This is a genomic window from Pseudomonas sp. PSPC2-3 (assembly GCF_049898265.1).
Taxonomy (GTDB): domain Bacteria; phylum Pseudomonadota; class Gammaproteobacteria; order Pseudomonadales; family Pseudomonadaceae; genus Aquipseudomonas; species Aquipseudomonas veronii.
Window position 1 is genome coordinate 456,865 of record NZ_JAFCXJ010000002.1, and the last position, 56,582, is coordinate 513,446.

Sequence of the window (56,582 nt, forward strand, 5' to 3'; positions counted from 1 at the left end):
ACGCCATGCAGCCACACCCACAATGCTTGCTGCGTGGAGGGGTTGTGCGCGCCCGGCGCGCTGACAGCTGGGAATGCGCGCAGCCCTTCGATCTGCGCGCCCAGTGCGTTGACCAGCGGCTCACCCAGACCGACCACTGCGGCCGAATCCGCCCACTGCACCAATGCGTTCAACGCAGCAGGTACAGCGGCCAGGGAGTCCACGGCAAAAAACAGATGGCGTGCCTGTAAAGGCACCGGTGCGGCAAGAATGCCCGGCTGGTACTGACTCATGTGAACTCCTTCAAGAAAGCCTCGCAGTTTACCCGCCATGTGCAGCCGTGCGTACAAGAAAGCGCGCAAGCCTTGCCACAGAACCCGTTGTTGGGTGACTCTCTAGTCATGTTTTGCAACTATTTCAGGGGTAGCGACATGACCACCGATAACCTGCTCGCCCAGCTGTTTCCTTCCTGCGCCGCCGATATTCCCGAGCAATTCCGCCTGGGAGCGCCCATCGAACAGCGCGATTACCTGGTCGACGGCCAGTTGCGGGTGTGGAACGGCCCCTTGGCCCAAGTCCTCAGCCCGGTGCAACTGGGCGACGAACGCGTACAAATCGGCAGCACGCCGCTGCTGGATGCCGACACCGCCCTCAGCGCCCTCGACGCCGCCGTGCGCGCCTATGACCGCGGCCAGGGGGAATGGCCGACGATGCGCGTGGTCGACCGCATCCGCCACGTCGAAGCGTTCTTGCGGCGCATGCGCGAACAGCGTGATGCGGTGGTCAAGCTGCTGATGTGGGAAATCGGCAAGAACCTCAAGGACTCGCAGAAAGAGTTCGACCGCACTTGCGACTACATCACCGACACCATCAATGCCCTCAAGGAACTCGACCGCCGCAGCAGCCGCTTCGAGCTGGAACAGGACACCCTCGGCCAGATCCGCCGCGTACCGATGGGCGTGGCGCTGTGCATGGGGCCGTACAACTACCCGCTGAACGAGACGTTTACCACGCTGATCCCGGCGCTGATCATGGGCAATACCGTGGTGTTCAAGCCGGCCAAGCTCGGCGTGCTGTTGATCCGCCCGCTGCTGGAGGCATTCCGCGACAGCTTCCCGGCCGGGGTGATCAACGTGATCTATGGCAGCGGCCGCGAAACCGTCAGCGCGCTGATGGCCAGCGGCAAGATCGATATTTTCGCGTTCATCGGCACCAACAAGGCCGCCAGCGACCTGAAAAAACTGCACCCGCGCCCGCACCGCCTGCGCGCAGCCCTGGGCCTGGACGCGAAAAACCCTGGCATCGTGCTGCCCCAGGTCGACCTGGACAACGCCGTCAGCGAAGCGGTCACCGGCTCGCTGTCGTTCAACGGCCAGCGCTGCACCGCGTTGAAAATCCTGTTTGTGCATGAAGACGTGGTCGACAGTTTCATCCAGAAATTCAACGCCAAGTTGGCGACCTTGAAGCCCGGCATGCCGTGGGACGACGGCGTGGCGCTGACGCCGCTGCCGGAAGTGGGCAAGGTCGATTACCTCAAGGCACTGGTGGCCGATGCAGCCCAACACGGCGCCCGCGTGATGAATGCCCATGGCGGCGTCAGTCGCGGTTCGTTCTTCTACCCGGCGGTGCTGTACCCGGTCAACCCGCAGATGCGCGTGTACCACGAGGAACAGTTCGGCCCGGTGGTGCCGATCGTGCCCTACCGTGACCTGGAGACAGTGATCGATTACGTACTGGAATCGGATTTCGGCCAGCAACTGAGCCTGTTCGGCACCGACCCGGCCGAAATCGGACGGCTGGTGGACACCTTCGCCAATCAGGTCGGCCGCATCAATATCAACGCCCAGTGCCAGCGCGGCCCGGACACCTTCCCCTTCAACGGCCGCAAGAACTCGGCCGAAGGCACACTGTCGGTACATGACGCCTTGCGTGTGTTCTCGATCCGCACCCTGGTGGCGACCAAGTTCCAGGACAGCAACAAGGCACTGCTCAGCGAGATCCTGCACAACCGCAACTCGAGCTTCTTGACCACTGACTACATTTTCTAGAGGACGCCTCGCCGTTGATTAACCTGCACTTGCCTGTATTTGCCCGGCGCCTGCTGCGCCCGCTGCTCGACCCTTACCGCCGCTATCGCCATGCCAAGCTGATCCACGCCGTGCGCGTGTCCATCGGCTTGCTGGCGACGATCCTGCTGACCACCGGCATCAACCTGCCCCACGGCGAGTGGGCGTCGGTGACCATGCTGGTGGTGATCGGCGGCCTGCAGCACCACGGCAATATCGGCAAGAAAGCCATGGAACGCGCCTACGGCACACTGATCGGCGCCAGCGTCGGCTTGCTGCTGGTGGTGCAGGAGACGTATGTGGGGCAGCCGCTGCTGACCTACTTGTTGATGTCGGTGGTGTGCGGGTTCTTCTCCTATCACGCCATCGGCAAGGGCGGATACACCGCCTTGTTGTCGGCGATCACCGTGTTTATCGTCGCCGGGCATGGCGACAATCCGCTATCGGACGGGTTGTGGCGCACGGTCGATATCCTGATCGGTATTGCGTTGGCCCTGGCGTTTTCCTTCGCCTTGCCGCTGTATGCCGTGTACTCCTGGCGCTACAACCTGGCCAGTGCCTTGCGCGACTGTGCCGCGATCTATAACCGCATCATCAGCGGTCAATCGGTCACTGATGACGAACACCTCAAACTGCTCAGCCGCGTGAATACAGCGATGCTGCAACTGCGTTCGTTGATGCCTTCGGTGTCCAAGGAGGTACGGATCTCCATGACCCAGCTGGACACGATCCAGCGGCATTTGCGCATGTGCATCAGCACCCTGGAGATTCTGGGCAACACCCGGCCAGACCCTCGCGACGAACAGGCAATGGCGCGGATGCAGGTAATGTTGAAGGGCGAGCATCGGCAGATTCGCGTGCAATTGGTGGGCATGGCGCGCGCGCTGAGGTCGGGCGTGACACCACGGTTGGAGCGGCCGAGCCAGGCCACGGCTACCGAGCCGACATTGGATGCGCCGGTCTACAGTGCGTTGGATGGGTATCGGTTGCTGACCGTGCAATTGGCGGCAAATGTGGATGAGATGCGCCAGCAGTTGGCCAAAAGTGCTGGCCGCTGGAAGATCTGAACCTGAGGGCATTTAGCGCGTTTACCTGCGCCAACACATTCACACTTCTTCTTACATATTTTTCACGACTTATTCACATCGCGGGACGTAGGGTGAAGCCTCATCCGTTACAAACGTTGCACATCAAGCCCGCCGCCCCAGCGGGCTTTTTTTTGTCCCGGATTCGAGCTAGCGCGCCACCTTGCCGGCGGGCGCGGACGCTTGCTCGCGAATGGCGCGCTGGGTATCGAGCACCTTGGCCAACGCCACTTGCGCCTCGGGGCTTTGCTGCGGCACGCGAATCGCCGCCGAGACCAGCGTGATCAACTTGGCCATTACTTCGGCATCCGTGGCCGGGCGGCCCAGGCTCATGGAGTTCATCAGCAGGCGCAGTTCGGTGCCGGCCATCACACCGGAAATCGCCTTGAGGGCAAATTGCAGGCGTACCCCCAGTTCGTTGCGCGGCAAGTCCGGCAAGGCCAGGGCGAAGGCTTCGAAGAAGCGCTGGAACACCGGCTGGTAATGGACCTTGAGGTATTCCTGGATAAACGGCGAGGTGTCGCTGTAGACCCGCCCCAGGAAACGAATGAACGAACGCCCTTCCCCACTCGCCGGGTCGCTGCGCTCCAGGCCCATGGCCGGGGCGAACAGCACGCCGAGCAGCGTGTCGCAATCGAGGGGGCCGTCGGATTCGGCTTCGCAGCGTGCCAGCAGTTCCAGGCGCTGCTCGTTGAGCGGCTCCAGGCGCTGCATCAGCAGGGTTTTCATCAGGGCGTCCTTGTCCCCGAAGTGATAGTTCACCGCAGCCAGGTTCACCTGGGCACGCTCGGTAATCTGCCGCAACAAAACAGCGTCATACCCGTATTTGATGAAGAGAGCCTCTGTCGCATCCAGCAATCGAGTCTTGGTAACGTTTGGAGAACTGACTTTCTTCACGACCATAAAAGTTCCACGCGGGAAATATTGTTTTAAAAATAAATTTGATTTTTTATACCGGGGCCACCGCTCGAAAGCAAGTAGTGACACTGCGCCATATCAGCGCAAGCCTTGGCAGACGGGCCCGTCGAGGCTGACCAAAGGATTTTTGCGCGGTGGGTTTTGCCCCCGGTGCATTTATTTCAAAGGGTAAAAACCCTCTACAACGATGGCTGGCGGAGCCGGTTGAACGCGGTTAGTATTCAAAGAATATTTTAAAAACAAGAAATCAAACCAGTCCGTGACGTGTCCCAGGCAGCTCCCGAACTTGTTACAAATTTTTACCGGGGCAGCACGGCAGCGTCGAGACTGCAGGCGTAGTCATGATGACAGATACCCCCGCGCACCCAGGCTTGATCTCCCTGCAAGGCATCGGCAAACGCTATCAGCTCGCCGGACAGCACCTGTCCATCCTCAATGATGTGTGCCTGTCCATCGCCCGCGGTGACAGCTGCGGCATCCTCGGCGCCTCCGGCTCCGGCAAAAGTACCCTGCTCAACATCCTCGGCCTGCTGGACCTGCCCAACTGCGGCCAGTACCGCTTTGCCGGCCACGACATTTTCAGCGCCAGCCCGGATGAACTGGCGGCGATCCGCAACCAGCAGATCGGCTTCGTGTTCCAGAGTTTCAACCTGCTGCCGCGCCTCAGCGCATTGGACAATGTCGCCCTGCCCCTGAGTTATCGCGGCGTGTCACGCCACGAGTCGGTGGAGCAGGCCCTGCGCATGCTCGAACAAGTCGGCCTGGCCGAGCGCGCGCACCATCGCCCCGCCGACCTCTCCGGCGGCCAGCGCCAACGTGTGGCGATTGCGCGGGCGCTGGTGGGCAAGCCCTCGGTCATCCTGGCCGACGAACCCACCGGCAACCTCGACAGCAGCACCGCCCAGGACATCATGGACCTGCTCCTGGCGCTGAACCGCGAGCAGCAGGTCACGCTGATCATCGTCACCCACGACGCACACATCGCCGAACGCCTGGAGCGCAAGATCCTGGTGCGCAACGGCGTGGTGCATGAGGCCGGGCGCCCATGAGCCTGCGGGTCGAGCAGAGCCTGAGCCAATTGCTGCATGAAGCGTTCGTCAGCCTGCGCACCCTGGGCAAGCGCTCGATCCTCGCGCTGCTGGGCATCGTGATCGGCAGTTCGTCGGTGGTGGCGCTGATCAATATCGGGCATAACGCGGCGGTGGATGCCGCGCTGATTTTCAAGGACATGGGCACCGACACCCTGGTCGCGCAGTTTCCTCCCAAAGCCGACAGCAGCGCACCGATGCGTGCCCGCCTCGACCTCGACGCCGTGCGCCAGGCCGTGCCCGGGATCGCGCACATCGGCGCGCTGAGCCTGTTCAGCGGCCCCATCGTGTTCCAGGGCCGCAGCGTCAACGCCAACTTCGTCGGCAGCACAGCGGATATCCCCGCGGCTCTGCGCCTGGCGCTGCGCGAGGGGCGCTTCCTGTCGGCGTTCGATGCCAACGAAACCTACGGCGTGATCGGCGACCAGATCGCCCAGGCCCTTGGCGCCCCCGGCGCGCCGTTAAAGCTGGGCGACCGCGTGCGTATCAACGACTACCTGTTCCAGGTGGTCGGCATCCTGCACCACCAGCCCCGGGCGATGCTGATGCCGGTGCAGGCCAACGAATCGCTGTTCATTCCCGCCGACGGCATGCGCCGCATCTACGCCAGCCCGCAAATCGGCAACGTGATCATCCGCGCCGCGCCGGGCCAGGACATGGAACGCATCGCCCGGGACGCCGCCGCCGCGCTGCAACGCCAATTGACCGAGCACAGCGTCGACATCACGGTGCCCCAGCAAATGATCGACGGCATGACCCGGCAGAGCCGCACCTTCGCCTACCTGCTGCTGGCCCTGGGCGCGATCTCGCTGGTGGGCGGCGGTGTCGGGGTGATGAACGTGATGCTGATGAACGTCTCCGAACGCCGCCGCGAGATCGGCATTCGCATGGCGCTCGGCGCACGCCAGCGGGATATCCGCAACCTGTTCCTGCTCGAAGCCATCACCCTCACCGCCGTCGGCGCGCTGTGCGGCGCGGTGCTCGGCATGACCGCCGCGTGGCTCTACGCCTGGCTGTCGGGCTGGGCCTTCGCCCTGGCGGTCGCCGCCCTGCCCCTGGGGGTGGGCAGCACCTTGCTGGTGGGGTTGTTCTTCGGCATTTACCCGGCGGTCTCGGCCTCACGGTTGCAGCCGGTGGAGGCGTTGCGCGATGAATAAACGCCTGCTGCTGCTCCTGGCGCTGATCAGCCTGCCGAGTGTCGCCGCCGATATGCTGATCCGGCCCACGGCGCCCAGCACCACGCGCAGCGGCTATGATCGCGGCGTCTCGCTGAATGCCCAGCTCACCGCCATCACCCTGGGCGACGCGGTGTACCTGGGCCTGCGCAACAATCCGGCGATTCGCAGCGCCTACCTGCAGCGGGTCGCGCAGAAATTCGACCTGCGCGTGGCCGAAGACGTGTTCAACCCCAAGCTCACCCTCAACAGCTATTACCGCAGCTCCCGCGGTTCCGCCGACAATGCACGCAATACCAACGTGGCCCCTGCCACCAGCCTGCTGGGCGAGTACGGCACGCGCCTGAGCATGGCCTGGACCCAGCAACTGAATAACGCCAACCGGGCCGGTCGCTACCGCAGCGACGGCCTCGACCTGGCGCTCATCCAACCGCTGATGCGCGGCGCCGGCTGGGACGCGACCACCGCGCCGTTGCGCCTGTCGCGCCTGTCGGAACAGGCCAACCGCCTGAACCTCAAGGCCACCGTGGCACAAACCATCAGCCAGATCATCGCCACCTACCGCGAGTTGCTGCGCGCCCAGGAGCAACTGAGCATCGTCCAGGACGCGCTGAAACGCGCCAACACCTTGCTGGAAGTCAACAAGGCGCTGATCAGCGCCGGGCGCATGGCCGAGTTCGAGATCGTGCAGACCGAAGCCGATATCGCCACCCAGCAACTGGGCGTGGAAGAAGCGCAGAACCAACTCGACACCAGCCGCCTGACCTTGCTGCGCCTGCTGGCCCTCGACCTGTCGACGCCGATCCGCGCCACCGAAGCCCTGGAGGCCAAGCCCATGCAGATCGACAAACGCGAGGCCTTCAACCTGGCGCAGAACCAGCAACCGGAATACCTCGCCACCCTGCTCGGCAGCCAGCAGGCCGACCTCAACCTGGTGATCGCCAAAGACTCCGGGCGCTGGCAAGTGGACCTGGTGGCCGGGGCGAACCAGATACGCAACAACTACGACAACGACACCGGCAGCGGCAACAACCGCAGTTGGGACAGCTACGCCGGGGTGCAGGTGCAAATCCCCATCGGCGACATCAGCACGCGCCAGGCCGAAGTGCGCGCGCGGGTGAATGTGGAGGATCAGGCCATCCGCATCACCGACGCCCGCCAGGAGCTGGAACGCAGCGTGAACAACGTGGTGCGCGACCTCGGCACGCGCTGGCGCCAGTACGAAATCTCCCAGCGCGCCGTGGAATTGTCGCGGCGCAAGATCGAGATCGAACGCGAAAAACTCAGCGCCGGGCGCTCCACCAACTTCCAGGTGCTGAGTTTCGAGACCGACCTGCGCAACGCCGAAAACACGCAGCTCAATGCGCTGATCGCTTACTTGAACGCCCAGACCCAGCTCGATCTGACCCTGGGCATGACGCTGGAAAGCTGGGAAATCGCCCTCAATGACTACTAACCAAAAACGCCTGCTGGCGGCTGGATTGATCGTGCTGCTGGCGGCCGCCGGCGTTGCGGTGCAAAGCCATCGCAGCGCCGCCGACCCGATCCTCCCGACCGAACAGTGGCTGGCGGTGACGCCTGGCGCGCTGGTGCATCAGATCGGCCTGGTGGGCAAGATCGAGCCCGACACCACCCTCACCCTCACCGCGCCGTTCGACGGCAATGTGCAGGCCAACCTGGTGGAACAAGGCCAACGCGTCGACGCCGGGCAAGTGTTGCTGCGCATGGACCCGGCCCTGCTCGAAGTGCAACTGCGCGATGCACTCTCCGCGCAACTCAAGGCCCGGCGCACCGTGCAGGAAATGCAAGACTGGGACAGCAGCCCCACCGTCAGCCGTGCACGCCGCAGCCTGCGCACCGCGCAAATGAGCGCCGACAACACCCAGCGCAAACTCACCGAAAGTGAAAACCTGTTTCAGCGTGGCATCATCCCGCGCAACGAACTGGACGACCTCAAGCAACAGACCCAGCAGCAACAACTGGACCTGATCGCCGCACGCGATGAACTGCAACAGGCACTGGAGCAAGGCAAGGGCGAATACCGACAGATCGCCGAGATGGAGCTGACCAATGCCACGGTGAAGTACGACGCGCTCTACCGACAGCTCGAAGACAAGGAGGTCAAGGCGCCCTTCTCCGGCATCGTGGTGCCCGCCCCCGGAAGCAGCAACGCGGCAGCAGGCGCGGGCAACACCAACGCCCCGGTGCAGGCCGGCAGCAAGGTCAGCCAGGGCCAGGTGCTGTTCGGCCTGGCCAATATCGAACGGCTGAAAATCGTCGCCAGGGTCTCCGAGCTGGACATCAACCAACTGCACCAGGGCCAGGCGGTGGAAGTGATGGGCGATGGCTTCGACGGCGAACGGTTGAGCGGCTCGGTGAGTGTGGTCAGCGGTTTGGCGATTGCCGGCGAGACCCAGGGCAGCGCGCAGTTCCCGGTAACCCTGTCGATCCCCAGGCTGACCCCGCAGCAATTGCAGCGGGTACGACTGGGGATGAGTGCGCGACTGACCATCGTCACTTACAACAACGCGCAGGCGATCGTGATTCCGAGCCAGGCGATCCAGCCGGACATGACCGTCGAATATCGGCCGACGATGGACCAGCCGGTGGAACGCGTGACCGTGACCACCGGGCAATCGACGCCGCAGGGTGTCGAGGTATTTGGCCTAAAACCCGGTTTTGTGAAAACCCCTAGGTAGAGGAAGTTGCCCCCTCCCACCTTTAGATCGTTGTCAGCTTCAACGCCAGCGCCTTGGCCTGAAGCGCCACATCGGTCACTGCCGTGCTCTCCCACCACATCCCGCGCAGCGGCGGGCCCATGGCGAACAAGCGCCGGCTGGCCTGGCCCTGGGCATCCAGCACCGCCCCCGAGGCATCCGCTGCGATCCCCAACGCCAGCGGCCCGGGCTGGATCAACCCGCGCTTGAGCAACTGCTGGGGCAACGGCCGGGCTACCCGGCGCCAGTCGTATTCGATGCCACTGGAATTGATCAGTGCCGCGCCCGCAACCTGGGTGATCGCTTGCTCGCCACGGTAACGCAAGCGGATGCTCACGCCGTTGACCGCAGGCACCAAGCCCTTGAACGACGCCGCGCGAATGCGCAGGCGCCCTTCCTCATGCAGGCGCGCCACCAACTGCGCACTCAGCGGCGGCGAACGGTGGTGATGACTTTCCCACCACGGCCGCACATGCCGCACGAACTGGCGCTTCTCGCGCTCGCTGGCCTGGCTCCACAAACGGCCGATATGCGCGCGCACGGTGTCCAGCGGCGCCTGCCAATCGATGCCCTGCGCCGTCGCGATGCGACACTGCCGACGCACCTCGCGCAGCAACTGCCGAGGGCTGCGCAGGCGGTGGTCGGCGGCGAGAAAATCGTCCCAGCCCGGTGGCTGTCGACGCACATGGGGCAGCAGACCGTGGCGCGAGAACACCTCGATCGGGCCCCGGTGCCCAGCCTGTTCCAGGGACACCACGGCGTCGACCATGGTCAGCCCGGAACCGATAATCAGCACCGTCGCACGCGGGTCGAGTTGGCTCATGGCCTGCACGTCCCACGGGTCGACTGCGGCGGCGTTCAAACCGCTGGATTCGGTCTGCGGCGTGCGCGCCGCCGGGAACATGCCGGTCGCCAACACCGCCTGGGCACCGCGCAATTGCTGGCCGTTATCCAGGGTCAGCAGCGTCGAGGCGGAGTCCACTTGCAAGTCGACCACTTCGGCGCGGACATGCTCGACGGTAGACGTCGACAGCGCCTTGGCCTCGGCCAAGCGTTGCTGCGCGTACAACCCGAACATCCCGCGCGGCGGGAACAGCTCGCTGATCGGCACATGCTGCTGGTCCGACTCCGGCCAGCCGCCGGCGCCGATGTAGTCGGTGAGCCATTGGGTCAGGTCGTCGGCGTTGTCCGGGTCGACACTCATGCGCGCCGCATTGCCGTTCAAGGTATGGCCCAGCTCGACCGCACTGTAGGCCTCGCCGCGGCCAAGTTCGGCGCGCGGTTCGATCACCAGGATCTGCCGCGAGCCGGGCAGGCGCAGCAGTTGCACGGCCAGCATCGTACCGCTCAGGCCGCCACCGATGATCAGGACATCGGCGTTGCGGATGGATTCAGTCATGCCTGTTCGCCTTTACTGTTTACCCAGATAGATGTCATGCAAATCGCCCCGCGCCAACAGTTCAGCGGCGCTGCCGCTCAAGACCACGCGGCCAGTATCCAGCACGTAGCCCTGGGACGCATAGTTGAGCGCGACGTTGATGTTCTGCTCGGCGATCAGGAAGCTCACCTGCTGCTCGCGGTTGAGCTGCGCGACGATCTCGAATATCTCCTGCACGATCATAGGCGCCAAACCCATGGACGGCTCGTCGAGCAGTACCAAAGTAGGACGGGTCATCAACGCCCGGCCGATGGCGACCATCTGCTGCTCGCCGCCGGAGGTGAGGCCGGCGCGGGTGTGACGCTTGGTCTTGAGCCTGGGGAACCAGGCGTAGATGCGTTCCAGATCGGCCTCCATGGCCCGGCGGCTCAGGCGACGCACGAAGCCGCCGCTGCGCAGGTTGTCTTCCACCGTGAGCTGGCCGAACACATGGCGACCTTCGAGTACATGCACCATGCCCTGGCGCACCCGTTGGCTGGGGTCGACGCCGGCCAGGTCATGGCCGGCGTATTCGATCACGCCACGGCTGACTTCGGCACGCTCGGCGCGCACCAGCCCGGAGATCGCCTTGAGCGTGGTGCTCTTGCCGGCGCCATTGGCGCCGAGCAAGGCGACGATCGCGCCCTTGGGCACGCTCAGCGACACCCCGGCCACGGCGAGGATCGCGCCGTCGTAGATCACTTCGATGTCGTTGACCGTCAGCAGCGCGGCGTGTGCGGATTCACTGGCAGGTAGGCTCATGGTTTATTCATCTCCGGTGCAGGTGCGTGGCGTCAGGCCTTTTTCCTTGGCGAACGCGGCGGACTTTTCGTCGATCAGCGGGCGCAACAGCGCGCGGTCGGCGGCGATCCAGTCGCTGACCAGCGTCCAGTTGGCGCCGTCCCACTGCTGCACCCGCGCCGAGCCGCCACCTTCGTGGTCACGGCACGACAACTTGAGGTTCTGCATCAGGCCCAGGTATCCCATGGCCTTGAGGCGCGCGTCGTCGATATTCAGGTGCTCCAGGCCCCAGCGGCCTTCTTCGCCATTGAGCGGGCGCTGGCCGAATTTGGCCTGGGCGGTGCGGATCGCTTCCACCGCCACGGCGGCGTTCACCAGGCCTGAGTTGTAGTAGACGCTGCCGAAGTTTTTCAGGTCCTTGAGGTCGCTGTGGCCCTTGTCGAGGACGTATTGCTTGAGGCGCTTGTGGATCTCGAAATCGGCGCCGGCCGGGTATGGGGTGAGCGCCAGGTAGCCTTTGGCAGCAGTGCCGGCAGGCAATACGTCTTCGCTGGAACTGGCCCAGATATCGCCGATGATATGGTCGACCGGGAAGCCAAAGCGTGCCGCGGTTTTCACCGCGACCGGCGTGGACACGCCCCACGTGCGCAGGAACACCCAGTCCGGGTTGGCCTGGCGCACCTGGCGCCATTGCGCGGACTGTTCGTTGCCCGGGTCGGCCACCGGAATCTGGATATTCTCGAAGCCGTACTGCTCGGCGAGCAGCTTCAGCGGGCCAAGGGTTTCGCGACCGTAGGCCGAGTCGTGGTAGACCGTGGCGATCTTTTTGCCTTTGAGTTTGTCGAAACCGCCTTCGCGCTGGGCGATGTAGTTCACCAGGCTCGACGCCTCGCTGTAGAAGGTCAGCATCACCGGGAAGTTGTAAGGGAACACGGTGCCGTCGGTGGCTTCGGTGCGGCCGTAACCGAGGGTGATCAACGGGATCTTGTCCACCTCGGCGCGCTCGCTCAGGGCGTAGGCCGCCGGTGCGCCATTAGGCTGGTAGACCGCGACCGGCGCGCCATCCAGGCCGTTCTTGAAGCGCTCGTAGCACTCGATGCCCTTCTCTGCCGTCCATTCGGTCTCGCATTCCTGCCACACCAGTTTTACGCCATTGATGCCGCCTTCGACCTCGTTGATATAACGCAGGTAGTCGATCATCCCGGCCCACACCTGCACGCCGCTGGAGGCATAGGCGCCGACGCGGTAGGTGGCCAACGGAAAGAACTGCTGGTCGGCCGAAGCCACGGCCTGGGGCACTGCAGCGGCCAGGGTGGCCAGCGCGAAGGCGGCGCCGGCCAGGGAACGTTTCAAGGATGCACGCATGGGAGTTCTCATAGAGGTCAAAACCGTAGGGGCCACTGACGCAGCCGATCGCGAAAGTTGTGCAACAGGCGAATCAAGCCCTCGGGTTCCTTGATCAGGAACACGATGATCAGCACGCCAAAGATGATTTTCTGCAGGTTCTGCAATTGCCCCGCATCCACCGAACCGCCGAACAGCGCCTGCCCGGCATGGCTGAGGAAGATCGGCAGCAAGCTGATAAACGCCGCGCCGACGAAGTTGCCGGCGATGCTGCCCATGCCACCGATAATGATGATGAACAGAATCTGGAACGAGCGATTGATATCGAAGCTGCTCGCGCTGGCCGTGCCCAGGTAGGCAAAGGCCCACAGCGCGCCGGCGATGCCCAGGTAGAACGAGCTGACCGCAAACGCCAGGCGCTTGTAGCGCACCACCGGGATGCCGACCACGGCGGCGGCGGTGTCCATGTCGCGGATCGCCATCCAGTTGCGCCCCACCTGGCTGCGCACCAGGTTGACGGCGGTCCAGGTCAACAGCAGCACGGTCAGCAACGTCAGCCAGTAACGGCCCAGCGGCGTGTTGAGGTCATAACCGAGCAACGCCAGCTTCGGCGCGGAGATGGTGCCGGACGAGCCGTAGTTGTAGAACCAGGGGAATTTGACGAACAGCCACTCGAGGAAAAACTGCGCGGCCAGGGTGGTGACCATCAGGTAGAAGCCCTTGATCCGCGAGCTGGGCAGGCCGAACAGCAAACCGACCAGCGCGCTGATAATGCCGCCGCCGAGCAACGCCACCGGCAAGCCCAGCTCCGGCAGGCGCAGCAGAAAGCCGTAGGTGGCAAACGCACCGACCGCCATGAAGCCGGCCGCGCCCACCGAGGTCTGCCCGGTGTAGCCGGTCAACAGGTTCAGGCCCAGCCCGGCCAGGGACAGCACCAGGAACGGGATCAGGATCGCATTGAGCCAATAATCATTGCCCCACAGCGGCACTACGACAAACGCCAGCGCCAACAGGCCGAGCAGGCCCCAGGGCACACGCCGCTGAATCAGCCGCAATGGCGCGGTTTCTTGCACAACAGGGATCGACATGGTTTCAGACTCGCTCGATGGCACGCTCGCCGAACAGGCCGGCGGGGCGGATATACAGGAAGGCCAGGGCCAGGGCGTAGGCGAACCACGGCGTGATGCCGCCGCCGAGCAGTGGGCCGATATACACCTCGGCAAGGTTCTCCGCCGCGCCGACAATCAGCCCGCCGACAATCGCCCCGCCAATCGAGGTAAAGCCGCCGATGATCAACACCGGCAAGGCCTTGAGCACCACCAGCGACAATGAAAACTGCACGCCCTGACGCGCGCCCCACAGCAGCCCGGCCACCAGCCCGACGGTCCCGGCCACCGCCCAGACGATCTGCCAGATACGGTTGAGGTTGATGCCGATGGACAGCGCCGCCGTGGTGTCATCCGCCACGGCGCGCAACGACACGCCGATGCGGGTCTTGTTGAACAGCAGCGCCAGCACCGTCACCAGCACCACCGCGGCTGCGGCGGCGATCAGGTCGAACTGGCTGAGCATCAGCGGCCCGACGAACAGCGGCACGTCGTCGATGCCCAAGTCCAGCGCACGCACCTGCGAGCCCATCAAGCCCTGGGCCAGGCCCTCGACAATGAACGACAAGCCCAGGGTGGCCATGAACAGGGTGATCTGCGAACGGTTCACCAGCGGGCGCAGAACCAGGCGTTCGATGAGCAAGGCGCCGACGATCATCACCACCACCGTCAGCAACAGCGCCAGGGCAAACGGCACGCCCTGCTCGTGCAGGCTGACGAAGGTCAGGGCGGCAAACAGCAGCATCGAGCCCTGGGCGAAATTGAACACGCCGCTGGCCTTGTAGATCAGCACGAAGCCGATGGCGACCAGCGAGTACAGGGTTCCGGCGAGCAGGCCGCCGAGCAGGGTTTCGAAAAAGAACGTCATCAGTGGACCACTCCCAGGTACGCCGCGATCACGTCGGGGTTGGCCTGCACTTGCGCGGGTGTGCCGTCGCCGACCTTGCGCCCGTAGTCGAGCACCACCACATGGTCGGACAGGCCCATGACCACGCCCATGTCGTGTTCGATCAACACCACGGTGGTGCCGAGGTCGCGGTTCACATCGGCGACAAAGCGCGCCATTTCCTGTTTCTCCTCGGCGTTCATCCCAGCCATGGGCTCATCCAGCAGGAGCAGGCTGGGCCCGGCGATCAGCGCCCGGCCCAGTTCCACGCGTTTCTGCAGGCCGTAGGACAAGTTGCCGACCGCCACATCACGGTGGGCCTGCAACTCAAGAAACTCGAGAATGCCCTGGGCACGCCGGCGGAACGCCTCGGCCTCGCGCCGTGCGCGGGGCAAGCCGAGGGCCTGTTCGATAAAGCGGGTGCTCATATGCCGCGACAGGCCGGTGAGGATGTTGTCGAGCACGCTCATCTTTTTGAACAGCGCGTTGTTCTGGAAGGTCCGCCCAATGCCGCGACGCGCGGCGCCCAAGGGGTCGATACGGTGGAAGTGCTGCTGCTCGAACACGATCTCGCCGGCATCGAAGCGATACACGCCGTTGAGCACATTGAGCAGCGAACTCTTGCCGGCGCCGTTGGGGCCGATCAGCGCGCAGATTTCGCCGCGCTGGACATCGAAGGACAGCGCGTTGATCGCCTTGACCCCGTTGAACGACAGCGAGATATCCCGCACCTGGAGAATGGCTTGACTCATGCGATGTCCCGTTTGAATTCAGCCAGCCACACCGGCTCGACAACGGACTTGCCCGTGCTGGGTGGCTGCCAGATAGAGGCCAGGCGTTGAAAGCCCAGCAGTTTACGCACGCGGTTTTTCAGCAGACGGCGCAGGCCGCTGTGCGGCTGGGCGATGGCCCACTCACACAGGCGTCGGCGCCAGGTGCCGTGGGGCGCCAGGCGGCTTTCGATGTCGTCGGCCAAGTGCTGCAGGCGCGCAGGTGACAACAGCAAGCCGGTGGGCGCGGCTTCGCCGCGATCACGCCGGGCCGATGCCAGGCTTTCCGGGAAGGCCAGGCCGTGACCGCTGTTCAGCCATTGCGCCAGCAGTACCGCCAGGCCGCCTTGCCAGTGAGTGCCCTCCTCGCTCCACAGCACGCTCTCGCCGGCCGGCTGCCACCAGCGGCTGAGGTGCCGGGCCGGGTCGGTCGCACCAAGCACTTGGGCGAAATCCACCAGGTTGGCCGACTGCCAGTGCCGCTGCTGCTGACGCCCCTGCACGTAGGAATGGCTCGGGCGAATGCGCCAGAGTTGTTGGCGCAGCGCCTCGGGCTCCAAGTCATCGGCCAGGGTCAGTACCTGGCCGCCGACCGATTGGGCGGCCAGCGCCAGCAATAACAGGTTGGGCTCGAAAGCCCCGCTGAGCGCCAGTTGCGATTGTTCACTGAACCCGTGCTGGCGCAGGCCATCGGCCAGGCGCTCGACATCGCGCAACACATCGATCCAGCGCCAGGCGTACCACTGGCCCTGGCGCTTGTGGCGCAGGGCGGTGTGCAGCGGCGTGATCTGTGCCCAATGGCGCAGTTGTTCCAGGGCCGTGGGCAACTGACCGAGCAACTCGGCCGGCCATTCCAGAGCCGGCGGAGGTTTGAGTACATGCACGCTCATAGGGGTGATGCTCCTATTGGGTGGGTAAGCGTGCGGTGGTCCGCTGGCTGAATGAGGATTGAACGGAAAGTCGATAGCGTTGATATAAAGACTAAGCAGGAACCATGCCGATATAAAACGCCGTATAACCCAGGCGTTCATCAACAGTTATGAAGCTGACACAGCACAAAGTGCTTCTTCGCTGTTGCTGTAGCAACAGCGAACACCCTGCCGAGCGGGGTCGGAATTGATAAGTCACCGGCATTCAAACATGTGTTCCGAATAACCACTTTCGCTATTAGAAACGATCACGTTATACCTGTCATTTTTGACAGTAGATATTGTGTTGCCCGCTTAATAGACTCAAGCCGAACCCACGTCACAACAAAGGAGAGCCGCTTATGAGCAGCTCGAATAAAACCAAGCCAAAAGCCACTTCAGGCACAGCCAGTGCAATAGTGAATGACGACGAGGACTTTAACAGTTTCGAGGGCACACGCTTCTATTTCTATCTGGATGAACAAACAAACAGATGGTATATCTCAGGCGCAAGCGATGAAGACCATCTTGGTCAATATCAATATATTTCGCTGTGGTTGCCTAACGAGGGTGACGTTGTAAAAAAAACCTACGCAATCGTTGACGACCATGGTGCGCAGGGGAAAGCCAATGCGTCATGGACAAAAGCAACTTCCTCGTCATTTCGCCCTTACACCGCCATCAGCGGAAGTGTGACGGTCACGCTGAACAGCACCCTGCAGACAGTGGAGTCAACCTTCGAATTTGCAGCACAAAGCGGTTCAAAAACAGTCTCTCTTACCCAGGGCGAGATGAAACTCCAGGGATTTACCGAGGACGAAAAAGCCAGAGCCAGCGGTTCAATAGTGTGCGACTTCAGCGAGTTAATTACTGAGCGCTATGAATCTACTGAGACAGCGTTCAGCCTAGGAGACGATTCAGGTAGTTTCCCGGCTTATCTACAGGCCTGGTCACGACAGTTCACGTCGAAACCCGACCTCAAGGACTATCGATTATCCATCAACATAGCCAAAGGCCTTGCACCCGGCACTTACAATTTTAGTCCAGACAGTAAACAGGTGCGGATATTCTTCTTCAATATCCCTGAAAGTCTCGTCTGGCCGGCCGACAGTGGCACGATCACATTTAAATCCATTCCAAACTTCGAGAGCTTTGCAGGAAAACTCTCGGGACAGTTTAACTTCACGGCAACCGTCGAACTTGACGATGGCAGAGTACGCGTCTTAAAAGTAGAAAATGGAATTTTCGATATGGAACGATGAGAACCGTGAGTCGTCGTCGGGTGTTGTGAGTTATTCACACCACCCGACGGTCCTTTCACACGGTTGAGTCAGGCACGCTCAACAGCCCTATCTTTCTGCACATTCGCTAACGTTCGATAACGACTGCCTGGATGGGACACCGGCAACCTCGGGCCTTCACCAAACAACTTTTCGCGCAACGTGCCCTGGGCGTATTCCTTCTTGTACACCCCACGCTTCTGCAACTCCGGCACCAGCAGTTCCACCGCGTCGATAAAGGTTTCGTGGGTCAGCGCATAGGCCAGGTTGAAGCCGTCCACATCGGTGTCTTCCACCCACTCCTGCAACAAGTCCGCGACCGTCTCCGGGCTGCCGACAAACAGCGGGCCAAAGCCGCCGATACCGACCCAGTCGGCCAGTTCCTTGGGCGTCCAGACCTTGCTCGGGTCCGCCGTGGAGAAGGCTTCCACCGCCGACTGAATCGCATTGGTATGCACATGCTTGAGCGGTTCGTCGGGCTTGAACTGGCTGAAGTCGATGCCGGTCCAGCCGGAGATCAGCGCCATGGCGCCTTCGTAGCTGACGTAGGATTTGTACTCGTCGAACTTGGCCTTGGCCTTCGCGTCGGTCTCGCCGACGATCACCGTCTGCAGGTTGAAGATCAGGATCTTGCGCGGATCACGCCCGGCCTCGGCCGCGCGGCGACGAATGTCGGCGACGGTGTTTTTCAGCAGCGTCTTGGACGGTGCGGCGACAAACACGCACTCGGCCTGCTCGGCAGCGAACTGCTTGCCACGGCTGGACGCCCCCGCCTGGTACAGCAACGGCGTGCGTTGCGGCGACGGCTCGCACAGGTGGATGCCGGGCACCTGGAAGTGTTTGCCGACGTGGCGGATCTCGTGGATCTTGCTCGGGTCACTGAAAATCCGCCGCTCGCGGTCACGCAGCACGGCGCCCTCTTCCCAGCTGCCTTCCCAGAGTTTGTAGCAAACCTCCAGGTATTCCTCGGCGTAGTCGTAGCGCGCATCGTGTTCGGTCTGGGCGTTCTGGCCGAGGTTCTTGGCGCCGCTTTCCAGGTAAGAGGTGACGATGTTCCAGCCGACACGGCCTTTGGTCAGGTGGTCGAGCGTGGAAAGGCGTCGAGCGAACGGATACGGGTGTTCGAAGGACAACGACGCAGTCAGGCCAAAACCCAGGTGTTCGGTGACCAGCGCCATCGGCGCGATCAGCGACAGCGGGTCGTTGACCGGCACTTGAGTGGCCTGGCGGATCGCCGCGTCGCCATTGCCGTTGTACACGTCGTAGATGCCCAGCACATCGGCGATAAACAGGCCGTCGAACTTGCCGCGCTCGAGGATTTTCGCCAGGTCGGTCCAGTACTCCAGGTCCTTGTACTGCCACGAGCGATCACGCGGGTGTGCCCACAGGCCGGGGGATTGGTGGCCGACGCAATTCATGTCGAAGGCATTCAAGCGGATTTCACGGGACATCAAGCAGTCCTCCCGGGGGCGACACCGTTGAGGTGGTAGTTGCCGACAAGCTGGTACTTCCAGCGCAGCGGCTCTTCGAGGGGCGACGGCAACGCGCTGCGCTGGCCGGTCAGTTCGAATTCGGCGGCGCTGGCGAACAGCAAGGCTTCGGCGGCGGCGATCTGCGCTTCGGTGGCGGCGACAGGCGTTGGGTGGGTTTCGGCGTATTCCAGCAAGGCGGCGGCCACCTCCACGCGGATCTGCCAGTCGCCGAAGCGGCTGATTACGTAAGGGTCATCACTTTTTTGCAGCACACGTCGGGTGCTCTCCAGCAATTGGCGAGCCTGGTCGAGCGCGGTGGGTTGGGTCAGTGCATTCATGGGGCAGGCTCCTCAATTCCAGGCATGGCGTGCGGGTTTGACGCCGTTGAGCACGAAGTTACCGATCAGGTGGTATTTCCAGCGGACCGGGTCGTGCAGAGTGTGGGTGCGCGCGTTGCGCCAGAAGCGGTCGAGGTTGTGCTTGCCGGTCACCGAGCGGGTGCCGCCCAGCTCGAAGAGCTTGCTGCTGGCGAGCAACGCGGTTTCGGCCGACAGCACTTTGGCCTGAGCGACGATCAGCGAGGCGTTGGCGACGGTGTCTTCGTTCGGTTCGGCGAGGGCCTGGTCGACCGCCTTGCCAGCCTTGGCGAGAATCGCTTCGGTGCCGTGTACGCGCCATTCCAGATCACCGATGGCGGCGATGGTGAATGGGTCCTGCCAGCCGTGATCCTGTTGGCTGTCGATCCATGGGCGGGCCTGGCGCGCGAAGACTTTCGCTTGCTCGAGGGCACCCACGGCGATGCCGGTATCGATCGCGGCCTGGATGATCTGCGAGATCGGGCCGTCAGCGGTCGGTTGGTCGAACGCCAGGTGCGCGGGAATCACCGCGCTCAGCGGCACCGTCACGCCATCGAGGGTCACGCCGCCGCTGGCGGTGGTGCGCTGGCCGAAGCCATCCCAGCTGTCGATGACCGTGAGGCCCGGCGCATCGCGCTCGACGAAGGCAATCAAGGCCTTGCCCTGTTCGTTGGTGCCCACCGCCGGCACGATATGGGCGAACAGCGCGCCGGTGCAGTAGAACTTCTCGCCATTGATCTGCGCATGATCGGCGTGAACGCGAATCTGCGTGTCGAAGGTGCCGGCGTTCTTGCTCTTGGCTTCGGAGAAAGCGTTACCGAAACGGTAGCCGGCCAGGACCTTGCCGAAGTAGTGGAGTTTTTGCTCCTCGCTGCCGGTTTGCAGCAGGATATCCACCACCCCCAGGTGGTTCTGCGGGATCTGCGCCAGGGACGGATCGGCGGCGGCGATCAACTTGATCACCTCTGCCACCGTCACATAGGACACCTCGGCGCCGCCATAGGCCTTGGGGATGGTGATGCCCCACAGGCCGCTGGCGGAAAATTCGTCGAGTTCAGCGACCGGCAGGCGCCGCTCGCGGTCGCGCACGCTGGCCTCGACGGCGAAGCGTTCGGCCAGGCGCGTAGCGACCGCGATGGCTTCGGCGTCTGATCGGATGATATGAGCAGGGTGTTGAGGGTGGGCTGACATGGGCCGACTCCAGAGTCCAAGGGGATACTGGAGTGATTGCAGGAGTCGTGCCCGAAACCAATCTTCAATAAGATCAGTAGGTTGCCGTCATTTTAATGCAAGGGAACCCGCCTGCGATCGAGCAAAGTGTCCATCCGCTGTTGGCGGGTCAACAGTTAGATCACCACATTGCGCACAAAGCGCACCGCCACGTCGCCGTCATTGCGATAGGCGTGGGCCTGGCGGCTGGCGAACATGAAGAACTCACCGGCGCCGACCGGTTTTTCCTGACCATCCAGCACCAATGTCAGGCGGCCTTCGAACACGAACAACTGCACGCTCCAGCCATCCGGGTCCGGCTCGGGGCTGTAGCAATCGCCCGGCTCCAGGCGCATCTCCCACAGCTCGACTTCACGCCGCGCCGTGGCCTTGGCAAGCAATACAGCTTTGCTGCCGGGGATGTCACCGGCCCAGGCCAGTTCGTTGATACGGCTATGGTCAGGTGCATCCGGGGCCTGGATCAGGTCGCTGAAAGCCACATCCAGCGCTTCGGCGACGCGGTCGAGGGTGGACAGGCTGACGTTTTTCTCGCCAGCCTCGATGGCCACCAGCATGCGTCGGCTGACCCCGGACTTTTCCGAGAGCGCGGTCTGGCTCAAGTCGGCGGCATGACGCAGGCGACGAACATTCTGGCTGACATGCTGCAGGACCGAGGCCCGTTGCGGATTTTCTTTGTGCACTATATTGCTCAATGGGTGGGTGTGCGCAGTATACTGCCCAGCGTGCGGCGCATTGTGCGGTCCGCGCCCTTCCCTTGCAAGACTGAGCCGCCATGACCACCCCGAATGCTCCCTCGCGTTTCAACCGCTTCAGCAAAGCCGAATGCATCCTGGTGTTCATCACCATGATCTGGGGCGGCACCTTTTTGCTGGTGCAGCACGCCATGACTGTCAGCGGGCCGATGTTTTTCGTGGGCCTGCGGTTTGCTGCGGCGACGATCGCGGTCGGTTTTTTCTCTTTGCGCACCCTGCGCGACCTGACCCTGTTCGAGTTGAAAGCCGGCGTATTTATCGGCGTGGCGATCATGTTTGGCTACGGGCTGCAGACCATCGGCCTGCAGACGATTCTGAGCAGCCAGTCGGCATTCATTACCGCGCTCTATGTCCCGTTCGTGCCGTTGTTGCAATGGCTGGTGCTGGGTCGTCGGCCAGGGTTGATGCCGAGCATTGGCATCATGCTGGCGTTCGCCGGGTTGATGCTGTTGACCGGCCCGGCCGGTGCTTCGCTGAATTTCAGCCCCGGCGAGATCGCCACGCTGATCGGCGCGGTGGCGATTGCCGCCGAGATCATCCTGATCAGCGCATTTGCCGGGCAAGTGGACGTGCGTCGGGTGACCGTGGTGCAACTGGCCACGGCGTCGTTGTTGTCGTTCCTGATGGTGGTGCCGATGGGCGAGGCGTTGCCGGGGTTCTCCTGGTTGCTGTTGTTCAGCGCGGTGGGCCTGGGCTTGACCAGCGCGGTGATCCAGGTGGCGATGAACTGGGCGCAGCAAAGCGTTTCGCCGACGCGGGCCACATTGATTTATGCCGGGGAACCGGTGTGGGCCGGCGTGGTTGGGCGGATTGCCGGGGAGCGGTTCCCGCCGATTGCCATGGTCGGGGCGGCGTTGATCGTGGCGGCGGTGGTGGTGAGTGAGTTGAAGACGCGCGGGCAGAAGGCGATCGAATTGCAAAATGCGCGGGAACAGGAACAGCAGGGGTAAGGTCCTAGCCCGGGCGGTGGCTGTCAAATCGCCATCCCGGGCACGCCCAGCGTCCACGATCAGGCGCTGGAGCGCGTGGGTGAGGGTTAGCTGAAACAATGCCAAATGGGCGTTTTCAGCCTACCTTGTAGGATCCTGCCACACGTTGCCGTTTGGTGATCAAGAAAGCGGCACGTATGATGCATCCCAAACTCCCGCAGATTAGAAGCCTATGTCCCTGATAGTTCTACTGCTTCTGCCTTTTATCGGCAGCTGTCTGGCGGCCTTGCTGCCGCACAACGCACGTAACACCGAATCCTTGCTGGCCGGCCTCATCGCCCTGATCGGTACTGTTCAAGTCGCCCTGCTCTACCCTCAAATCGCCCACGGCGGGGTGATCCGCGAAGAATTCATGTGGTTGCCCAGCCTGGGCGTGAATTTCGTCTTGCGCATGGACGGCTTCGCCTGGCTGTTCTCGATGCTGGTGCTCGGCATCGGCACGCTGGTGTCGCTGTATGCGCGTTACTACATGTCGCCGGACGATCCGGTGCCGCGCTTCTTTGCGTTTTTCCTGGCATTCATGGGGGCCATGCTCGGCCTGGTGATCTCCGGCAACCTGATCCAGATCGTGTTCTTCTGGGAACTGACCAGCCTGTTCTCGTTCCTGCTGATCGGTTACTGGCACCACCGCGCCGATGCGCGGCGCGGTGCCTACATGGCGTTGATGGTCACCGGCGCGGGCGGTTTGTGCCTGCTGGCCGGCGTGATGCTGCTGGGGCATATCGTCGGCAGCTATGACCTGGACCTGGTCCTCGCGGCGGGCGATCAGATTCGCGCGCACTCGCTGTACCCGGTCATGCTGGCCCTGGTGCTGATCGGCGCGCTGAGCAAAAGCGCGCAGTTCCCGTTCCACTTCTGGCTGCCCCACGCCATGGCGGCACCGACACCGGTGTCGGCCTACCTGCATTCGGCGACGATGGTGAAGGCCGGCGTGTTCCTGCTGGCCCGCCTGTGGCCGTCGCTGTCCGGCAGCGAAGAATGGTTCTGGCTCGTCGGCGGCGCCGGCGCCCTGACCCTCCTGCTCGGCGCTTACTGCGCCATGTTCCAGAACGATCTCAAGGGCCTGCTGGCCTACTCCACCATCAGCCACCTCGGCCTGATCACCCTGCTGCTCGGCCTCAACAGCCCACTGGCCGCTGTCGCCGCGGTGTTCCATATCCTCAACCACGCTACCTTCAAGGCCTCGCTGTTCATGGCGGCCGGCATCATCGACCACGAAAGCGGCACCCGCGATATCCGCAAGCTCAGCGGCCTGGTGCGCCTGATCCCGTTTACCGCGACCCTGGCGATGGTGGCCAGTGCGTCCATGGCCGGCGTGCCGTTGCTCAATGGCTTCCTGTCCAAAGAGATGTTCTTCGCTGAAACCGTATTCATCTCGTCGACCGCCTGGGTGGAAATCGCCCTGCCGGTGATCGCGACCATCGCCGGCACGTTCAGCGTGGCCTACGCGCTGCGTTTCACCGTGGATGTGTTCTTCGGCCCGCCCGCGACGGACCTGCCCCACATCCCGCACGAGCCTCCCCGCTGGATGCGCGCGCCGGTGGAGCTGTTGGTGTTCACCTGCCTGCTGGTGGGGATCTTCCCGGCCCAGGTGGTCGGCTCGATCCTCGCCGCCGCCGCGCTGCCGGTCGTCGGCGGCGTGTTGCCGCAATACAGCCTGGCCATCTGGCACGGCTGGAACGCGCCGATGATCATGAGCCTGGTGGCGATGTGCGGCGGGGTGCTGCTCTATCTGCTGCTGCGCAAGCAACTCAAGCGCGGGCGCTTCAAGTACCCGCCGGTGATCAGCTACTTCAACGGCAAGCGCGGCTTCGAGCGCTGCCTGGTGCTGATGATGCGCGGCGCGCGCAAAATCGAGAAACGCATCAGCACCAAGCGCCTGCAGACGCAGTTGTTCCTGCTGGTGCTGGTCGCCGTGATCGGCGGGCTGATCCCGCTGCTCAACAGCGGCCTCAGTTGGGGCGACCGGCCGAAGATCCCGGGCTCCATCGTGTTCGTCACCCTGTGGCTGCTGGCGATTGCCTGCGCCCTCGGCGCCGCCTGGCAGGCCAAGTACCACCGGCTGGCGGCCCTGACCATGGTCAGCGTGTGCGGCATGATGACCTGCATCACCTTCGTGTGGTTCTCGGCGCCGGACCTGGCGCTGACGCAACTGGTCGTGGAAGTGGTGACCACCGTGCTGATCCTGCTGGGCCTGCGCTGGCTGCCACGGCGGATCGAAGAAGTGTCGCCACTGCCCAGTACGCTGCGCAAGGCACGCATTCGCCGCTTGCGCGACTTCCTGCTGTCCACCGTGGTCGGTGGCGGCATGGCGCTGCTGTCCTACGCGATGCTGACCCGCCAGACGCCTAACGACATTTCCTCGTTCTACTTGAGCCGCGCCCTCCCCGAAGGCGGCGGCAGCAATGTGGTGAACGTGATGCTGGTGGACTTCCGTGGCTTCGACACCCTCGGCGAAATCACCGTGCTCGGCGCCGTGGCGCTGACCGTGTATGCCCTGCTGCGACGCTTCCGCCCCTCCAAGGAAAGCATGCAACTGCCCGCGCAACAGCGCCAACTCGCGCCGGACGTGGCCACCGACCTGATCAACCCGCGCCAGGCCAGCGACACCGCCCTGGGCTACATGATGGTGCCAGCGGTGCTGGTGCGCCTGCTGCTGCCGATTGCGCTGGTGGTGTCGTTCTACCTGTTCATGCGCGGCCACAACCAACCGGGCGGTGGTTTCGTCGCGGGCCTGGTGATGTCGGTGGCGTTTATCCTGCAATACATGGTCGCCGGCACCCAGTGGGTCGAGGCGCAGATGAGTCTGCGGCCGATGCGCTGGATGGGCTTCGGCCTGTTCTCGGCGACCCTGACCGGGCTCGGCGCATTGTTCGCCGGCTACCCGTTCCTCACCACCCACACCTGGCATCTCAGCTTGCCGGTGCTGGGCGACATCCATATCGCCAGCGCCCTGTTCTTCGACGTCGGCGTGTACGCCATGGTCGTCGGCTCGACGCTGCTGATGCTCACCGCCCTCGGTCACCAATCAGTGCGGGCCCATAAACCGAGCAACCAGCCGAAAACCGTTGCCACACCGGAAGGAGCCGCCTGATGGAAGAAGTCATCGCAATTGCCATTGGGGTCCTGGCGGCCTCCGGCGTCTGGTTGATCCTGCGGCCACGGACGTTCCAGGTGGTGATGGGCCTGTGCCTGTTGTCGTATGGGGTCAACCTGTTCATTTTCAGCATGGGCAGCCTGTTTATCGGTAAGGAGCCGATCATCAAGGACGGCGTGCCGCAAGACCTGCTGCACTACACCGACCCGCTGCCCCAGGCGCTGGTGCTGACGGCGATCGTGATCAGCTTCGCCATGACCGCGCTGTTCCTCGTGGTACTGCTGGCGTCGCGGGGCCTGACCGGCACCGACCATGTGGACGGCCGGGAGCCCAAGGAATGACCTGGGTCAACCAACTGATCGTCGCGCCAATCCTGCTGCCGTTGCTGACCGCCGCGCTGATGCTGATGCTCGGCGAGAAGCACCGCCCGCTCAAGGCGCGTATCAACCTGTTCTCGAGCATGCTCGGCCTCGCTATCGCCATCTTGCTGTTGTACTGGACGCAACAAGGCGGCCCCGGTTCGATCGGCGTGTACTTGCCCGGCAACTGGCAAGTGCCGTTCGGCATCGTGCTGGTGGTGGACCAACTGTCGGCGCTGATGCTGGTGCTCACCGGGATCATCGGCGTGAGTGCGTTGCTGTTCGCTATGGCGCGCTGGGACCGTGCGGGCACCAGTTTCCATGCGTTGTTCCAGATCCAGATGATGGGCCTCTACGGTGCCTTTCTCACCGCCGACCTGTTCAACCTGTTCGTGTTCTTCGAGGTGTTGCTGGCGGCCTCCTATGGCTTGATGCTGCACGGTTCCGGCCGGGCGCGGGTGTCGTCGGGGCTGCATTACATCGCGATCAACCTGCTGGCGTCGTCGCTGTTCCTGATCGGCGCGGCGATGATCTATGGCGTCACCGGCACACTGAACTTCGCGGACCTGGCGCTGAAAATCCCGCTGGTGCCAGAGGCCGATCGCGGCCTGTTGCACGCGGGTGCGGCGATCCTCGCCACCGCATTCCTGGCCAAGGCCGGCATGTGGCCGCTGAACTTCTGGCTGGCGCCCGCGTACTCATCGGCCAGCGCGCCGGTGGCGGCGATGTTCGCGATCATGACCAAGGTCGGCGTGTACACCGTGCTGCGCCTGTGGACCCTGCTGTTCTCCGGCCAGGCCGGGGCGTCGGCGCTGTTCGGCGGCGACTGGCTGGTGTACGGCGGCATGGCGACCATCATCTGCGCGGCGCTGGCGATGCTGGCGGCGCAGCGCCTGGAGCGCATGGCCAGCTTGAGCATCCTGGTCTCGGCCGGCATCCTGCTCTCGTCGGTGGGGTTCGCCCAGCCGAGCCTGACAGCCGGAGCACTGTTCTATCTGGTCAGTTCCACACTGGCCTTGAGCGCGCTGTTCCTGTTGGCCGAATTGATCGAACGCTCGCGCTCGGCCAACGACCTGCCGCTGGATGAAGAGATCGATGCGCTGCCCAAAGCCATGGAATCCCTGCATCCGCGCCCCGGCGTCAACCTTGATGACGAACAGAAAGCCGTGGTCGGCCAGGTGATTCCCTGGACCATGGCCTTCCTCGGCTTGAGCTTTGTCGCCTGCGCCCTGCTGATCATCGGCATGCCGCCGCTGTCGGGGTTTATCGGCAAGCTCAGCCTGTTGAGCGCGCTGGTCAATCCGCCGGGCTTGGGCCATGCGCTGGATGAGCCTGTCCGCCCTGCCGCGTGGGGCCTGGTGACGTTGCTGATCCTGTCCGGCCTGGCCTCGCTGATCGCCTTCGCCCGCCTGGGCATCCAGCGCTTCTGGACCCCGGAAGAACGCCCGTCACCGCTGCTGCGCCGTTATGAGTGCGTGCCGATCTTCTTCCTGCTCGGCCTGAGCATCCTGCTGACCTTCAAGGCCGAGCCGCTGATGCGCTACACCCTGGACACCGCCAAGAGCCTGAACAACCCGGAACAGTATGTGATGGCGGTCATGGCCACGCGCCCGGTGCCCAGCCCTGAAGCCAAGACCGCAGCGCTGGAGGTGCAGCCATGAAGCGCCTGTTCCCGGCCCCGTGGTTATCGCTGGCGTTGTGGGTGTTGTGGCTGCTGCTGAACCTGTCGATCAGCCCCGGCAACCTGTTACTGGGCGCGCTACTGGGTTTGCTCGCGCCGCTGCTGATGGCGCCGCTGCGCCCGCTGCCGATCCGCATCCGCCGCCCCGGGGTGATCATCCGCCTGTTCTTCCGGGTGGGGCGTGACGTGATCATCTCCAACCTGCAAGTCGCCTGGGGCGTGCTGGTGTGCGGCTCGCGGCCACCGCGTTCGCGCTTTATCAAAATCCCCCTGGACCTGCGCGACGCCAACGGCCTGGCCGTGTTGTCGATGATCACCAGCGTGACCCCCGGCACCGTCTGGTCGGAACTCGCCCTGGACCGCAGCATCCTGCTGCTGCACGTCTTCGACCTGGACGATGAAGCGCAGTTTATCCAGCACTTCAAACACGACTACGAACGGCCCTTGATGGAGATCTTCGAATGAGCGCCCTGCTCTCCAATGCGATCCTGTTCAGCCTGTTCCTGTTCTCGCTGGCCATGGCGCTGACACTGGTGCGCCTGTTCAAAGGCCCATCGGCCCAGGACCGGGTTCTGGCGCTGGACTACCTGTACATCCTGGCGATGCTGATGATGCTGGTGCTGGGCATTCGGTATGCCAGTGATACCTACTTCGAAGCGGCGCTGTTGATTGCGCTGTTTGGCTTTGTCGGGTCATTTGCCCTGGCCAAATTCCTGCTGCGTGGCGAGGTGATCGAATGATGCCGTTATGGGTTGAAGTGTGCGTGGCCGTGTTGCTGGTGCTGAGCAGCGCGTTTGCCCTGATTGGCGCAATCGGGTTGCTGCGCATGAAGGATTTCTTCCAGCGCATGCACCCGCCGGCACTGGCCTCGACGTTGGGTGCGTGGAGCGTGGCGTTGGCGTCGATTATCTACTTTTCGGTGCTCAAGTCCGGGCCGGTGTTGCACGGGTGGTTGATCCCGATTTTGCTGTCGATCACCGTGCCGGTGACGACGCTGCTGCTGGCGCGCACCGCGCTGTTCCGCAAGCGCATGGCCGGTGACGATGTGCCCGCCGAGGTCAGCAGCCGTCGCTGAGTTCTGATGCGACACGGTCAAAAAAATGTGGGAGGGGGCTTGCCCCCGATAGCGGTGTGTCAGCGACAGCTGCATTCACTGACACCCTGCTATCGGGGGCAAGCCCCCTCCCACATTTGGATCGAGGCTAGGCGAAGGATCGGATGTGTGCCGCCAACTCCGCTAATTCGGCATCATCCGCCCGCACAAAATCGTGGGACGAGATGTACCCCTCGTAGCGATCAAAGAACTTGTCGACCCTGGAACTGATGGGCTTGAAGTCACTGTCCTGTCCGGTCCCATGCATGGGAAACAGCTTCGCATGCAGGTGATCCACCCCGTAGCCTTCCAGAATCATCCCCGTGCGCGCCACATCGGGAAACGCCCGGTCGATCTGCTGCGCAGTTTTCTTCGCCGCCACCACCAGACCTGCCAGCACCTCATCCGACTGGGCGAAGGCGTAGCTTCCGTAGTGCTGCTTGGGGATCACCACGCTGAAACCGGGTGTGTTGGGGAAAATAGACAGGAAGGCCATATGCTGTTCGTCTTCCCACAGAATATGGGCCGGGGAGGTTTTTCGGACAATGCTGCAGAAAATACAATCCATTTGAATCACCGTCAGTTTCATCATGGGCTTGGTCTGGTCGACCATCTAAAGCCAGGATTGGGCGGGCGTCAAAGCAAATGGGCTTTTTCCAGAACGTCGCAGGTTGGCTACCGCTCGAAGCCGTGTTCCGACAGCGTTACGAAGACCGGCCCTTCGCGCATGTTTCGCTGAACCCAAAATGAAAAACGCCCCGAACCAGTCGGGGCGTTTTTCATTCAGCGTTTACTGATCAAGCCTGATCAGCCAAGCGCCACGTCGTCCCACCCTTGCCGTCTTCCAACACCACACCCATCGCGGTCAGTTGGTCACGGATCCGGTCGGACTCCGCCCAGTCCTTGTTGGCCCGCGCCGTCAAGCGCGCCTGGATCAGCGCGTCCACTTCAGCCGCATCCACACGCCCTTCGGCGCCGGCTTGCAGGAAGTCGTCGGCTTCCATCTGCAACACGCCCAGCACGCTGGCCAGTTCTTTCAGGCGTGCAGCCAGACCGGCCGCGGCGTCGAGATCGCTCTCACGCAGGCGGTTGATCTCGCGCACCATCTCGAACAGCACCGCGCAGGCTTCCGGTGTGCCGAAGTCGTCGTTCATCACTTCGGTGAAGCGGGCCACGAACGCTTCGCCGCCGGCCGGCGCCACAGAGGGCAGGCCTTTCAACGCGTGGTAGAAACGCTCCAGGGCGCCTTTGGCGTCCTTGAGGTTGTCTTCCGAATAGTTGATCGCGCTGCGGTAGTGGCTGGACACCAGCAGGTAGCGGACCACCTCCGGGTGGTACTTTTCCAGCACGTCGCGGATGGTGAAGAAGTTGTTCAAGGACTTGGACATCTTCTCGCCATTGATGCGGATCATGCCGCAGTGCATCCAGGCGTTGGCGTAGGTCTTGCCGGTGGCGGCTTCGCTTTGGGCGATTTCGTTTTCGTGGTGCGGGAACTCGAGGTCGCTGCCGCCGCCATGAATGTCGAAGGTCTCGCCCAGGCAGCAGGTGGACATCACCGAGCATTCGATGTGCCAGCCCGGACGCCCGGCGCCCCAAGGCGATTCCCAGCTTGGCTCGCCGGGTTTGGTGCCTTTCCACAGCACGAAGTCGAGCGGGTCTTGCTTGGCTTCGTCGACTTCGATGCGCGCGCCGATGCGCAGGTCTTCGATTTTCTTGCGCGACAGCTTGCCGTAGCCCATGAACTTGGCGACGCGGTAGTACACGTCGCCATTGCCTGGAGCGTAGGCGTAGCCCTTGTCGATCAAGGTCTGGATCATCGCGTGCATGCCCGGGATATGGTCCGTGGCACGCGGTTCCATGTCCGGCTTGAGGATGTTGAGGCGCGCCTCGTCCTCGTGCATGGCGGCGATCATGCGCGCGGTCAGGACGTCGAACGGCTCGCCGTTTTCCTTGGCGCGGTTGATGATCTTGTCGTCGATGTCGGTGATGTTGCGCACATAGGTCAAGTCGTAGCCGCTGAAACGCAACCAGCGGGTCACCAGGTCAAAGGCGACCATGCTGCGGCCGTGGCCGATGTGGCAGTAGTCGTACACGGTCATGCCGCACACGTACATGCGTACCTTGTTGCCATCCAGCGGCTTGAAGACTTCTTTGCTCTTGCTGAGCGTGTTGTAGATCGTTAGCACGACGGTTCCTTAAATCACTGGCCCCACGAATCACGCAAGGTCACGGTACGGTTGAATACCGGATGGCCAGGTTTCGAGTCCTTGATATCCGCGCAGAAGTAGCCTTCGCGCTCGAACTGGAAACGGTCTTCCGGCTGTGCATTGCCAAGGGATGGCTCGGCACGACAACCCGTGAGTACTTGCAGGGAGTTCGGATTGATGTTGTCGAGGAAGCTCGCGCTGTCTTCGGCTTTCTCAGGGTTCGGCGAACGGAACAGACGGTCGTACAGACGCACTTCGCACTCGACGCTGGCGGCGGCCGGCACCCAGTGGATCACGCCCTTGACCTTGCGGCCTTCAGGGTTCTTGCCCAGGGTTTCTGGATCATACGAGCAGCGCAGTTCGACGATGTTGCCCGCGGCGTCCTTGATCGCTTCGTCGGCGCGGATCACGTAGCTGCCGCGCAGGCGCACTTCGCCGGTAGGTTCCAGGCGCTTGTAGCCTTTTGGCGGCTCTTCCATGAAGTCGTCACGGTCGATGTAGATTTCACGGGCGAACGGCAGTGCGCGCACGCCCATGTCTTCTTTCGGGTGGCGTGGCAGTTCGAGGTTCTCGACCTGGCCTTCCGGGTAGTTGGTGATCACGACTTTCAGCGGGCGCAGCACGCACATGGCGCGCGGGGCGCTGTGGTCGAGGTCGTCACGGATGCTGAATTCGAGCATGCCGAAGTCGACCACGCCGTCGGAACGGTTGGTGCCGACCATTTCGCAGAAGTTGCGGATGGACTTGGGCGTGTAGCCGCGACGGCGGAAGCCCGACAGCGTCGACATGCGCGGGTCGTCCCAGCCGTTGACGTGCTGTTCATCCACCAGTTGCTTGAGCTTGCGCTTGCTGGTGATGGTGTAGTTCAGGTTCAGGCGGCTGAATTCGTACTGGCGCGGGTGTGCCGGAACCGGCAGGTGCTCCAGGAACCATTCGTACAGCGGACGGTGACTTTCGAACTCCAGGGTGCAGATGGAGTGGGTGATGCCTTCGATGGCGTCCGACTGGCCGTGGGTGAAGTCGTAGTTCGGGTAGATGCACCACTTGTCACCGGTCTGGTGGTGATGGGCATGGCGGATGCGGTACATGATCGGGTCGCGCAGGTTCATGTTCGGCGAGGCCATGTCGATCTTGGCACGCAGTACACGGGCACCGTCTGCGAACTCACCGGCGCGCATGCGGGCGAACCAGTCCAGGTTCTCTTCCACCGAACGGTCGCGGAACGGGCTGTTCTTGCCCGGTTCGGTCAGCGTGCCACGGTATTCCTTGGCCTGTTCAGGGGTGAGGTCGTCGACGTAGGCCTTGCCGGCCTTGATCAGCACGATGGCCCAGTCGAACAACTGGTCGAAATACTTGGACGCATAGCGCACTTCACCGGACCATTCGAAGCCCAGCCACTTGATGTCGCTTTCGATGGCGTCGATGTATTCCTGGTCTTCCTTGGCCGGGTTGGTATCGTCGAAACGCAGGTGCGTGACGCCACCGAACTCCTGGGCCAGACCGAAGTTCACACAGATCGACTTGGCGTGACCGATGTGCAGGTAGCCGTTGGGCTCCGGCGGAAAGCGCGTGACGATCTGCGTGTGCTTGCCCGAATCCAGGTCCGCCTGGATGATCGGGCGCAGGAAATTGACCGTGGCGGCAGGACCGGCCTTGGCGTTCGAGGTAGGGTCGACAGTGGGCTTGCTCATATTATCCTTGAACAGACGAGTACGTGGCCTTGGGCAGGCCAGATAAAACAAAGGGCTTATCATAGCCGAAGCGGTCAACCGCCTGACAGGGTGCGGCCAAAAACTGCTGCTTTAATTGCCCGGGCGGTAAAAAACCACCTCGAAATTCCCGCAGGGCACGCTAAACTGCGCGTCTTGGCCAACGTTTAGCCAAACAGGTCAGGCGCACAGCGCCCGAACCCACGAATTCCCTGAAAAGAGTAGTACACATGACTCAAGTCAAACTGACCACCAACCACGGTGACATCGTCATCGAGCTGAACGCCGAGAAAGCGCCGATCACCGTCGCCAACTTCATTGAATACGTGAAAGCCGGCCACTACGAAAACACCGTTTTCCACCGTGTCATCGGCAACTTCATGGTCCAGGGCGGCGGTTTCGAGCCTGGCATGAAAGAAAAGAAAGACAAGCGCCCAAGCATCCAGAACGAAGCGGACAACGGCCTTTCCAACGACAAATACACCGTCGCCATGGCCCGTACCATGGAGCCGCATTCGGCCTCCGCGCAGTTCTTCATCAACGTCGCCGACAACGCCTTCCTCAACCACAGCGGCAAGAACGTGCAGGGCTGGGGCTACGCGGTGTTCGGTAAAGTCACCGAAGGCACTGACGTCGTCGACAAGATCAAAGGCGTTGCCACCACCAGCAAAGCCGGCCACCAAGACGTGCCAGCAGACGACGTGATCATCGAGAAAGCCGAGATCATTGAGTGATATTGCTGATTTCAGACTTGCATCTGGAAGAGGAGCGCCCGGACATTACCCGGGCGTTTCTGGATTTACTCCACGGCCGCGCCCGTGGCGCCCAGGCGTTGTACATCCTCGGGGACTTCTTTGAAGCCTGGGTTGGCGACGATGGGATCACCCCTTTCCAGCGCTCGATTTGCGCGGCCCTGCGCGAACTGAGCGACAGCGGCACCGCGATTTTCATCATGCACGGCAACCGCGACTTCCTGATCGGCAAGACGTTCTGCAAAGCCGCAGGCGCCAAGCTGCTCAAGGACCCGAGCGTCGTGCAACTCGCCGGCGAGCCCGTGCTGCTGATGCACGGCGACAGCCTCTGCACCCGCGACGTCGGTTATATGAAGCTGCGGCGCATCCTGCGCAACCCGATTGTGCTGTTTATCCTGCGTCACCTGCCCTTGCGCACCCGCCACAAACTGGCGCGCAAGCTGCGCAACGAAAGCCGGGCGCAGACGCGGATGAAAGCCAACGACATTGTCGACGTCACCCCCGAGGAAGTGCCGCGGGTGATGCAGCAGTTCGGTGTGCGTACCCTGGTCCACGGCCATACGCACCGCCCCGCCATTCATAAGTTGCAGATCGGCGATCAGGCGGCCAAGCGTATTGTGCTGGGGGATTGGGACAAGCAAGGCTGGGCATTGCAGGTGGATGAGCAAGGGTTTCAGCTGGCGGCGTTTGACTTCGTCAATCCGCAACTGGCACTGCCGGGCGCCTGATCAAATGTGGGAGGGGGCTTGCCCCCGATGGCAGTGGGTCAGCTTCAAATAGGCTGACTGATACACCGCTATCGGGGGCAAGCCCCCTCCCACAGTTGATTGCATTTCAGCCCTGGTTGATTGCATTTCAGCCTTGGCTGATCAGTGCCCTGATGCAGCCGGTCCCGCCTTCGCGGTAAACGGCGGTTTGGCCAGCCACACCAGCAGCATCAAGCCCATGAACATCCACCCCAGCAACGTGAAGTAATCCACGGTGGACATCATGTATGCCTGGCTGGTGAGGATCTGGTCGAGTTGGGCGTAGGCCTTTTGCCCCGCGCCGCCCAACGCATTCAACGCATCGCGGGTCGCCGCGTCGTAGGTGGTCATGTTCTCGCTCATGTACGCATGGTGCTGGTCGGCGCGGCGAATCCAGATCCAGGTGGTCAGCGAGGCCGCGAAGCTGCCGCCCAGGGTCCGCAGGAACGTCGCCAGGCCGGCGCCGTCGGCGATCTGGTGCGGCGGCAGGTCGGACATCAGGATGCTCAAGGTCGGCATGAAGAACAGCGCCACGCCGATGCCCATGAACAGCTGCACCAGGGCGATGTGCTGGAAGTCCACCTCATTGGTGAAGCTGGCGCGCATGAAGCAGCTCAAGCCAATCGCCAGGAACGCCAGGCCCGCCAGGACGCGCAGGTCGAATCGGTGCGCGTACTTGCCGACAAACGGCGACATCAGCACCGGCAGAATACCGATCGGCGCCACGGCCAGGCCGGCCCAGGTCGCGGTGTAGCCCATCTGGGTTTGCAGCCACTGCGGCAGGATCAGGTTGATGCCGAAGAAGCCCGCGTAGCCGAGGACCAGCACGATGGTGCCGATGCGGAAGTTGCGGTAGGCGAACAGCCGCAGGTTGACCACTGGGTGTTTGTCGGTCATCTCCCAGATGATGAACACCGCCAGGGCAATCACCGAAATCGCCGCCCCCACGATGATGAAGTTGGATTCGAACCAGTCCAGGTCGTTGCCCTTGTCGAGGATGATCTGCAACGCGCCGACCCCGACGATCAAGCTCAACAACCCCACATAGTCCATCGGCTGGTAGCTGGTGACCACCGGGCGTTTCTTCAACTGCGAACGCACCACCATCACCGCAAAGATGCCGATGGGCACGTTGATGAAGAAGATCCACGGCCAGCTGTAGCTGTCGGTGATCCAGCCGCCGAGGATGGGACCGGCAATCGGCGCCACCACCGTGACCATCGCCAGCAGTGCCAGGGCCATGCCGCGCCTCGCCGGCGGGTAGACCGCGATCAGCAACGTCTGGGTCATCGGGTACAACGGCCCCGCCACCAGGCCTTGCAACACCCGAAAGCCGATCAGCTCGGGCATCGACGTGGAAATACCGCAGAGAAACGAGGCCAGCACAAACAGCACGGTGGCCCAGAGAAACAGCTTCACCTCGCCGAAGCGCCGGCTCAACCAGCCGGTCAGCGGCAGGGCAATGGCGTTGCTCACCGCAAACGAGGTGATCACCCAGGTGCCCTGCTCCGAACTCACGCCAAGGTTGCCGGAAATGGTCGGCAACGCCACGTTGGCGATCGTGGTATCGAGCACCTGCATGAAGGTCGCCAGCGACAGGCCAATCGTGGCCATCACCAAGCTGGGTGGCGAGAAGGACGCGTTATGGCTCATCAGCGTTGCACAGCCTTGGGCGCGGCGAGGCTGTTGTCATGAATCAACTGGGTGATCATGGCATCGGCTTCGGCCAACTGGCGGTCATACACGTTGGTGGTGAACGAGGCCTTTTGCGGCGCCTGTTGCGCCAGTACCGGGCCGCTGCGGTCGTGCAGGTCGACGTTGACCACCGTGCTCAAGCCCACCCGCAGTGGGTGTTTGGTCAGTTCTTCGGCATTGACGTGGATGCGTACCGGCACCCGTTGCACGATCTTGATCCAGTTGCCGGTGGCGTTCTGCGCAGGCAGCAAGGCAAACGCGCTGCCGGTGCCGGCGCCGAGGCTGTCGATGGTGCCGCTGAACTTCACATCGCTGCCATAAATGTCCGCTTCGATGTCCACCGGTTGGCCGATACGCATATTGCGCAGTTGGGTTTCTTTGAAGTTGGCGTCGATCCACAGCTGGTTCAGCGGGATCACCGCCATCAACGCCGTCCCCGGCTGCACGCGCTGGCCCAGTTGCACGGTGCGCTTGGCCACATAGCCGGTGACGGGGGCGATCAGGGTGCTGCGCGCATTGGCCAGGTACGCCTGGCGCAGTTGCGCGGCGGCGGCTTGCACGTCCGGATGGGACGAGATCACCGTGTCATCGACCAGGGCGTTGCTGCTTTTGAGCTGCTGCTCAAGGTTGGTCAGGGCATTCTTGGCCGCGGTCAGGCTGTCGCGGGCGTGGGACAGTTCTTCCTGGGAAATCGCCCCGCCCTGGGCCAGGGTCTTACGCCGGTTGTAGTTGTCCTCGGCAGTTTGCACGTCGGCTTTCTGCGCATTGACCTGGGCTTTCATGCCGTCGACGTTGCTGTACAAGCCCCGCACCTGGCGCACGGTGCGGGCCAGGTTGGCCTGCGCACTTTGCAGGCCGACCGCCGCGTCGTTGGGGTCGAAGTTGATCAGCACCTGGCCTTCGTGGACCAGGTCGCCATCGTCGGCGCCGATGCTGACCACGGTGCCGGTGACCAGCGGGGTGATTTCCACCACGTTGCCGTTCACGTAGGCGTCGTCGGTGCTTTCATTGAAGCGGCCGTAGAGTTCATACCAACCCCACACGCCGACCACGCCGAGGATGACGATCAGCACCAGGCCGACCAGCATGACTTTGCGTTTGCGCGGGTTGTTATCGGGCGTTCCCGTTGCGTTGTTGCTTTCGGCAGTGGCCATGTCAGTTACCTCAAATTATTCCGTGCGTGTAGCTGGGGTGGTCGATGCCACATTTGCGGCGTCGTAGCCGCCACCCAGGGCTTGCATCAATTGGATCGACAGATCGATTTGCGCGGCGTTCAAGGTCGCCAGCTGACGCTGGGCCTGCAGCAATTGCTGCTCGATGCTGAGCACGTCCAGGTAGTTGCCGATCCCGGAGCTGTAACGCTGCATCGCGGTGTCGTAGGACTGCTGGGCAATGTCCGCGGCATGTTGCTGGGCCTGGATCTGCCGACCGGTTTCGCGCAGTTGTGAAAGGCTGTTGCCGATATCGCCGAGGGCTTGCACCAGGGTTTTGTTGTACTGGGCCACGGCCAGGTCATAGTCGGCATCGCGCGCATCGAGGTTGGCGCGCAGGCGGCCGCCATCGAAAATCGGCAGCGAAATCGTCGGCGCAATGTTGAAGAAGCGGCTGGCCGAACCGAACATCGCATCCCCCAGCAACGACTCGGCCCCGGCGCTCGCGCTCAGGTTGAGGTTGGGGTAGAAGCTGGCCTTGCCGGCTGCGATGTTCTTGCTCGCCGCTTCCACCCGCCAACGTGCGGCGATCAGGTCCGGGCGCCGGCCCAGCAGTTCGGCGGGCAGCACCGAGGGTACGGCGACGGCGCTGGGCTTGAGTACATTCGGACGCGCCAGCTCGTTACCCCGGTCGGGGCCTTTGCCGAGCAACACCGCCAGGGCGATTTTCGCGCTCTGCAGTTGTTTTTCCGCATCGATCAGTTGCGACTGGGAGCTGGCTTCCAGGCTTTCGGTCTGTTGGAACTGGTACTGGCTGTCGATGCCCGAGTTCAGGCGGCGCTGGCTCAGGTTGAGCATTTGCCGGGCACGCTTGAGGTCGTCATTGGCCAGGTCACACACGATATGGGCCTGGCCCAGATCGCTGTAGGCCTTGGCCACATCGGCCGCCAGGGTCAGGCGCGCGGCCTGTTGGTCGATTTCGGCGGCGCGGGCCTGGCCCAAGGCCGCTTCCCAGGCGGCGCGCTGGCCGCCCCAGAGGTCGAAGTTGTAGTTGAAGCTCGCGCCGAGGCTTCGCACCGTCGAGTAGGTATCGCCCTGCAGCCGCGGGTCCTGGTCCCTGGCCAGCCGCGACCGGCTCACACCGGCGCTGGCGTCCAGGGTCGGCATGCGTGCGGCGTTCGCCGCATAGGCGGCGGCTTCCGCCTGGTGGGCACGGGCGCTGGCCACTTGCATGTCGGGGCTGTTTTGCAGGGCTTCCTGGATCAAACCGTCGAGTTGCGGGTCGCCGAGGCTTTTCCACCAGTCGGCGCTGGGCCAGGCGGCGCTCGACAGGGTCACGCCGGTCAACGACTGACCGGTCTGCAGGGTGTTGGCGTCGAGGCGCTGGCCCTGGGTATCGAGGCCGCTGAAGTTGGCGCAACCGGCCATGCTCATGGCCGCCAGCACCAGGCAAAGGGCACGTGTGTTCATTCTTTACCTACCCGCTGCAGGGTGATGGGATCACCGGCAGCTATCAGCATTTTCATGAGGATCTTTTCCAGGGTTTGCAATTCACCCGGCTCCAGTGCGCAGGCCAACTGGTTCAACGCCTCGGCGCCGATGTACGGCAGCCTGTCCGCCAGGCGCTGGCCGTCGTCGGTCAACACCAGTTGCACTTGGCGACGGTCCAGCGCCGAACGCTTGCGATCAAGCAGGCCTTTTTGCTCCAGGCGATCGAGCATGCGGGTCATCGAACCGCTGTCCAGGGACAGGTGGCGGCACAGCTCCGCCGGGGTGTCGACACCGAACTGCGCCATGATGATCAACACCTTGAACTGCGCGGCGGTGATGCCGTGGGGTTCCATATGGGTGTCGATGATCTTGTCTTTAAGGATGGCGGCACGCCCCAACAACAGCCCGAGGTGGCAGTTGTGGAAGTTGTCCGGGGTGAAGTGCTTCATCGAAAGTCACCTTATTACTGCCTAGGCAGCGAATGTGTGACGAGATATTACTGCTTAGGCAGCGAATGTCAAATGAAATGATTAGCTTGCTTGGTATGTGCGAGCGAGCAAGCCCGCTCGCACTTTTTCATCGAGGGCGGATCTAGAAATCCCGCTTATAGAAAATATCCAACGAACTGGCCACACCACTGGCCACCTCCAGATACACCTTCTTGCTCAACAGGTAGCGCAAAGCAATGGTGCTGGCCGGCTCGAACACCCCAACCCCATAACGCAGGCTGAGTTTCTCCGAGATCTTGCCGCTGGCGACCACGGCGGTGTTGGTGCCGCTGCCTTGGGTGTCGAGTTCGAAGTCCTGGATGCCGAGGTTCTTGGCAATGTCCGAGGTCACGCCGGCACTGCCCATCAAGCCCAGGCCCAGGGCGGCTTGGGCGAGCATATTGTTATCTTCACCGGTGGTGCTCAGCGGACGGCCGAGCACCAGGTAGGACAGCGCCTGCTCCTGGCTCATGGCCGGCTCGGAGAAGATCTGCGTAGTGGGCTGTTCGGCGCTGCCGCTCAGGCGGATACCAGCGACGACATCGCCGGTCTTGCGGATCGCTTCGATATCCAGATAAGGCTGGTCGAGCGGCCCGGCGAACAGCAAACGCGCACGGCGCACATCCAGCTTCTGGCCGTAGGCACGGTAGCGGCCGTCGTTGAGCCACAGCTCGCCGCGGGTGTCCAGGTTGTCGCCGATATGCACATGCCCCTGCACCTTGGCGGTGAGGCCGAAGCCCGAGAAGTTGAGCTGGTCTTCACCCACCGCCACGTCGATATCCATTGCCATTGCCATCGGCGGCTTGCCCTCTTCGGTCTGGCTGCCGACGATCACCGTGTCATCGGAGACCTTGACCGTCGACGGCGGCAGTTCGCGCACGGTGATGTCACCCCGCGGGATCTGCACCTTGCCGACGATCGCGAGCTTGTCGTTCTTCAGGCTGATCTTCAGGTCGGGCGCAACTTCCAGCACCGCGTAAGGTTCGACGGTGACCGGCAAGTGCGCGCCTTGCAGGCTGAGGTCGACCGCCAGGGCGCGGCCCCAGTCGATGTGGCCCTTGAGGCTGCCCTGCCCGGCCTTGCCGCTGTGCCAGTTGCCATCGAGTTGCACGCTTTCGCCGGCAATCAGCGCCTGTACGTTCAAGCCTTCGAGGCTGATGGGCAGTTCCGCCCCGGAAATCTCGCCGCCCACCAGGTTCATGCTGCCGTTGACCAGCGGCGCCAGCAGGCCACCGGAGATGCGGCCATTGCCGTTGAGCTTGCCGTTGAGTTTTTCCACCATCGGCACAAACGGCCGCGCCACGGTGAGGTCCAGACCGGTGAGGCTGAAAGTACCGGTGATCGGCTTGTTTTTCGCCAGCGGGTTGATCTGTGCCTGCAACCGCAACTCACCGAGCTTGCCGCCCTGGAAGTTGAGCTGGGTGTCGATGCGCTTGGGGTTGAGGGTGGCGTCCAATTGCAGCGTGTCGTAGGGGAAATCCAGCCACTGGTGCTTGTCCTTGACGCGCAACGTGCCGCCACTGGCATCCACTGCGATCACGCCTTTGGGGCCGCTGGCCGGCAGGTCGAGCTGTACGTCGGCGTTGAGCGTGCCCTGCCAGGCGAAGTCCTTGGGCAACCAGGCCGCCAGGCTATCGATGGGGAATTGCTTGAGGTGGTAACGCAGCTTCGGTTCAGGCATCAGGCGCTGATCTTCAGCACACAGGCTGGCCGGGCCCGCGACCCAGCAGTGGGCGGCGAAGGTCAGCCTGCCATCGGCCAGGCGCTCGATTTTCGCCGGGGCCTGCAGCTTCCAGTCCTGGCCGCCGGCCTGCACGTCACCGCTGGCCAGGCGTCCGCGCCAGTTGCCTTGGTCGAGGTTGCCATCCAGGGCCAGGGCCAGCTTGACCAGTGGGCCGGCCAGATCCAACTGGACCTTCTGTTGCCTGACATCGCCCTGGGCGCTGGCTGTCAGGGTGCCGACTTGGGTGTCGCCGCTTTGGATGCCGCTGCCCTTGAGGTCGATCTTTGCGCGCTGGGCGTTATCGAGCGTGGCGTCGAGGCTCAGGCTTTGCAGGCGATTGTCGGCAAACGCCAGTTGCTGGCCCTTGAGGTCGAGTTTGCCTTGAGGCGCTTTGAGGCTACCGGCCACATCGAGTCGGCCATTGACCTGCCCGCGTAACTGCGGCCACAGCTGGGCCAGCCGCGTCAGTTTGATATCGATCTGCCCGGCCAGGCGTTGTTGCAGGCTGCCGCTGCCGTTGATGCGGTTGTCGCCCAGGCGGATATCCAGGTTGGCCAGGGTCCATTGCTCACCCGCGCCTTCGGCCTTGGCGGCCAATACGGCGGGCTGCCCGCGCAGACGGCCCTTGAGGCCGAGGTCGGCGCTCAGTTTGAGCTGCTGGTTCTTGAACTCGCCTTTGCTGCGCAGCGGTCCGGCCAGCGTGCCCGGCAACTCCGCGACCCAATACGCCGGGTTCAGCGCCGACAGGTCGAGCGCCGTGTCCCAGGCGATGCCATCGGCAAACTGCAGGTTGAGGTGGCCTTCGGCCTTGCCTTGGCCAGCGGTCAGTTTCAGCTCGGGCAGGAACACTTGTTTGAGGTCGCCGCTGAACGGCGTGACCACATTGAATTTGCCCGCGGGGCCATCGAGGTCGGCCTTGAGGTTGCCGAGGTAGTTGCCGTCTTTATAGAAAATTTCACCATTGAAGGTGCGCAAGGTGACTTGCGGCTCGTCAATCAAGGGGTAGAGGCGATGCCAGGGAAAGTCCAGCCAATCGATTTTCGCATCGGCTTGAAAGCCCTGCTGCCAGTCCAGCTGTGCCGTGAGTTTCAAGCTTTGTTTGTCACCGGCACTCAGATCCAGGCCGGCGATCTGCGCGCCCTTGGCATCGACCTTACCTTGCAGCAGTAAGTCCACCGGGCCCTTTTCTGCGGGCAGTACGGCTTTGCCGAGCAATTGGTAACCGCTGTCCAGGTCGCCTTTGGCGGTGAGGTCAAGTTGATTGAGTTGCAGGGTGTCAGGCAAATCGGCGCTGGGTTTGAAGGCGTCGGCGGTGATGTGCAGCTGTGCCGGCAGGTTTTCCACCAGCGGCTGCAACTCGCCGCTGAGCTTGGCCGGCAGGTAGCCGCTGCTGTCGGCGTCGAGCTTGAGGGTCTTGAGCAGGTCGCCATCGGCCCTGAACGCCACCGTCCACGGCGCGCCGCCGGGGGCGTAAGGCAGGCTCAGGTTGCCGCTGGCGGTCAACGGCCAATCACCGCTGGGTTGGAGTAGCCCGGACAGGTCCAGCACCAGATCATCGCGTTGCAGATGCACGGAATCGATCTGCAGGCCCGCGGCGGTCCAATGCGCCGCCAGTTGCATACCCTTGAGTTCCTCACTGCCGTTAAACAGCAGGCTGCCGACGCGAACGTCGCCCAACTGGAGCGCAACCGGCAACTTCAGCGCCGGCAGTTGGATCGGCCCGCTGCTCGGCTCCGTGCTCGGCGCAAATTGCAGGCTGACTTGATCCACCGCCAACCGGTCAATGCACAGCGTCAGGCGCAGCAGGCAGGCCGGCGACCAGTCGAACGTCGGCGCGTTGAGTTCGACACGGTCACTGCCCTGCTGCCACAGCAGATGCTCGGCACTCCATTGGCCGCCCAAACGGCCCTGGAAATTGTCCACGCTCAAGCCCGGCACCTGGCCCAACGCCCAACGGCTGCCCGCCTGGGTTCCGAGTACGGTCCACAGCGCCAGCAACACCACGACCAGGAGGGCAACGGCAGCCAGCCCGGCTATTTTCAAACCACGCATCACAGCTCAGGCCCCATGGAAAAGTGCAAACGGATACCGCCCGGGTCTTCCAGGGCATGGGCCAGGTCAAGGCGAATCGGCCCGACGGGCGACACCCAGCGCAGGCCGACGCCCACGCCGGTTTTCAGGCTTGGCATTTCCAGGGTGTTGAAGGAGTTGCCCTGGTCGATAAAGGTCGCGATCCGCCATTTTTCGGCGATGGAATATTGATACTCGGCGCTCAAGGCCACCATGTAGCGGCCACCGATGCGGTCGCCACGGTCGTTCTCCGGCGACAGGGTCTGGTACTCGTAACCACGCACGCTCTGGTCGCCACCGGCAAAGAAACGCAGCGACGGCGGCACCGACTTGTAGCCGTTGGTGGCACTGCCGCCGATCTGCGCCCGCGCGAGGAAACGGTGCTTGTCCCACACGGTGGTCAGGCCTTTGACCATGGCCGTGCCGTAAAGCAGGTTGGTGTCGGAGCCGAAGCCTTCCTTGGCCAGCTTGGTGTCGAATTGCAGGCGATAGCCGTGGTGGGGATCGATGCGGTTGTCGCTGCGCAAATAGGAATAGCTGAGCCCCGGCATCAACAGGTTGCTCAGGCCCGAGTCATCGCCCAGGCGATATTCTTCACGCTGCCACTTGAGGGAGACCACCCGGGTCCAGCCGCTGGGCAACTTGCTGTGCCATTCCGGGCCGAGGGTGAGCAATTTACTCAGGGTGTCGGTGTTGGCCAGTTCTTCATTCTGGTAGCCGCCGGCAAAACGCAGTTTGTCGGTAAGCGGTGGGTCGAGCGGGATGTCGTACCACAGGCCGACGTTCTGCCGTGGCGCCGACAATTCGGCTTCCCAGCCGTAACTGTGGCCCTGCGGATTGACCCAGTGGCGCGTCCAGTTGGCTTTGCCGCGCGGGCCGACGTCGGTGGAAAAGCCGAGGCCCAGGCCCATGGTGCGTGGCTTGCGGGTTTCCAGTTGCACCGCGACCGGGATCACATCGTTGGCCGACGCAGCCGGCGCGGCGTCCACCCGCACGCCCTCGAAAAAGCCGCTGGCTTGCAGGTTCTGGTTCAACTCGGCAATCAGTTCGGAATCGTAGGGCGCGCCGTTTTTGAACGGCACCATGCGTTGCAACAGTTCTTCATCGAACGGCGTATCGCCAGCAAAATTGACCTTGCCCAAGGTGTAGCGCGGGCCGCTGTCATACACCAGTTCGATATCGGCGACGCCCGCCTTGGGGTCGACCGACAGGGTCTGGCGGGTAAAGCGCCCATTGAAAAAGCCGTAGCGCGAGGCCTGGTTCTGGATCAGACGCTTGGCGTCTTCGTAATGGCCGTGGTTGAGCACGGCACCGGATTCAAGGTCGCGGCTGGCAGGCACACGAAAGGCTTTGAGGGCGGCGGCCGGGCCGTCGACCCGAATGGTCACGTCGCGCAAATGCACCGGTTCGCCGGGCTCAATGGTCAGGGTCAGGCGCGGGTTCTTGCCGCCCTGCACATCACTGCTGATCTGCGGCTGATAGAAGCCCAAGGCCTGGGCCGCTTTGCGCGCCTGCTCCTCGGCGCCACGGCTGAAGCGCAGCAACGCTTCTTCATCGCGATCGCCTACCCCGCCGATGTAGCCTTCGATGTTGGCTTTCAACGCGTCGTTTGAGGGTTTGACTCGCACGTCCAGTTCGCTTTGCGCCAAAGCGCCGCAGCTTGTGAACAGCAGAATCAAGCCGCTGGTGAATCTTCCTGGAAACTTCATAGGCGCGGATGCTACACGAGCTGGAGAGACTCTTTGAACTCAGATTTATCTGAAAATCCTGACTCAAGTCGTTACAGCCTGTAACGGCTGTGGATTGGCATGAAAAAACACATGCTCCAGGATCGGTCCTACAGCAACTTCGCCGATTTCCTCATAACCCTGACGCTTGTAGAACTCCAGGTAACGCGAGTTGCCGGTATCGAGCACCACACCGGACGAATGCGGGTCCTCGGCGCACCAGTTGTGTACCGCGCCGAGCAGTTGCTCACCGAAGTGCTTGCCCTGGAATTGCGGGTGAATACCCAGCAACGGCAACACATGCACCGAATCGCTGGGCAGGCACGCCAGCACCGCCTGGTGATAATCCAGGTAACGCCGTGTCCCCCGCACACCGGTGCTCAACCACATGCGCAATTGCCACGCCCAGCTCTCGGTGATGCCCAGACGCCGCTGGGGTGGCGCGATCAACGCAACGCCGATCAGTCGGTCGTCGACGAACAGGCCGATGGCGGGAAGCTTCTGGAAGAAATGCTGTTTGACCAACTCGCGCACGGTGGCACGGACCCGCTGCTCATACCCCGGCCGCTCAGCTTCGAAGATGTAGGCGAACGTCGGCTCATGGCGATAAGCCTGGTACAGCAGGGAGCGCGCTTCGCTGGAATAGTCGCTATTGAGCAGGCGGATTTCGGCAATCGCAGTTGAAGTGTCAGACATACAGTGAATCTCCCTGGGCGCCATTCAAAAGACGGCGTTCTTATGGGTACGAACTTACGCAGCGCGAGTCGTTCCCAGACATTAGCAGCGCATCCGTCCTACCGCCACGCTGGCCCCCGTCCGACTTGTCGGCTAGCATCGCCCTTTTGCCAGACTGGACAGCCGACCATGAAAATCGTCTCTTTCAATATCAACGGGCTACGGGCTCGCCCGCATCAGTTGGCGGCGCTGATTGAAAAGCATCAACCCGATGTGATCGGCCTACAGGAAACCAAGGTCCACGACGACCAGTTCCCGCTGGCCGAAGTGCAGGCCCTGGGGTATCACGTGTACTACCACGGCCAGAAAGGCCACTACGGCGTGGCCCTGCTCTCGCGCCAGGAAGCGCTGAGCGTACACAAAGGCTTTGCCAGCGATGAAGAAGACGCCCAGCGTCGCTTTATCTGGGGCACCTTCGCCGATGCGCAAGGCAACCCGATCACCATCATGAACGGCTATTTCCCCCAAGGCGAAAGCCGCGACCACCCCACCAAGTTCCCGGCCAAGCAGCGCTTCTACGCAGACCTGCAACAGTTGCTGGAAAGCCAGTTCAGCAACGACCAGGCGCTGGTGGTAATGGGCGATGTGAATATTTCCCCGGAAGACTGCGACATCGGCATTGGCCCCGACAATGCCAAGCGCTGGCTGAAAACCGGCAAGTGCAGCTTCCTGCCGGAAGAGCGCGAGTGGATGGCCCGCCTGAAGAACTGGGGCCTGGTGGACAGCTTCCGCCACCTCAACCCCAACGTGACCGACCGCTTCAGCTGGTTCGACTACCGCAGTCGCGGGTTTGAAGATGAACCCAAGCGTGGCCTGCGTATCGATGTGATCCTGGCGTCCAACGGCTTGCTGCCCAGGGTCAAGGATGCTGGGGTGGACTACGAACTGCGCGGCCTGGAAAAACCCTCGGACCATGCACCGATCTGGCTGGAATTGAGCTGACTTCACGGACGGCACGCTTAAACAATGTGGGAGCAAGCCCGCTCTCACATTTTTACGGTTGAGTGACAGTCATATTACTGAAACCCAACTGACTTAATCTCGCGGCACTCCCTTTGCCTTGAGACGGTGCCGGCATGATCCTGCGCGTTCTGTTACTGCTGACCCTTTTTCCCCTGAGTGCCGTTAGCGCGCCGCTGCCCATCCCCGATCAGGGCCCCGCCTTGCGCATCCAGGGCTCCAACACGATCGGCGCGGCGCTTGGCCCGGCGCTGGTCAAGGGGTTGATGGAGCAGCAGGGGCTGCAAGGGGTCCACGCTGAACCCGCCGAAGGCGCCAATGAACAGCGCGTGATCGGCAAGACCCGCCAGGGCAAGACGCTGACCATCGAGGTCGACGCCCATGGTTCCAGCACCGGTTTTGCCGCCCTGCACAAAGCCAGCGCCGACCTCGCCGCCGCCTCCCGCCCGATCAAAGACAGCGAACTGGTGGACCTCGAACCCCTGGGCGACCTGAAAAGCCCCGAGGCCGAACAGGTGATCGCCATCGACGGCCTGGCCATCATCCTCAACCCGCGCAACCCGCTGAATACGCTGAATACCGAGCAACTGGCGCAAATCTTCAACGGTGAGATCAGCACCTGGGAAGCACTCGGCGGCATCGGCGGGGCGATTCATTTATATGCGCGGGATGATCGGTCGGGCACCTATGACACCTTCAAGGACCTGGTCCTGAGCCGTCGCGGCAAGCCCCTCGCCGCGTCGGCCAAGCGGTTCGAGGCCAGCGAGCAACTGTCGGACGCGGTGAGCCAGGACCCGCAAGGCATCGGTTTCATCGGCCTGCCCTATGTGCGCCAGGCCAAGGCGGTGGCGATCGTCGACGGTGACTCGCAACCGATGCTGCCGCTGAACAGCCTGATAGCCACCGAGGACTACCCGCTGTCGCGCCGCCTGTTCTTTTACCTACCGCCGACCACGCACAATCCGTGGGCCAAGGCGCTGGTGGACTTCACCCAGAGCAGCAAGGGCCAGGCGATCGTGGCGGCCAACGGGTTTATCGCGCAGCGGGTCCAGGCGATAAGCGTGGAGCCGCGCCCGTCCATGCCCGAGGACTATCAGGCAATTGCCCGCGAGGCCCAGCGCCTGACGGTGAATTTCCGCTTCGAGGAAGGCAGCGCGAGCCTGGACAACAAGGCGCGCCAGGATGTGCAGCGCGTGGTGGCGTATATAAAAGGCCACGGCAAGCTCGACAAGCAGGTGACGCTGGTAGGGTTTGGCGATATCAAGAATGACCCCGAACGCGCGGCGCTGTTGTCCAAGCTGCGGGCGATGGCGGTGCGTCGGGAATTGGTCAAGAGCGGCGTGGTGCTCCGCGATATCCGCGGGTTCGGCGCGCAGATGCCGGTGGCGGCGAATACCGCGGATGAGGGCCGGATCAAGAATCGGCGGGTGGAGGTTTGGGTGTACTGAGGTTTGTGTTTTGTGTTGTTCGCACGGGCCTCGTCGCGGGCAAGCCCCCTCCCACACTAGACCGCGTTCTCATGCACAACTCGGTCAACTGTGGGAGGGGGCTTGCCCGCGATGGCAGGCGACGCGGTGTTACTGCCCGCCGCGCATCAACTCTTTAGGCACATACTTGCCGATCTCGAACTTGCCGATCGCCGCACGGTGGACTTCGTCCGGGCCATCGGCCAGGCGCAGGGTGCGTTGCATGGCGTACATGTAGGCCAACGGGAAGTCGTTGGAGACGCCGGCGCCGCCATGGATCTGGATCGCGCGGTCGATCACCTTCAACGCCACGTTCGGCGCCACCACCTTGATCTGGGCGATTTCGCTTTTCGCCACTTTGTTACCCACGGTGTCCATCATGTAGGCGGCTTTCAGGGTCAGCAGGCGTGCCATGTCGATTTCCATGCGCGAGTCGGCGATCTTGTCGATATTGCCGCCCAGGCGCGCCAACGGTTTGCCGAACGCGGTGCGGCTGATCGCGCGTTTGCACATCAGTTCCAGCGCGCGCTCGGCCATGCCGATGGAGCGCATGCAGTGGTGAATGCGGCCCGGGCCAAGACGCCCCTGGGCAATTTCAAAGCCGCGGCCTTCACCCAGCAGGACGTTTTCATACGGCACGCGCACGTTGTCGAACAGCACTTCGGCGTGGCCGTGGGGCGCATCGTCGTAACCGAACACCGGCAGCGGGCGCACGATTTTCACGCCGGGGGCGTCCACCGGCACCAGGATCATCGAGTGCTGCTGGTGGCGCGGCGCATCGGGATTGCTCAGGCCCATGAAGATCAGGATCTTGCAACGCGGGTCGCAGGCGCCGGAGGTCCACCATTTCTTGCCGTTGATCACCCACTCGTCGCCCTGGCGCTCGGCGCGGGCGGCCATGTTGGTCGCATCCGAGGAGGCCACGTCGGGCTCGGTCATGGCGAAAGCCGAACGGATCTCGCCGCGCAACAGCGGTTCGAGCCAGCGTTGTTTCTGTTCGGCGTTGGCGTAGCGCACCAGCACCTCCATGTTGCCGGTGTCCGGGGCGGAGCAATTGAACGGCTCCGGGCCCAGCAGCGAACGGCCCATGATTTCCGCCAGCGGCGCGTATTCAAGGTTGGTCAGGCCAGCGCCCAGTTCGGATTCGGGCAGGAACAGGTTCCACAGGCCTTCGGCTTTCGCCTTGGCTTTGAGCTCCTCCATGATCGCGGTGGGCTGCCAGCGGTCGCCTTCGCTGACCTGGCGTTCGAACACCGGTTCGGCCGGGTAAACGTAAGCGTCCATGAACGCAGTGACGCGTTCACGCAGTTCCTGAACCTTGGGCGAATAGGCGAAATCCATGAGCAGCTCCCTTCTTTGAGAGGTTGTTTAGGTCATGCAATCGATGCTAGAACAGCGTTGATAATTTACCTAGCCTATTCTCGGCGTGTATTAACATTCATCACCGATATATGATCGGGGCATGGCCACCTAACAATAAGAGCGCAACGAAATGAATCTGAGCAAGGTCGACCTCAACCTGTTTATCGTCTTTGACGCGATCTACACCGAAGCCAACCTGACCCGTGCCGGGCAGATTGTCGGCATCACCCAACCGGCGGTGTCCAACGCTCTGGCACGCCTGCGCGAGACCTTCAACGACCCGCTGTTCGTGCGGACCGCCCAAGGCATGGTGCCCACGCCGATGGCGCAGAACATCATCGGCCCGGTGCGCAACGCACTGTCATTGCTGCGCGTGTCGGTGCAGGAAAGCCGGATTTTCAACCCGCAACAGGCGGCCAAGACCTACCGCATCAGCATGACCGACTTGACCGAAGCGGTGATCCTGCCACTGCTGTTCCAGCGCTTGCGTCGCCTGGCGCCGACGGTGGTGATCGAGAGTTTCCTGTCCAAACGCCGCGAGACCACCAAGGAACTGGCCGCCGGGCGCCTGGATTTTGCCGTCGACGCACCGCTCAACACCGACCCGCAGGTGCGCCACGTCAAGCTGATGGAAGACCGCTACGTGTGCGCCATGCGCAAGGGCCACCCGATGGCGGGCAAGGACAAGTTCACCCTGGATGATTACCTGTCGCTGACCCATATCCATATCTCCAGCCGCCGCAACGGCCTGGGCCATGTCGACCTGGCCCTGGGCAAGATGGGCATCCAGCGCAAGATCGCCCTGCGCTCCCAGCATTACCTGATGGCCTCGCAAGTGTTGCAACAGACCGACATGGTGATGACCGTGCCCGAGCGCTTCGCCCGCCGCCATGAACTGCACTGGTTCAACCTGCCGGTCAACGACGTGCCGCCGGTGGAAACCCACCTGTACTGGCACGAGAGCACCGACCAGGACCCCGCCAACCGCTGGATGCGCGAGCAAATGATCGAGTTGTGCCAGCAAGTCACGGCGCACGAGAAGAAACTCGACAAGCTGCAAGCCTGAACCTGTCGCCGTGTAGGAGCGAGCTTGCTCGCGAAAAACCCGAGGGCGCCTTTGGGTATCAGGGCTACCGCGTTCTCGTTGACGTTTTTCGCGAGCAAGCTCGCTCCTACAGGGATTGATGATCGACCTTGACGTTTACGTCAACCTGACATTAGCTTAGCGCCAAGACTTTCTTGAGCGCCTTCATGAGCACGACCTACAGCATTTCCGACCTCGCCCGCGAGCTCGACATCACCACCCGCGCCATTCGCTTCTATGAGGAACAAGGCCTGCTGGCCCCGGAACGCCGGGGCCAGGAACGCATCTACTCGGCGCGGGACAAGGTCAGCCTCAAGCTGATCCTGCGCGGCAAGCGCATCGGTTTTTCCCTGGCCGAATGCCGTGAACTGATCGAACTCTACGACCCCACCAGCGGCAACCATGTCCAACTCAACAGCATGCTGGTGAAAATCGCCGAGCGTCGCGAACAGTTGGAGCAGCAGTTGCTGGACATCGAACAAATGAAGCTGGAACTGGACACCGCCGAAGAGCGCTGCACCCAGGCCCTGGCCGAAACCATCCAAGGCCAGGCTGGCCATTGATCATAAGGTAGTTGCCATGTCCCTCCCCTCCCACGTGCGCCTGGTCGAAGTCGGCCCGCGCGACGGTTTGCAGAATGAAGCCCAACCCATCAGCGTGGCCGACAAGGTGCAGTTGGTGGATGCCCTCAGCGCCGCGGGCCTGAGCTACATCGAAGTCGGCAGTTTTGTTTCGCCCAAATGGGTGCCGCAGATGGCCGGTTCCGCCGAAGTCTTTGCGCAGATCCAGCGCCAGCCCGGCGTGACCTACGGCGCGCTGGCGCCGAACCTGCGCGGCTTTGAAGATGCGCTGGCCGCCGGGGTCAAGGAGGTCGCGGTGTTTGCTGCGGCGTCCGAGGCGTTTTCGCAGCGCAACATCAACTGCTCGATCAGCGAAAGCCTGGAGCGATTCGTGCCGATCATGGCGGCCGCCAAACAGCAGGGTGTCAGTGTGCGCGGCTATGTGTCCTGCGTGCTGGGTTGCCCTTACGAAGGCGCGGTCGCCCCGGAACAAGTGGCGGCGGTGGCCCGCGAGCTGTTTGCCATGGGCTGCTATGAAGTGTCCCTGGGCGACACCATCGGCACCGGCACCGCGGGAGCCACGCGCCGGCTGTTCGAGGTGGTGGGCGCGCACGTGCCACGGGACAAGTTGGCGGGGCACTTCCATGACACCTATGGGCAGGCCGTCGCCAACGTCTACGCCAGCCTGCTGGAAGGGATCAACGTGTTCGACAGCTCTATCGCCGGCCTCGGCGGTTGCCCATACGCCAAGGGCGCCAGCGGTAACGTCGCCACCGAAGATGTGGTGTACCTGCTCAACGGCCTCGGGATCGAGACCGGCATCGACCTGGAGCGCTTGATTCTCGCGGGCCGGCAGATCAGCGACGTACTCGGCCGGCCCAGCGGCTCGCGCGTTGCCAGGGCGCGTAACGCCAGTTGAGTAACTTAGCCGTGACAATGTGTTACCGCAGGCCGGCCGGACGAGTAACACGGGAACATATTTTCCCGTGTTTACCGTAGGGCATTTCCCACAAAAAACTCAACTAATTGATTTTAAACGATTTTTAAAAGTTGGCACGGCTTCTGCTATCTCTATGGCATAACAAGAACAAAAAGCGCCAAACCTAATAAAAATAAGACGAAACGACTCTGACATAACAAAAACAACACGGCAGAGACGCAGCTAACAGATTTTTTTGGAGAAGATGTGCTTCGCAGGGTACGGCATGCCGAAACCCGCAACCGGATAGAGAAAAATAAAACTACCTCAGGTAGCTACCCACTGGTTGGATCGTGTACGAAGAAGCAGATCAGCGCTCAAAAAAATACGTTTGCTCTTGACCCTGGATGGGGTCGCCAAAAACAGCGGTAAAGGGTAACGGTTGCCAAAAACAACAATAGACCGCCCCTCAATAATAAAAAAAGAGCACGTAACAACAAATTAAAGGGGACCTTCGGGTCCCCTTTGTGCTGTCTGGGATTACGCAATTTAAACTGTGGGAGGGGCTTGCTCCCTCCCCCCACAAGTTTTCAGCGAAACGACTAAGACTGCGTTCGCAGCTCTTCGATCGAGATCTCGCGCATGCGGAATTTCTGGATCTTGCCGGTGACCGTCATCGGGAATTCATCCACGAACTTGAAATGCTTGGGCGTCTTGAAGTGCGCGATACGCCCCTTGCACCACGTGTGCAACTCCAGCGCGCTGGCCACATGCCCGGGGTGACACTTGACCCAGGCAACAATCTCTTCGCCATAACGCTCATCCGGAATACCAATGACCTGCACATCGGCCACCGCCGGGTGCGTGAAGAAAAACTCTTCCAGCTCGCGCGGGTACACGTTCTCGCCACCGCGAATGATCATGTCCTTGTTGCGCCCGACGATGCACACGTAGCCGTGCTCGTCCATGGTCGCCAGGTCACCGGTATGCATCCAGCCGGCGTCGTCGATTGCGTCGCGGGTGCCGTCGGGGTTGTTCCAGTAACCGAGCATCACGCTGTAGCCACGGGTACACAGCTCACCGATCTCGCCACGCGCGACGGTGTGACCGGCGAGGTCGACGATCTTGCTTTCCAATTGCGGCTGGGTGCGGCCGACCGTGGTGACGCGGCGCTCCAGGTCGTCATCGGGGCCGGTCTGCAGGGACACCGGGCTGGTTTCGGTCATGCCGTAGGCAATCTGCACTTCGCTCATGTGCATTTCGCCGATGACCCGGCGCATCACTTCGATCGGGCAGGTGGCACCGGCCATGATCCCGGTGCGCAGGCTGGACAGGTCGAACTCGCCGCGTTGCGGATGGTCGAGCATGGCGATAAACATGGTCGGCACGCCGTACAGGGCGGTGGCGCGTTCTTCGGCGACGGCGGCCAGGGTCAGCAGCGGGTCGAAGCCGTCGTTCGGGTAAATCATGGTGGTGCCGTGGGTGATGCAGCCCAGGTTGCCCATCACCATGCCGAAACAGTGATACAGCGGCACGGGGATCACCAGGCGGTCCTGCGCGGTCAAGCCCAGGCTTTCGCCGACCATGTAGCCGTTGTTGAGGATATTGAGATGACTAAGGGTGGCGCCCTTGGGGAAGCCGGTGGTGCCGGAGGTGTACTGGATATTGACGGCCTGGTCGAAGTGCAGGCTGGCTTGGCGCGCGATCAATCGCTCAGGCGGGATGCCCGCACCAAGGGCCGCCAGTTGCGACCAGGGCAAAAAGCCCGTGGGCGGGCGCGGCGCAAGGCTGATCACGCCGCGCAGGTCCGCCAGTTTTTCGCAGTTCAAGCGGCCGACGGGTTGCTCCGCCAGCTCGGGCAGCAGTTCCTGCAACATCGCGTGGTAATCGGAGGTCTTGAACGAACCGGCACACACCAGCCATTGGCAGCCGGATTGCTTGAGCACGTATTCCAGCTCAGTGCTGCGATAGGCCGGATTGATATTGACCAGGATCACCCCGAGCTTGGCGCTGGCCAGCTGGCTGATGCACCACTCGGCGCAGTTCGGCGCCCAGATGCCCAGGCGGTCGCCGCGCTGCAGGCCCAACGCCAGCAGCGCGCGGGCGTGCAGGTCAACGGTCTCAGCCAGTTGCTGCCAGGTGTAGCGGCATTGCTGGTGACGCACCACCAAGGCTTCCCCATCGGGAGACTGCGCAACCGTGTGATCGAAGGCCTGACCGATCGTCATGGCCAACAAGGTCTTGTCCTGAGAGCCACGGCTGTAGCTCTGATTCGGTTGATCCATAACGACCCCTGTTGTCTTTTTTGTAGGTTGACGTAAACGTAAACTACGATTGACAGCGCCGCAACGCAAGCTTACGTTAACGTAAAGGTGAGCATCCCCTCCCCCGGTGCCGTCACCCCACAACAACAAAGCTCAATAAAGGTGCCTGTCCATGAGTTACCCCTCCCTGAACTTCGCCCTCGGCGAAACCATCGACATGCTGCGCGACCAAGTGCAGTCCTTCGTGGCCAAGGAGATTTCTCCGCGCGCGGCACAAATCGACATCGACAACCTGTTCCCCGCCGACCTGTGGCGCAAGTTCGGTGACATGGGCCTGCTGGGCATTACCGTGGCCGAAGAATACGGCGGTGCCGGCCTGGGCTACCTGGCCCATGTGGTGGCCATGGAAGAGATCAGCCGTGGTTCGGCGTCGGTGGCGTTGTCCTACGGCGCCCACTCCAACCTCTGCGTGAACCAGATCAACCGCAACGGCAGCCATGAACAGAAACTCAAGTACCTGCCGAAGCTGATCAGCGGCGAACACGTCGGCGCCCTGGCCATGAGCGAGCCGAATGCCGGCTCCGACGTGGTCTCGATGAAACTGCGCGCCGACAAGCGCGGCGACCACTACGTGCTCAACGGCAGCAAGACCTGGATCACCAACGGCCCCGACGCCAGCACCTACGTGATCTACGCCAAGACCGACCTGGACAAAGGCGCCCACGGCATCACGGCGTTCATCGTCGAGCGCGACTGGAAAGGCTTCAGCCGCAGTAACAAGTTCGACAAGCTGGGCATGCGCGGCTCCAACACCTGCGAGCTGTTCTTCGATGACGTGGAAGTGCCGGAGGACAACATCCTCGGCGTGCTCAACGGCGGCGTCAAAGTGCTGATGAGCGGCCTGGACTACGAACGCGTCGTACTGTCCGGCGGCCCGACCGGGATCATGCAAGCCTGCATGGACCTGATCGTGCCGTACATCCACGACCGCAAGCAGTTCGGCCAGAGCATCGGCGAATTCCAGCTGATCCAGGGCAAGGTCGCCGACATGTACACCCAGCTCAACGCCAGCCGCGCCTACCTGTACGCGGTGGCCCAGGCCTGCGAGCGCGGCGAAACCACGCGCAAGGACGCGGCCGGGGTGATCCTCTACAGCGCCGAACGCGCCACGCAAATGGCCCTCGACGCGATCCAGATCCTGGGCGGCAATGGCTACATCAATGAATTCCCCGCTGGACGCCTGCTGCGCGACGCCAAGCTGTACGAAATCGGCGCCGGCACCAGTGAGATCCGGCGCATGTTGATCGGTCGCGAACTCTTCAACGAAACCCGCTGAAGGAGCGCGCCATGGCCACCTTGCACACCCTGCTCAACCCGCGCTCGGCGGAGTTCGCCGCCAACAGCGCGGCGATGCGCCAACAGGTCGACGCCCTGCACACCCTGCTCGCCCAGGTGCAGCAAGGCGGCGGCGCCAAGGCCCAGGAGCGCCACACCTCGCGCGGCAAACTGCTGCCACGCGAGCGGATCAACCGCTTGCTCGACCCAGGCTCGCCGTTCCTGGAACTCAGCCAACTGGCCGCTCATCAGGTGTATGGCGAAGACGTGCCGGCCGCCGGAGTGATTGTCGGGATCGGCCGCGTGGAAGGCGTCGAATGCATGATCGTCGCCAACGACGCCACGGTGAAAGGCGGCTCCTACTACCCGCTGACGGTCAAGAAACACCTGCGCGCGCAGACCATCGCCGAACAGAACCGCCTGCCATGCATCTACCTGGTGGATTCCGGCGGCGCCAACCTGCCGCGCCAGGATGAGGTCTTCCCCGACCGCGAGCACTTCGGGCGGATCTTCTTCAACCAGGCCAACATGAGCGCCCAGGGCATCCCGCAGATTGCGGTGGTGATGGGCTCGTGTACCGCCGGCGGCGCCTATGTGCCAGCGATGGCGGACGAAGCAATCATGGTGCGCCAGCAAGCCACCATCTTCCTCGCCGGCCCGCCGCTGGTGAAGGCCGCCACCGGTGAAGTGGTCAGCGCCGAAGACCTCGGCGGTGCCGACGTACACTGCAAGATCTCCGGCGTGGCCGACCACTATGCCGACAGCGATGAACACGCCCTGGCCCTGGCCCGGCGCAGCGTGGCCAACCTCAACTGGCGCAAACAAGGCCAGTTGCTGCAACGCACGCCAGTGGCGCCGCTGTACAGCGGCGAAGAGTTGTACGGCGTGATCCCGGCCGATGCCAAGCAGCCGTTCGATGTGCGCGAAGTGATTGCGCGACTGGTGGACGGCTCGGTGTTCGATGAGTTCAAGGCGCTGTTCGGCACCACCCTGGTCTGCGGCTTTGCACACTTGCACGGCTACCCGATAGCGATCCTGGCCAACAACGGGATTCTGTTCGCCGAAGCCGCGCAAAAAGGCGCGCACTTCATCGAGCTTGCGTGTCAGCGCGGGATTCCGTTGCTGTTCCTGCAAAACATCACCGGTTTTATGGTCGGCCAGAAGTACGAGGCCGGCGGTATCGCCAAGCACGGCGCCAAGCTGGTCACGGCGGTGGCCTGCGCCAAGGTGCCGAAATTCACCGTGATCATCGGCGGCAGTTTTGGCGCGGGTAACTACGGCATGTGCGGCCGCGCCTACGACCCGCGTTTTTTGTGGATGTGGCCCAACGCGCGCATCGGCGTGATGGGCGCCGAACAGGCGGCCGGCGTGTTGGTGCAGGTCAAGCGCGAGCAGGCCGAACGCGCCGGCAACGGCTTCAGCGCGCAAGAGGAAGCGGCGATCAAACAGCCGATCCTCGACCAGTACGAAACCCAGGGCCACCCGTATTACTCCAGCGCACGCCTGTGGGATGACGGCGTCATCGACCCGTTGCAGACCCGCGACGTGCTGGCCCTGGCCCTGTCTGCCGCACTGAACGCCCCCATCGAGCCGAGCCGCTTCGGCGTGTTCCGCATGTAAATGGAGCTG

At 62.7% G+C, this 56,582-nt stretch carries 48 protein-coding genes (1 of these 48 running past the window's edge); 23 read left to right on the plus strand and 25 right to left on the minus strand.

Translation table 11 applies throughout. From position 1 onward, the window contains the following. Positions 1-272, minus strand: the beginning of a protein-coding gene (locus ACP7E3_RS06010) for a Dyp-type peroxidase (RefSeq protein ID WP_017848073.1). 592 nt of this gene lie to the left of the window's left edge; the window shows 272 of its 864 coding nt (coding positions 1-272); it begins with the start codon at positions 270-272; the stop codon falls past the left edge of the window. Positions 273-410: 138 nt separating this feature from the next. Here ACP7E3_RS06010 and ACP7E3_RS06015 point away from each other — a divergent pair, with 138 nt between their 5' ends. Then, positions 411-2,027 (plus strand): NADP-dependent glyceraldehyde-3-phosphate dehydrogenase, encoded by a 1,617-nt coding sequence (locus ACP7E3_RS06015; RefSeq protein ID WP_017848074.1) that lies wholly within the window; start codon positions 411-413, stop codon positions 2,025-2,027. Positions 2,028-2,050: 23 nt separating this feature from the next. Further along, a complete protein-coding gene (locus ACP7E3_RS06020) occupies positions 2,051-3,112 on the plus strand; it encodes an FUSC family protein (protein WP_057004491.1) in 1,062 nt (353 codons plus the stop codon). 168 nt (positions 3,113-3,280) lie between these two features. Here ACP7E3_RS06020 and ACP7E3_RS06025 read toward each other — a convergent pair whose 3' ends face one another. Beyond that, positions 3,281-4,033: a TetR/AcrR family transcriptional regulator gene (locus ACP7E3_RS06025; protein WP_017848076.1), complete on the minus strand. Its 753-nt coding sequence runs from the start codon at positions 4,031-4,033 to the stop codon at positions 3,281-3,283. Between the two features lie 356 nt (positions 4,034-4,389). Here ACP7E3_RS06025 and ACP7E3_RS06030 point away from each other — a divergent pair, with 356 nt between their 5' ends. Genes ACP7E3_RS06030 through ACP7E3_RS06045 form a run of 4 tightly spaced genes read left to right on the plus strand, consistent with a single transcriptional unit; the run spans position 4,390 to position 9,010 of the window. After that, positions 4,390-5,097 (plus strand): ABC transporter ATP-binding protein, encoded by a 708-nt coding sequence (locus tag ACP7E3_RS06030; RefSeq protein ID WP_017848077.1) that lies wholly within the window; start codon positions 4,390-4,392, stop codon positions 5,095-5,097. Next, positions 5,094-6,293 carry an ABC transporter permease gene (locus tag ACP7E3_RS06035; RefSeq protein ID WP_426122557.1) on the plus strand — a complete coding sequence of 400 codons (1,200 nt, stop codon included), beginning with the start codon at positions 5,094-5,096 and terminating at the stop codon, positions 6,291-6,293. Before ACP7E3_RS06030 ends, ACP7E3_RS06035 begins: the two co-directional genes overlap by 4 nt. After that, the gene (locus tag ACP7E3_RS06040) at positions 6,286-7,767 is read left to right on the plus strand and encodes a TolC family protein (protein ID WP_426122559.1); all 1,482 of its coding nucleotides are present in this window, start codon (positions 6,286-6,288) and stop codon (positions 7,765-7,767) included. The genes ACP7E3_RS06035 and ACP7E3_RS06040 overlap by 8 nt, the downstream gene beginning before the upstream one ends. Then, positions 7,757-9,010, plus strand: a complete 1,254-nt coding sequence (locus ACP7E3_RS06045) for an efflux RND transporter periplasmic adaptor subunit (protein ID WP_108525099.1) — start codon at positions 7,757-7,759, stop codon at positions 9,008-9,010. Before ACP7E3_RS06040 ends, ACP7E3_RS06045 begins: the two co-directional genes overlap by 11 nt. 22 nt (positions 9,011-9,032) lie before the next feature. Here the strand turns inward: ACP7E3_RS06045 and ACP7E3_RS06050 are convergent, their stop codons facing one another. From ACP7E3_RS06050 to ACP7E3_RS06080, 7 genes are read right to left on the minus strand one after another with little or no spacing between them, the layout of a single operon-like run. Next, a complete protein-coding gene (locus ACP7E3_RS06050) occupies positions 9,033-10,427 on the minus strand; it encodes an FAD/NAD(P)-binding protein (protein ID WP_426122561.1) in 1,395 nt (464 codons plus the stop codon). A gap of 12 nt (positions 10,428-10,439) precedes the next feature. Next, complete coding sequence (locus tag ACP7E3_RS06055; protein WP_079444200.1) at positions 10,440-11,207, minus strand: ABC transporter ATP-binding protein; 768 nt, start codon at positions 11,205-11,207, stop codon at positions 10,440-10,442. A 3-nt stretch (positions 11,208-11,210) separates the two neighbouring features. Further along, complete coding sequence (locus ACP7E3_RS06060) at positions 11,211-12,551, minus strand: ABC transporter substrate-binding protein (RefSeq protein WP_046382892.1); 1,341 nt, start codon at positions 12,549-12,551, stop codon at positions 11,211-11,213. Positions 12,552-12,568: 17 nt separating this feature from the next. Then, positions 12,569-13,618: a branched-chain amino acid ABC transporter permease gene (locus ACP7E3_RS06065; RefSeq protein ID WP_108525093.1), complete on the minus strand. Its 1,050-nt coding sequence runs from the start codon at positions 13,616-13,618 to the stop codon at positions 12,569-12,571. Between the two features lie 4 nt (positions 13,619-13,622). Then, complete coding sequence (locus tag ACP7E3_RS06070; protein ID WP_079444202.1) at positions 13,623-14,504, minus strand: branched-chain amino acid ABC transporter permease; 882 nt, start codon at positions 14,502-14,504, stop codon at positions 13,623-13,625. Next, positions 14,504-15,274, minus strand: coding sequence for an ABC transporter ATP-binding protein (locus ACP7E3_RS06075; RefSeq protein ID WP_426122564.1), 771 nt, complete (start codon positions 15,272-15,274; stop codon positions 14,504-14,506). The genes ACP7E3_RS06070 and ACP7E3_RS06075 overlap by 1 nt, the downstream gene beginning before the upstream one ends. Further along, the gene (locus ACP7E3_RS06080; RefSeq protein WP_046382888.1) at positions 15,271-16,182 is read right to left on the minus strand and encodes an AMP-binding protein; all 912 of its coding nucleotides are present in this window, start codon (positions 16,180-16,182) and stop codon (positions 15,271-15,273) included. The genes ACP7E3_RS06075 and ACP7E3_RS06080 overlap by 4 nt, the downstream gene beginning before the upstream one ends. 380 nt (positions 16,183-16,562) lie before the next feature. Here ACP7E3_RS06080 and ACP7E3_RS06085 point away from each other — a divergent pair, with 380 nt between their 5' ends. Continuing rightward, the gene (locus tag ACP7E3_RS06085) at positions 16,563-17,462 is read left to right on the plus strand and encodes a hypothetical protein (RefSeq protein ID WP_126588680.1); all 900 of its coding nucleotides are present in this window, start codon (positions 16,563-16,565) and stop codon (positions 17,460-17,462) included. A 68-nt stretch (positions 17,463-17,530) separates the two neighbouring features. On the opposite strand, the gene ACP7E3_RS06090 is transcribed toward ACP7E3_RS06085, so the two are convergent. From ACP7E3_RS06090 to ACP7E3_RS06105, 4 genes are all read right to left on the minus strand, one after another. Next, entirely contained in the window at positions 17,531-18,931 is a 1,401-nt protein-coding gene (locus tag ACP7E3_RS06090; protein ID WP_046382886.1) for an LLM class flavin-dependent oxidoreductase, read from the minus strand. After that, positions 18,931-19,290, minus strand: a complete 360-nt coding sequence (locus tag ACP7E3_RS06095) for an acyl-CoA dehydrogenase (RefSeq protein WP_046382885.1) — start codon at positions 19,288-19,290, stop codon at positions 18,931-18,933. The genes ACP7E3_RS06090 and ACP7E3_RS06095 overlap by 1 nt, the downstream gene beginning before the upstream one ends. 12 nt (positions 19,291-19,302) lie before the next feature. Then, positions 19,303-20,499 (minus strand): SfnB family sulfur acquisition oxidoreductase, encoded by a 1,197-nt coding sequence (locus ACP7E3_RS06100; RefSeq protein WP_046382884.1) that lies wholly within the window; start codon positions 20,497-20,499, stop codon positions 19,303-19,305. 155 nt (positions 20,500-20,654) lie between these two features. After that, positions 20,655-21,218: a helix-turn-helix domain-containing protein gene (locus ACP7E3_RS06105; RefSeq protein ID WP_017848086.1), complete on the minus strand. Its 564-nt coding sequence runs from the start codon at positions 21,216-21,218 to the stop codon at positions 20,655-20,657. A gap of 92 nt (positions 21,219-21,310) precedes the next feature. Between ACP7E3_RS06105 and ACP7E3_RS06110 the strand changes: the two genes are divergently transcribed. The 7 genes from ACP7E3_RS06110 to ACP7E3_RS06140 all read left to right on the plus strand — a co-directional run bounded on the left by ACP7E3_RS06110 (position 21,311) and on the right by ACP7E3_RS06140 (position 28,491). Continuing rightward, positions 21,311-22,240, plus strand: coding sequence for a DMT family transporter (locus tag ACP7E3_RS06110; RefSeq protein ID WP_017848087.1), 930 nt, complete (start codon positions 21,311-21,313; stop codon positions 22,238-22,240). Positions 22,241-22,451: 211 nt separating this feature from the next. Beyond that, positions 22,452-25,373, plus strand: a complete 2,922-nt coding sequence (locus ACP7E3_RS06115; RefSeq protein WP_169864367.1) for a monovalent cation/H+ antiporter subunit A — start codon at positions 22,452-22,454, stop codon at positions 25,371-25,373. Continuing rightward, positions 25,373-25,717 (plus strand): Na+/H+ antiporter subunit C, encoded by a 345-nt coding sequence (locus ACP7E3_RS06120; RefSeq protein ID WP_007986256.1) that lies wholly within the window; start codon positions 25,373-25,375, stop codon positions 25,715-25,717. Before ACP7E3_RS06115 ends, ACP7E3_RS06120 begins: the two co-directional genes overlap by 1 nt. Continuing rightward, positions 25,714-27,396: a monovalent cation/H+ antiporter subunit D gene (locus ACP7E3_RS06125; protein ID WP_046382882.1), complete on the plus strand. Its 1,683-nt coding sequence runs from the start codon at positions 25,714-25,716 to the stop codon at positions 27,394-27,396. Before ACP7E3_RS06120 ends, ACP7E3_RS06125 begins: the two co-directional genes overlap by 4 nt. Further along, positions 27,393-27,881, plus strand: coding sequence for a Na+/H+ antiporter subunit E (locus ACP7E3_RS06130; RefSeq protein WP_017848090.1), 489 nt, complete (start codon positions 27,393-27,395; stop codon positions 27,879-27,881). Before ACP7E3_RS06125 ends, ACP7E3_RS06130 begins: the two co-directional genes overlap by 4 nt. Further along, positions 27,878-28,156 carry a K+/H+ antiporter subunit F gene (locus ACP7E3_RS06135; protein WP_017848091.1) on the plus strand — a complete coding sequence of 93 codons (279 nt, stop codon included), beginning with the start codon at positions 27,878-27,880 and terminating at the stop codon, positions 28,154-28,156. Before ACP7E3_RS06130 ends, ACP7E3_RS06135 begins: the two co-directional genes overlap by 4 nt. Continuing rightward, positions 28,153-28,491 carry a Na+/H+ antiporter subunit G gene (locus ACP7E3_RS06140; RefSeq protein ID WP_108525079.1) on the plus strand — a complete coding sequence of 113 codons (339 nt, stop codon included), beginning with the start codon at positions 28,153-28,155 and terminating at the stop codon, positions 28,489-28,491. Before ACP7E3_RS06135 ends, ACP7E3_RS06140 begins: the two co-directional genes overlap by 4 nt. 127 nt (positions 28,492-28,618) lie before the next feature. On the opposite strand, the gene ACP7E3_RS06145 is transcribed toward ACP7E3_RS06140, so the two are convergent. The 3 genes from ACP7E3_RS06145 to ACP7E3_RS06155 form a co-directional block, all read right to left on the minus strand. Beyond that, a complete protein-coding gene (locus ACP7E3_RS06145; protein ID WP_026140168.1) occupies positions 28,619-29,077 on the minus strand; it encodes an HIT family protein in 459 nt (152 codons plus the stop codon). A gap of 229 nt (positions 29,078-29,306) precedes the next feature. Next, positions 29,307-30,695 carry a cysteine--tRNA ligase gene (gene cysS, locus ACP7E3_RS06150; protein ID WP_017848094.1) on the minus strand — a complete coding sequence of 463 codons (1,389 nt, stop codon included), beginning with the start codon at positions 30,693-30,695 and terminating at the stop codon, positions 29,307-29,309. Between the two features lie 14 nt (positions 30,696-30,709). Beyond that, positions 30,710-32,407, minus strand: coding sequence for a glutamine--tRNA ligase/YqeY domain fusion protein (locus tag ACP7E3_RS06155; RefSeq protein ID WP_017848095.1), 1,698 nt, complete (start codon positions 32,405-32,407; stop codon positions 30,710-30,712). Positions 32,408-32,655: 248 nt separating this feature from the next. Between ACP7E3_RS06155 and ACP7E3_RS06160 the strand changes: the two genes are divergently transcribed. After that, entirely contained in the window at positions 32,656-33,159 is a 504-nt protein-coding gene (locus ACP7E3_RS06160) for a peptidylprolyl isomerase (RefSeq protein WP_017848096.1), read from the plus strand. Beyond that, the gene (lpxH, locus tag ACP7E3_RS06165; RefSeq protein ID WP_057004440.1) at positions 33,156-33,905 is read left to right on the plus strand and encodes a UDP-2,3-diacylglucosamine diphosphatase; all 750 of its coding nucleotides are present in this window, start codon (positions 33,156-33,158) and stop codon (positions 33,903-33,905) included. Before ACP7E3_RS06160 ends, lpxH begins: the two co-directional genes overlap by 4 nt. Positions 33,906-34,046: 141 nt before the next feature. On the opposite strand, the gene ACP7E3_RS06170 is transcribed toward lpxH, so the two are convergent. The 7 genes from ACP7E3_RS06170 to ACP7E3_RS06200 all read right to left on the minus strand — a co-directional run bounded on the left by ACP7E3_RS06170 (position 34,047) and on the right by ACP7E3_RS06200 (position 44,964). Continuing rightward, complete coding sequence (locus tag ACP7E3_RS06170) at positions 34,047-35,576, minus strand: DHA2 family efflux MFS transporter permease subunit (RefSeq protein WP_046382879.1); 1,530 nt, start codon at positions 35,574-35,576, stop codon at positions 34,047-34,049. Further along, positions 35,576-36,772 carry an efflux RND transporter periplasmic adaptor subunit gene (locus ACP7E3_RS06175; protein WP_128191847.1) on the minus strand — a complete coding sequence of 399 codons (1,197 nt, stop codon included), beginning with the start codon at positions 36,770-36,772 and terminating at the stop codon, positions 35,576-35,578. Before ACP7E3_RS06175 ends, ACP7E3_RS06170 begins: the two co-directional genes overlap by 1 nt. Positions 36,773-36,787: 15 nt before the next feature. Next, complete coding sequence (locus ACP7E3_RS06180) at positions 36,788-38,239, minus strand: efflux transporter outer membrane subunit (RefSeq protein ID WP_426122573.1); 1,452 nt, start codon at positions 38,237-38,239, stop codon at positions 36,788-36,790. Beyond that, positions 38,236-38,709: a MarR family winged helix-turn-helix transcriptional regulator gene (locus tag ACP7E3_RS06185; RefSeq protein ID WP_232565827.1), complete on the minus strand. Its 474-nt coding sequence runs from the start codon at positions 38,707-38,709 to the stop codon at positions 38,236-38,238. Before ACP7E3_RS06185 ends, ACP7E3_RS06180 begins: the two co-directional genes overlap by 4 nt. 142 nt (positions 38,710-38,851) lie before the next feature. Next, complete coding sequence (locus tag ACP7E3_RS06190) at positions 38,852-42,523, minus strand: translocation/assembly module TamB domain-containing protein (protein ID WP_426122575.1); 3,672 nt, start codon at positions 42,521-42,523, stop codon at positions 38,852-38,854. Then, positions 42,523-44,250 (minus strand): autotransporter assembly complex protein TamA, encoded by a 1,728-nt coding sequence (locus ACP7E3_RS06195; RefSeq protein ID WP_017848103.1) that lies wholly within the window; start codon positions 44,248-44,250, stop codon positions 42,523-42,525. The genes ACP7E3_RS06190 and ACP7E3_RS06195 overlap by 1 nt, the downstream gene beginning before the upstream one ends. A gap of 63 nt (positions 44,251-44,313) precedes the next feature. Then, the gene (locus ACP7E3_RS06200) at positions 44,314-44,964 is read right to left on the minus strand and encodes a GNAT family N-acetyltransferase (protein WP_017848104.1); all 651 of its coding nucleotides are present in this window, start codon (positions 44,962-44,964) and stop codon (positions 44,314-44,316) included. A 168-nt stretch (positions 44,965-45,132) separates the two neighbouring features. Between ACP7E3_RS06200 and xthA the strand changes: the two genes are divergently transcribed. Together xthA and ACP7E3_RS06210 are read left to right on the plus strand one after the other, a co-directional pair. Further along, positions 45,133-45,945: an exodeoxyribonuclease III gene (xthA, locus tag ACP7E3_RS06205; RefSeq protein WP_017848105.1), complete on the plus strand. Its 813-nt coding sequence runs from the start codon at positions 45,133-45,135 to the stop codon at positions 45,943-45,945. Positions 45,946-46,079: 134 nt separating this feature from the next. After that, entirely contained in the window at positions 46,080-47,411 is a 1,332-nt protein-coding gene (locus ACP7E3_RS06210; RefSeq protein WP_057004445.1) for a substrate-binding domain-containing protein, read from the plus strand. 129 nt (positions 47,412-47,540) lie between these two features. Here the strand turns inward: ACP7E3_RS06210 and ACP7E3_RS06215 are convergent, their stop codons facing one another. Further along, a complete protein-coding gene (locus tag ACP7E3_RS06215; RefSeq protein WP_017848107.1) occupies positions 47,541-48,770 on the minus strand; it encodes an acyl-CoA dehydrogenase in 1,230 nt (409 codons plus the stop codon). 151 nt (positions 48,771-48,921) lie between these two features. On the opposite strand from ACP7E3_RS06215, the gene ACP7E3_RS06220 reads away from it, so the two are divergent. The 3 genes from ACP7E3_RS06220 to ACP7E3_RS06230 all read left to right on the plus strand — a co-directional run bounded on the left by ACP7E3_RS06220 (position 48,922) and on the right by ACP7E3_RS06230 (position 51,354). Continuing rightward, positions 48,922-49,857: a LysR family transcriptional regulator gene (locus ACP7E3_RS06220; RefSeq protein ID WP_017848108.1), complete on the plus strand. Its 936-nt coding sequence runs from the start codon at positions 48,922-48,924 to the stop codon at positions 49,855-49,857. Positions 49,858-50,042: 185 nt separating this feature from the next. Next, positions 50,043-50,438, plus strand: coding sequence for a MerR family transcriptional regulator (locus ACP7E3_RS06225; protein WP_017848109.1), 396 nt, complete (start codon positions 50,043-50,045; stop codon positions 50,436-50,438). 16 nt (positions 50,439-50,454) lie between these two features. Continuing rightward, positions 50,455-51,354, plus strand: coding sequence for a hydroxymethylglutaryl-CoA lyase (locus ACP7E3_RS06230; protein ID WP_057004446.1), 900 nt, complete (start codon positions 50,455-50,457; stop codon positions 51,352-51,354). 602 nt (positions 51,355-51,956) lie between these two features. Here ACP7E3_RS06230 and ACP7E3_RS06235 read toward each other — a convergent pair. Then, positions 51,957-53,639 (minus strand): AMP-binding protein, encoded by a 1,683-nt coding sequence (locus tag ACP7E3_RS06235; RefSeq protein ID WP_288081516.1) that lies wholly within the window; start codon positions 53,637-53,639, stop codon positions 51,957-51,959. 151 nt (positions 53,640-53,790) lie between these two features. Between ACP7E3_RS06235 and ACP7E3_RS06240 the strand changes: the two genes are divergently transcribed. Both ACP7E3_RS06240 and ACP7E3_RS06245 read left to right on the plus strand, forming a co-directional pair. Continuing rightward, a complete protein-coding gene (locus ACP7E3_RS06240) occupies positions 53,791-54,954 on the plus strand; it encodes an isovaleryl-CoA dehydrogenase (protein WP_057004448.1) in 1,164 nt (387 codons plus the stop codon). Between the two features lie 11 nt (positions 54,955-54,965). Then, entirely contained in the window at positions 54,966-56,573 is a 1,608-nt protein-coding gene (locus tag ACP7E3_RS06245) for a carboxyl transferase domain-containing protein (protein ID WP_057004449.1), read from the plus strand. Positions 56,574-56,582 lie beyond the last annotated feature (9 nt).

Excerpts from the sequence above, each read along its gene's own strand:
- ACP7E3_RS06015 (WP_017848074.1), top strand. The coding sequence starts at position 411 with ATGACCACCGATAACCTGCTCGCCCAGCTGTTTCCTTCCTGCGCCGCC.
- ACP7E3_RS06025 (WP_017848076.1), bottom strand. The coding sequence starts at position 4,033 with ATGGTCGTGAAGAAAGTCAGTTCTCCAAACGTTACCAAGACTCGATTG.
- ACP7E3_RS06030 (WP_017848077.1), top strand. The coding sequence starts at position 4,390 with ATGATGACAGATACCCCCGCGCACCCAGGCTTGATCTCCCTGCAAGGC.
- ACP7E3_RS06035 (WP_426122557.1), top strand. The coding sequence starts at position 5,094 with ATGAGCCTGCGGGTCGAGCAGAGCCTGAGCCAATTGCTGCATGAAGCG.
- ACP7E3_RS06040 (WP_426122559.1), top strand. The coding sequence starts at position 6,286 with ATGAATAAACGCCTGCTGCTGCTCCTGGCGCTGATCAGCCTGCCGAGT.
- ACP7E3_RS06045 (WP_108525099.1), top strand. The coding sequence starts at position 7,757 with ATGACTACTAACCAAAAACGCCTGCTGGCGGCTGGATTGATCGTGCTG.
- ACP7E3_RS06050 (WP_426122561.1), bottom strand. The coding sequence starts at position 10,427 with ATGACTGAATCCATCCGCAACGCCGATGTCCTGATCATCGGTGGCGGC.
- ACP7E3_RS06055 (WP_079444200.1), bottom strand. The coding sequence starts at position 11,207 with ATGAGCCTACCTGCCAGTGAATCCGCACACGCCGCGCTGCTGACGGTC.
- ACP7E3_RS06060 (WP_046382892.1), bottom strand. The coding sequence starts at position 12,551 with ATGCGTGCATCCTTGAAACGTTCCCTGGCCGGCGCCGCCTTCGCGCTG.
- ACP7E3_RS06065 (WP_108525093.1), bottom strand. The coding sequence starts at position 13,618 with ATGTCGATCCCTGTTGTGCAAGAAACCGCGCCATTGCGGCTGATTCAG.
- ACP7E3_RS06070 (WP_079444202.1), bottom strand. The coding sequence starts at position 14,504 with ATGACGTTCTTTTTCGAAACCCTGCTCGGCGGCCTGCTCGCCGGAACC.
- ACP7E3_RS06075 (WP_426122564.1), bottom strand. The coding sequence starts at position 15,274 with ATGAGTCAAGCCATTCTCCAGGTGCGGGATATCTCGCTGTCGTTCAAC.
- ACP7E3_RS06080 (WP_046382888.1), bottom strand. The coding sequence starts at position 16,182 with ATGAGCGTGCATGTACTCAAACCTCCGCCGGCTCTGGAATGGCCGGCC.
- ACP7E3_RS06085 (WP_126588680.1), top strand. The coding sequence starts at position 16,563 with ATGAGCAGCTCGAATAAAACCAAGCCAAAAGCCACTTCAGGCACAGCC.
- ACP7E3_RS06090 (WP_046382886.1), bottom strand. The coding sequence starts at position 18,931 with ATGTCCCGTGAAATCCGCTTGAATGCCTTCGACATGAATTGCGTCGGC.
- ACP7E3_RS06095 (WP_046382885.1), bottom strand. The coding sequence starts at position 19,290 with ATGAATGCACTGACCCAACCCACCGCGCTCGACCAGGCTCGCCAATTG.
- ACP7E3_RS06100 (WP_046382884.1), bottom strand. The coding sequence starts at position 20,499 with ATGTCAGCCCACCCTCAACACCCTGCTCATATCATCCGATCAGACGCC.
- ACP7E3_RS06110 (WP_017848087.1), top strand. The coding sequence starts at position 21,311 with ATGACCACCCCGAATGCTCCCTCGCGTTTCAACCGCTTCAGCAAAGCC.
- ACP7E3_RS06115 (WP_169864367.1), top strand. The coding sequence starts at position 22,452 with ATGTCCCTGATAGTTCTACTGCTTCTGCCTTTTATCGGCAGCTGTCTG.
- ACP7E3_RS06120 (WP_007986256.1), top strand. The coding sequence starts at position 25,373 with ATGGAAGAAGTCATCGCAATTGCCATTGGGGTCCTGGCGGCCTCCGGC.
- ACP7E3_RS06125 (WP_046382882.1), top strand. The coding sequence starts at position 25,714 with ATGACCTGGGTCAACCAACTGATCGTCGCGCCAATCCTGCTGCCGTTG.
- ACP7E3_RS06130 (WP_017848090.1), top strand. The coding sequence starts at position 27,393 with ATGAAGCGCCTGTTCCCGGCCCCGTGGTTATCGCTGGCGTTGTGGGTG.
- ACP7E3_RS06135 (WP_017848091.1), top strand. The coding sequence starts at position 27,878 with ATGAGCGCCCTGCTCTCCAATGCGATCCTGTTCAGCCTGTTCCTGTTC.
- ACP7E3_RS06140 (WP_108525079.1), top strand. The coding sequence starts at position 28,153 with ATGATGCCGTTATGGGTTGAAGTGTGCGTGGCCGTGTTGCTGGTGCTG.
- ACP7E3_RS06145 (WP_026140168.1), bottom strand. The coding sequence starts at position 29,077 with ATGGATTGTATTTTCTGCAGCATTGTCCGAAAAACCTCCCCGGCCCAT.
- ACP7E3_RS06155 (WP_017848095.1), bottom strand. The coding sequence starts at position 32,407 with ATGAGCAAGCCCACTGTCGACCCTACCTCGAACGCCAAGGCCGGTCCT.
- ACP7E3_RS06160 (WP_017848096.1), top strand. The coding sequence starts at position 32,656 with ATGACTCAAGTCAAACTGACCACCAACCACGGTGACATCGTCATCGAG.
- ACP7E3_RS06170 (WP_046382879.1), bottom strand. The coding sequence starts at position 35,576 with ATGAGCCATAACGCGTCCTTCTCGCCACCCAGCTTGGTGATGGCCACG.
- ACP7E3_RS06175 (WP_128191847.1), bottom strand. The coding sequence starts at position 36,772 with ATGGCCACTGCCGAAAGCAACAACGCAACGGGAACGCCCGATAACAAC.
- ACP7E3_RS06180 (WP_426122573.1), bottom strand. The coding sequence starts at position 38,239 with ATGAACACACGTGCCCTTTGCCTGGTGCTGGCGGCCATGAGCATGGCC.
- ACP7E3_RS06185 (WP_232565827.1), bottom strand. The coding sequence starts at position 38,709 with ATGAAGCACTTCACCCCGGACAACTTCCACAACTGCCACCTCGGGCTG.
- ACP7E3_RS06190 (WP_426122575.1), bottom strand. The coding sequence starts at position 42,523 with ATGCGTGGTTTGAAAATAGCCGGGCTGGCTGCCGTTGCCCTCCTGGTC.
- ACP7E3_RS06195 (WP_017848103.1), bottom strand. The coding sequence starts at position 44,250 with ATGAAGTTTCCAGGAAGATTCACCAGCGGCTTGATTCTGCTGTTCACA.
- ACP7E3_RS06200 (WP_017848104.1), bottom strand. The coding sequence starts at position 44,964 with ATGTCTGACACTTCAACTGCGATTGCCGAAATCCGCCTGCTCAATAGC.
- xthA (WP_017848105.1), top strand. The coding sequence starts at position 45,133 with ATGAAAATCGTCTCTTTCAATATCAACGGGCTACGGGCTCGCCCGCAT.
- ACP7E3_RS06210 (WP_057004445.1), top strand. The coding sequence starts at position 46,080 with ATGATCCTGCGCGTTCTGTTACTGCTGACCCTTTTTCCCCTGAGTGCC.
- ACP7E3_RS06215 (WP_017848107.1), bottom strand. The coding sequence starts at position 48,770 with ATGGATTTCGCCTATTCGCCCAAGGTTCAGGAACTGCGTGAACGCGTC.
- ACP7E3_RS06220 (WP_017848108.1), top strand. The coding sequence starts at position 48,922 with ATGAATCTGAGCAAGGTCGACCTCAACCTGTTTATCGTCTTTGACGCG.
- ACP7E3_RS06225 (WP_017848109.1), top strand. The coding sequence starts at position 50,043 with ATGAGCACGACCTACAGCATTTCCGACCTCGCCCGCGAGCTCGACATC.
- ACP7E3_RS06230 (WP_057004446.1), top strand. The coding sequence starts at position 50,455 with ATGTCCCTCCCCTCCCACGTGCGCCTGGTCGAAGTCGGCCCGCGCGAC.
- ACP7E3_RS06235 (WP_288081516.1), bottom strand. The coding sequence starts at position 53,639 with ATGGATCAACCGAATCAGAGCTACAGCCGTGGCTCTCAGGACAAGACC.
- ACP7E3_RS06240 (WP_057004448.1), top strand. The coding sequence starts at position 53,791 with ATGAGTTACCCCTCCCTGAACTTCGCCCTCGGCGAAACCATCGACATG.
- ACP7E3_RS06245 (WP_057004449.1), top strand. The coding sequence starts at position 54,966 with ATGGCCACCTTGCACACCCTGCTCAACCCGCGCTCGGCGGAGTTCGCC.